At 67.0% G+C, this 47,467-nt stretch carries 45 protein-coding genes and 1 pseudogene; 27 read left to right on the top strand and 19 right to left on the bottom strand.

The window, feature by feature from the left end:
* Window positions 1–116: 116 nt before the first annotated feature.
* The 6 genes from QH196_RS07820 to QH196_RS07795 form a co-directional block, all read right to left on the bottom strand.
* Entirely contained in the window at window positions 117–1,508 is a 1,392-nt protein-coding gene (locus tag QH196_RS07820) for a cutinase family protein (RefSeq protein ID WP_280415087.1), read from the bottom strand.
* 121 nt (window positions 1,509–1,629) lie between these two features.
* On the bottom strand, window positions 1,630–2,589 hold the full coding sequence (locus QH196_RS07815; protein ID WP_280415086.1) for a C40 family peptidase: 960 nt from the start codon (window positions 2,587–2,589) through the stop codon (window positions 1,630–1,632).
* Window positions 2,590–2,644: 55 nt separating this feature from the next.
* Entirely contained in the window at window positions 2,645–3,667 is a 1,023-nt protein-coding gene (locus QH196_RS07810; RefSeq protein ID WP_280415085.1) for a replication-relaxation family protein, read from the bottom strand.
* 39 nt (window positions 3,668–3,706) lie between these two features.
* Window positions 3,707–10,195: a helicase HerA domain-containing protein gene (locus QH196_RS07805; RefSeq protein ID WP_280415084.1), complete on the bottom strand. Its 6,489-nt coding sequence runs from the start codon at window positions 10,193–10,195 to the stop codon at window positions 3,707–3,709.
* Window positions 10,195–10,503, bottom strand: coding sequence for a WXG100 family type VII secretion target (locus QH196_RS07800; RefSeq protein ID WP_280415083.1), 309 nt, complete (start codon window positions 10,501–10,503; stop codon window positions 10,195–10,197). The genes QH196_RS07805 and QH196_RS07800 overlap by 1 nt, the downstream gene beginning before the upstream one ends.
* A gap of 28 nt (window positions 10,504–10,531) precedes the next feature.
* A complete protein-coding gene (locus QH196_RS07795) occupies window positions 10,532–11,038 on the bottom strand; it encodes a YbaB/EbfC family nucleoid-associated protein (protein ID WP_280415082.1) in 507 nt (168 codons plus the stop codon).
* A 779-nt stretch (window positions 11,039–11,817) separates the two neighbouring features.
* Here QH196_RS07795 and QH196_RS07790 point away from each other — a divergent pair.
* From QH196_RS07790 to QH196_RS07740, 11 genes are all read left to right on the top strand, one after another.
* Window positions 11,818–12,276 (top strand): excisionase family DNA-binding protein, encoded by a 459-nt coding sequence (locus QH196_RS07790; protein WP_280415081.1) that lies wholly within the window; start codon window positions 11,818–11,820, stop codon window positions 12,274–12,276.
* A 1-nt stretch (window position 12,277) separates the two neighbouring features.
* Window positions 12,278–12,835 (top strand): PIN domain-containing protein, encoded by a 558-nt coding sequence (locus QH196_RS07785; RefSeq protein ID WP_280415080.1) that lies wholly within the window; start codon window positions 12,278–12,280, stop codon window positions 12,833–12,835.
* Window positions 12,832–13,449, top strand: a complete 618-nt coding sequence (locus tag QH196_RS07780; RefSeq protein ID WP_348538054.1) for a contact-dependent growth inhibition system immunity protein — start codon at window positions 12,832–12,834, stop codon at window positions 13,447–13,449. Before QH196_RS07785 ends, QH196_RS07780 begins: the two co-directional genes overlap by 4 nt.
* 35 nt (window positions 13,450–13,484) lie before the next feature.
* On the top strand, window positions 13,485–14,012 hold the full coding sequence (locus QH196_RS07775; RefSeq protein WP_280415078.1) for a hypothetical protein: 528 nt from the start codon (window positions 13,485–13,487) through the stop codon (window positions 14,010–14,012).
* 100 nt (window positions 14,013–14,112) lie between these two features.
* A complete protein-coding gene (locus QH196_RS07770; RefSeq protein WP_280415077.1) occupies window positions 14,113–14,445 on the top strand; it encodes a WXG100 family type VII secretion target in 333 nt (110 codons plus the stop codon).
* Window positions 14,442–14,741, top strand: a complete 300-nt coding sequence (locus QH196_RS07765; RefSeq protein WP_280415076.1) for a WXG100 family type VII secretion target — start codon at window positions 14,442–14,444, stop codon at window positions 14,739–14,741. The genes QH196_RS07770 and QH196_RS07765 overlap by 4 nt, the downstream gene beginning before the upstream one ends.
* A 7-nt stretch (window positions 14,742–14,748) precedes the next feature.
* A complete protein-coding gene (locus tag QH196_RS07760) occupies window positions 14,749–15,192 on the top strand; it encodes a hypothetical protein (RefSeq protein ID WP_280415075.1) in 444 nt (147 codons plus the stop codon).
* Window positions 15,113–15,445 (top strand): hypothetical protein, encoded by a 333-nt coding sequence (locus QH196_RS07755; RefSeq protein ID WP_280415074.1) that lies wholly within the window; start codon window positions 15,113–15,115, stop codon window positions 15,443–15,445. The genes QH196_RS07760 and QH196_RS07755 overlap by 80 nt, the downstream gene beginning before the upstream one ends.
* 109 nt (window positions 15,446–15,554) lie before the next feature.
* Window positions 15,555–16,067 (top strand): hypothetical protein, encoded by a 513-nt coding sequence (locus QH196_RS07750; protein ID WP_280415073.1) that lies wholly within the window; start codon window positions 15,555–15,557, stop codon window positions 16,065–16,067.
* On the top strand, window positions 16,067–16,516 hold the full coding sequence (locus QH196_RS07745; protein ID WP_280415072.1) for a hypothetical protein: 450 nt from the start codon (window positions 16,067–16,069) through the stop codon (window positions 16,514–16,516). Before QH196_RS07750 ends, QH196_RS07745 begins: the two co-directional genes overlap by 1 nt.
* Before the next feature lie 312 nt (window positions 16,517–16,828).
* On the top strand, window positions 16,829–17,311 hold the full coding sequence (locus tag QH196_RS07740) for a hypothetical protein (RefSeq protein ID WP_280415071.1): 483 nt from the start codon (window positions 16,829–16,831) through the stop codon (window positions 17,309–17,311).
* Window positions 17,312–17,354: 43 nt separating this feature from the next.
* Here the strand turns inward: QH196_RS07740 and QH196_RS07735 are convergent, their stop codons facing one another.
* The 5 genes from QH196_RS07735 to QH196_RS32500 form a co-directional block, all read right to left on the bottom strand.
* Entirely contained in the window at window positions 17,355–18,401 is a 1,047-nt protein-coding gene (locus QH196_RS07735) for a hypothetical protein (protein WP_280415070.1), read from the bottom strand.
* Window positions 18,402–18,448: 47 nt separating this feature from the next.
* Window positions 18,449–20,560, bottom strand: coding sequence for a hypothetical protein (locus QH196_RS07730; RefSeq protein WP_280415069.1), 2,112 nt, complete (start codon window positions 20,558–20,560; stop codon window positions 18,449–18,451).
* Window positions 20,561–20,688: 128 nt separating this feature from the next.
* Window positions 20,689–21,429, bottom strand: a complete 741-nt coding sequence (locus tag QH196_RS07725) for a hypothetical protein (RefSeq protein WP_280415068.1) — start codon at window positions 21,427–21,429, stop codon at window positions 20,689–20,691.
* Between the two features lie 49 nt (window positions 21,430–21,478).
* Window positions 21,479–22,138 carry a Crp/Fnr family transcriptional regulator gene (locus tag QH196_RS07720; RefSeq protein ID WP_432279449.1) on the bottom strand — a complete coding sequence of 220 codons (660 nt, stop codon included), beginning with the start codon at window positions 22,136–22,138 and terminating at the stop codon, window positions 21,479–21,481.
* Window positions 22,139–22,176: 38 nt separating this feature from the next.
* Window positions 22,177–22,683, bottom strand: coding sequence for a DUF3048 domain-containing protein (locus QH196_RS32500; protein ID WP_432279448.1), 507 nt, complete (start codon window positions 22,681–22,683; stop codon window positions 22,177–22,179).
* A gap of 421 nt (window positions 22,684–23,104) precedes the next feature.
* Here QH196_RS32500 and QH196_RS07715 point away from each other — a divergent pair, with 421 nt between their 5' ends.
* Window positions 23,105–23,959 carry a DUF4352 domain-containing protein gene (locus QH196_RS07715; protein ID WP_280415066.1) on the top strand — a complete coding sequence of 285 codons (855 nt, stop codon included), beginning with the start codon at window positions 23,105–23,107 and terminating at the stop codon, window positions 23,957–23,959.
* A gap of 194 nt (window positions 23,960–24,153) precedes the next feature.
* Here QH196_RS07715 and QH196_RS07710 read toward each other — a convergent pair whose 3' ends face one another.
* On the bottom strand, window positions 24,154–24,333 hold the full coding sequence (locus QH196_RS07710) for a hypothetical protein (RefSeq protein WP_280415065.1): 180 nt from the start codon (window positions 24,331–24,333) through the stop codon (window positions 24,154–24,156).
* A 116-nt stretch (window positions 24,334–24,449) separates the two neighbouring features.
* Here QH196_RS07710 and QH196_RS07705 point away from each other — a divergent pair.
* The 5 genes and pseudogenes from QH196_RS07705 to QH196_RS07685 all read left to right on the top strand — a co-directional run.
* Window positions 24,450–25,490 (top strand): annotated as a pseudogene (locus QH196_RS07705) (DEAD/DEAH box helicase); the annotation flags it as partial.
* 59 nt (window positions 25,491–25,549) lie between these two features.
* On the top strand, window positions 25,550–25,747 hold the full coding sequence (locus QH196_RS07700; protein WP_348538055.1) for a DUF4352 domain-containing protein: 198 nt from the start codon (window positions 25,550–25,552) through the stop codon (window positions 25,745–25,747).
* A 332-nt stretch (window positions 25,748–26,079) separates the two neighbouring features.
* On the top strand, window positions 26,080–26,571 hold the full coding sequence (locus QH196_RS07695; RefSeq protein WP_280415064.1) for a hypothetical protein: 492 nt from the start codon (window positions 26,080–26,082) through the stop codon (window positions 26,569–26,571).
* A 171-nt stretch (window positions 26,572–26,742) separates the two neighbouring features.
* A complete protein-coding gene (locus QH196_RS07690; protein WP_280415063.1) occupies window positions 26,743–27,213 on the top strand; it encodes a DIP1984 family protein in 471 nt (156 codons plus the stop codon).
* 337 nt (window positions 27,214–27,550) lie between these two features.
* Window positions 27,551–27,928 carry a VOC family protein gene (locus tag QH196_RS07685; protein ID WP_280415062.1) on the top strand — a complete coding sequence of 126 codons (378 nt, stop codon included), beginning with the start codon at window positions 27,551–27,553 and terminating at the stop codon, window positions 27,926–27,928.
* A 57-nt stretch (window positions 27,929–27,985) separates the two neighbouring features.
* On the opposite strand, the gene QH196_RS07680 is transcribed toward QH196_RS07685, so the two are convergent.
* Together QH196_RS07680 and QH196_RS07675 are read right to left on the bottom strand one after the other, a co-directional pair.
* Entirely contained in the window at window positions 27,986–28,930 is a 945-nt protein-coding gene (locus tag QH196_RS07680; protein ID WP_280415061.1) for a DUF3048 domain-containing protein, read from the bottom strand.
* A gap of 126 nt (window positions 28,931–29,056) precedes the next feature.
* On the bottom strand, window positions 29,057–29,911 hold the full coding sequence (locus QH196_RS07675; protein ID WP_280415060.1) for an SDR family NAD(P)-dependent oxidoreductase: 855 nt from the start codon (window positions 29,909–29,911) through the stop codon (window positions 29,057–29,059).
* A 174-nt stretch (window positions 29,912–30,085) separates the two neighbouring features.
* On the opposite strand from QH196_RS07675, the gene QH196_RS07670 reads away from it, so the two are divergent.
* Window positions 30,086–30,949: a helix-turn-helix domain-containing protein gene (locus tag QH196_RS07670; RefSeq protein WP_280415059.1), complete on the top strand. Its 864-nt coding sequence runs from the start codon at window positions 30,086–30,088 to the stop codon at window positions 30,947–30,949.
* A gap of 25 nt (window positions 30,950–30,974) precedes the next feature.
* Here the strand turns inward: QH196_RS07670 and QH196_RS07665 are convergent, their stop codons facing one another.
* Entirely contained in the window at window positions 30,975–33,728 is a 2,754-nt protein-coding gene (locus QH196_RS07665) for an AAA family ATPase (RefSeq protein ID WP_280415058.1), read from the bottom strand.
* 554 nt (window positions 33,729–34,282) lie between these two features.
* Between QH196_RS07665 and QH196_RS07660 the strand changes: the two genes are divergently transcribed.
* Window positions 34,283–34,636 (top strand): hypothetical protein, encoded by a 354-nt coding sequence (locus QH196_RS07660; protein ID WP_280415057.1) that lies wholly within the window; start codon window positions 34,283–34,285, stop codon window positions 34,634–34,636.
* A gap of 333 nt (window positions 34,637–34,969) precedes the next feature.
* Here the strand turns inward: QH196_RS07660 and QH196_RS07655 are convergent, their stop codons facing one another.
* Window positions 34,970–35,365, bottom strand: a complete 396-nt coding sequence (locus QH196_RS07655; protein WP_280415056.1) for a VOC family protein — start codon at window positions 35,363–35,365, stop codon at window positions 34,970–34,972.
* Between the two features lie 121 nt (window positions 35,366–35,486).
* A complete protein-coding gene (locus QH196_RS07650; protein ID WP_280415055.1) occupies window positions 35,487–36,419 on the bottom strand; it encodes an AraC family transcriptional regulator in 933 nt (310 codons plus the stop codon).
* A 121-nt stretch (window positions 36,420–36,540) separates the two neighbouring features.
* Between QH196_RS07650 and QH196_RS07645 the strand changes: the two genes are divergently transcribed.
* Window positions 36,541–37,233 carry an NAD(P)H oxidoreductase gene (locus QH196_RS07645; protein WP_280415054.1) on the top strand — a complete coding sequence of 231 codons (693 nt, stop codon included), beginning with the start codon at window positions 36,541–36,543 and terminating at the stop codon, window positions 37,231–37,233.
* Window positions 37,234–37,278: 45 nt separating this feature from the next.
* Here the strand turns inward: QH196_RS07645 and QH196_RS07640 are convergent, their stop codons facing one another.
* Window positions 37,279–37,965, bottom strand: coding sequence for a TetR/AcrR family transcriptional regulator (locus QH196_RS07640; RefSeq protein WP_280415053.1), 687 nt, complete (start codon window positions 37,963–37,965; stop codon window positions 37,279–37,281).
* 142 nt (window positions 37,966–38,107) lie between these two features.
* Here QH196_RS07640 and QH196_RS07635 point away from each other — a divergent pair, with 142 nt between their 5' ends.
* The 4 genes from QH196_RS07635 to QH196_RS07620 all read left to right on the top strand — a co-directional run bounded on the left by QH196_RS07635 (window position 38,108) and on the right by QH196_RS07620 (window position 42,644).
* Complete coding sequence (locus QH196_RS07635) at window positions 38,108–39,199, top strand: homogentisate 1,2-dioxygenase (RefSeq protein ID WP_280415052.1); 1,092 nt, start codon at window positions 38,108–38,110, stop codon at window positions 39,197–39,199.
* A 100-nt stretch (window positions 39,200–39,299) separates the two neighbouring features.
* Entirely contained in the window at window positions 39,300–40,475 is a 1,176-nt protein-coding gene (locus tag QH196_RS07630; RefSeq protein ID WP_280415051.1) for a serine aminopeptidase domain-containing protein, read from the top strand.
* A gap of 12 nt (window positions 40,476–40,487) precedes the next feature.
* A complete protein-coding gene (locus QH196_RS07625; RefSeq protein WP_280415050.1) occupies window positions 40,488–41,699 on the top strand; it encodes a CaiB/BaiF CoA transferase family protein in 1,212 nt (403 codons plus the stop codon).
* Between the two features lie 81 nt (window positions 41,700–41,780).
* Window positions 41,781–42,644 (top strand): P1 family peptidase, encoded by an 864-nt coding sequence (locus tag QH196_RS07620; protein WP_280415049.1) that lies wholly within the window; start codon window positions 41,781–41,783, stop codon window positions 42,642–42,644.
* Window positions 42,645–42,696: 52 nt separating this feature from the next.
* Here the strand turns inward: QH196_RS07620 and QH196_RS07615 are convergent, their stop codons facing one another.
* Entirely contained in the window at window positions 42,697–43,869 is a 1,173-nt protein-coding gene (locus QH196_RS07615; protein WP_280415048.1) for an acyl-CoA dehydrogenase, read from the bottom strand.
* Window positions 43,870–43,998: 129 nt separating this feature from the next.
* Between QH196_RS07615 and QH196_RS07610 the strand changes: the two genes are divergently transcribed.
* From QH196_RS07610 to QH196_RS07600, 3 genes are read left to right on the top strand one after another with little or no spacing between them, the layout of a single operon-like run.
* The gene (locus QH196_RS07610) at window positions 43,999–44,781 is read left to right on the top strand and encodes a hypothetical protein (RefSeq protein WP_280415047.1); all 783 of its coding nucleotides are present in this window, start codon (window positions 43,999–44,001) and stop codon (window positions 44,779–44,781) included.
* Between the two features lies 1 nt (window position 44,782).
* Window positions 44,783–45,880 (top strand): hypothetical protein, encoded by a 1,098-nt coding sequence (locus QH196_RS07605; RefSeq protein WP_280415046.1) that lies wholly within the window; start codon window positions 44,783–44,785, stop codon window positions 45,878–45,880.
* A 25-nt stretch (window positions 45,881–45,905) separates the two neighbouring features.
* Window positions 45,906–47,396 (top strand): hypothetical protein, encoded by a 1,491-nt coding sequence (locus tag QH196_RS07600; RefSeq protein WP_280415045.1) that lies wholly within the window; start codon window positions 45,906–45,908, stop codon window positions 47,394–47,396.
* Window positions 47,397–47,467: the final 71 nt, after the last annotated feature.

Raw genomic sequence — 47,467 nt, 5'->3', positions numbered from 1 at the left:
GCGCTCCCCCCGCCCCCCCCCCCCCCCCCCCCCCCCGCCTCGGGGGCGCGGGGCCCCCCCCCCCCCCCCCCCCCAGGGCCGTTTGTTGTCGTCTGGTTGGTTGGCGGTGTGCGGGTCTAGGTTGTGGCGTCGATCGTCTGTGTGAGCCAGTTCGCCAGCAGCGCGGCGGCAGCGGCGGTGTCGTGGCCGGTGGGTAAGGCTGTGTCGCTGTTTGGGCGGGCTGTTATGCCCGTGCCCGTGCTGGTGGCGGCGGTGTAGGTCTGGGCGAGGGAGGGGAACTGCGTGCCGCCGGTAAACGCCGCAGCGGTGGTGGCGAGCAGGTCTGCGGCGATCTGGGCCAATCCCGACAGCGCCAGCACGGCGCCCACGGGGTCACCGGCGATCAGTATCTCTGCCGCGTTCCATGCGATCTCCTGAGCCAGGCTGGCATTGGTGGCAATGCGGGTGATGTCGAGACCGGCGAGGACCCCGACTACTTCGGAGGCGATGGCGGCAATGCCGGTGGTGTCCAGCGGCGCGGCAAGGGCCAGAGCGCGAGACACCAGCCGCAGGTCGATCCCGTCGGCCATCGCGACCAGGGGAGCGAACTGATTGTTAAGGTCCCCGGCGACCCGGTGCAGCCCAGGAACATCACCGCTACCGAGAAGAGCGGGTAGTTCGGCGAGGCCGGCGACGATGGCCGGCACGTTCGCGGCGAAGGTGGACAGCCCGTTCACCACGGTGACCACCTGTGCGAGGACTCGAGAGACGGTCAGCCCTCCTGTCGAGGGCCACGCCGTGACCGGTGCTGTCGTGGTGGGTACCTGCCCCGGGCTCGTGCGCGGGGTCGGGGTGGCAGTGAGGGCACGTACGACCGCGTCGAAGGCGGGTGATTCCTGAGAAGTGGTCGAACAGTAGAGGTCTCGGACCGGGCAGATGGTGCGGACACGGTCGGTGAGGTCGGCGAAGCCGTGTGAGCGGGGACCTGCGGCGCCGTGGCCGCCAACGGGGGCGCCCAATTGGGGTGTGCTCGGGTCACGGTGCGGGTCGGAGACGAGACCGACCGCCACAACCCGCGAGCCGGGGATCGGGCCACGGTTGTTGCCGATCGCTGTGGCGAGGTCACCGACGGTCGCGGCTCCTTCGGCATAGCCGGCCAGGACTACTCCCGTACCCGAGCACAACGCCGACAGCGCCGTAGCGAGAGCTTGTTCGCCGGTGGCGTCGGCGGTGCGGGGGAGGGTTTGGACGTCGATGTCGCTGCCGTAGCGGGTCGTCAACGCGTCGGCGACCGTGGTGAGCACCCCCACCGGCGGTGCTGGAGCGATTGCCGGGGTTGTCTCGAACGTGCCCGGTACCAGCAGTGCGGTCCACTTCGGGCAGTCCGCCGCGGCGGGGCCGGGTGTCGGGTCTGCGGTGGCGGCACCGGGGCCGCAGACCGTGGTGGTGGCGATAGCGGCGCACAGTGCGGCGTGGGTGAGGCGGCGGTTGGTGCGGACGGGCCAGTTGTGGCCTCGGCGGGTGCGCATGGACGATCTCCTTGTCGGGTGGATGGGTTGTGTGTCGTGGATTGGTGAGGGTCAGGTCGTTTCGGCCACGACGAGTTCGAGGCGCGGGCGCGGGGTAGTAGTCGCATTCCGTCGTGCCAGGTCAGCCCGCGGCGCGGGAGTCGGCCTGGGCGGGTGAGCCGATGGCCGGTCGGGTAGCCGTATAAAAGTCGGTCCATCGGTAGGGCGAGACCTGGACAGGCTCATCGAAGGTGGGTGCGTGAACCATCTGTCCGCCGCCCAGGTAGATGCCGACGTGGTGGACGTTGGCGGCGGTGCCGTAGAACAGCAGATCCCCGGGCTGGAGCTGGTGTTCTGGGATTCGGGGGCCGGTGTGGACTTGGTCGTAGGTGGTGCGGGGGATGGCGATTCCGGCGGACCGGTAGGCGGCCTGGGTGAGTCCGGAACAGTCCCAGCCGCCGTTGATGTCGGGTCCGTTGCCGCCCCACACGTACGGCAGCCCGAGCTGGGCACAGGCGAACAAGATCACTCGCGTGGCAGCGTGGTTCGTGGCCAGCCGAGGGTCGCAGTCGCCGCCGCCGGGGGGCTCGGGGGCGCGGTAGCGGGCGGCTTGGTCGAGGACTTGGTCGACGTACCAGTCGGCGTGGTTGTAGGCGAAGATCGCCGCGTGCAGGTCGGCGGGTGCGCCGGAGTCGCACAGGTAGAACGCAGCGGCGTGGATGGCGTCAGAGTGGTTGTAGCGCGAGGGCGGGTTCGCGCCGCCGGCGGGAAGAGGATGCCGCGCGATGACCGACTCGAAGGAGGCGGCCAGGAACTGCATCGGCCCGCCGGCGCCGGACGCATTCTCGCCGGAGGTCACGCCGGGAAGGCGGGAGCGGCCGTGGTCAGTTTCGATCTTGCCGATCGCGGCGAGCACCGACCAGTCCAGCCCGGGACAGTCCTGGGCCGCAGCCTGATACAGCACCAGAATCTGCGCCGGGATGTCCTGCTCGGCTTCTGGGCTTGGGGTCGAGCCGGTGCCGGTCGAGGCCCCTGGGGCAGGGGTGGACAGCGACTGGTCGAACACGACGACCGTGGTGACCACGGCCGCGATCACGACCACGAGGAACACGACTGTCGCGCAGCCCGCGCCGAGTGCCTTGACAAGCATCGGTGCCTCACCAGAACTCGGAGAGCGGGGGTGTCGGTGGCGGTGGGTCGAGGATGACCAGCCCGCCCACCGGCGCCCAGGTCTGCTCGCTGTGGACATTGCCGCCGGGTGGGGTGCGTGTGGGCCACACGGTGGTGAGTTTGTGCAGGCGCAGGCGGTCGGTGTCGTGGTCCAGCGGTAGCCAGACCTGTTCGGCGGGGCTGGCTTCGGGGCTGGGAGAGAGGAGTTCGGCGGCGGCGGTGGCCACGGGGACAGCCTCGGGATCGGGGAGTCGTTCCCAGGTCCGGCGCAGGGCCTCACGAGCGTTCGCTTCTCGCAGTGCGGTCGGTACCCATAGCAGGATCGGGGTGATGACTCCGGTGGTGCGGGCCAGTTCGCTGTAGCCGTGCAGCTTGGCCGCGACCCGGGTCAAGGTGGTGGAGGCGAGGTCGTATTCGAGGAAGAAGTCGAGGGTCGCCTCGGGGTGGGTGTAGCGGCCGAAGGCGTCGGGTCGTGCGAGGTCTCCCCACAGGCGCTGGCAGCGGGTCTGTGACCACCACGCCTGTAGGCGGGCTTGCTGGCCGCGTTCGTCGCGGGGTGCGTGGGCGGTGAGGGCGGCGAACCAGTCGGCGACGCCGAGGGTGTGGGTCAGGTGCAGGCTGTGGGCGATGGCGAGGGTGCGCTGGTGGCTGTAGCTGAGCTCGCGCAGGCTGATACCGGCTTCGGCGGCGAGCACGCTCGCGCCGGCAGGGGCCAGGACCCAGTGCACCGGTGCGCTGCCCCGGGTTCGTAAGGGCCGGAACCGTTCCAGGACACCGTAGCGGTGCAGTCGGGTCATGCGCCGCAACGCGAGGGCGGGGCTTGGGAAGGCGAGTGTGGCGAGCTGGTTGGTGGTCAGGACGCGGTGCTCATGCAGCATCCGCAGGATCCAGCGGTCGCGCTCGGTCAGCCGTGCCACGAGCGCGGTGGTGTCGACCGGCCGGGGCCGCGCGGTGCGGGGCTCGGGTCGAGGTTTGCGTTGATCTGCTTGCTGGTCGGGTCGGGAGAGCATCGGTGCAACAGCCTTTCTCAGTGAGGCCGGGTCGCGTGACTAGCGCCGGCGCGGGTCGCGCCGTGCGGGATCCGGCCGCTGGTCACGGTCGAGGGCCGGCTCGCCGCCGGGGTCGGGCGTGTGTGCCGGTGTGGTGAGGTGGGCGCGGGCGGCGGCGGCGATCTCGCGGGCACGCCCGGGGACCGGGGGGTCCAGCGGGCGGGTGGTGAGGGTGAATGGTCGGGCGTTGCGGCCGTCGACCAGCAGACGGGCGGCGGCGTGGAAGGCGTCGAGGTGCGACAGGTCGTGTTCGGACAGCCACGGCTCGGTGTGGCGGGCCAGATCCCGGGCGTCGTCGGGACTGACCGCGAACACGATCTTGTTGCGGGCATTGGCCGAGATCCCGTCGCGCAGCTCCCGCGACAACTGACTCAAGTTCTGATGCGCCAGCAGCAGCGACAGGCGCAAGCCGCGGGCTTCGGCGAGCATGTCCTCGATCGGGGTCGACAGGTTGAGGAAGTTCTGTGCCTCGTCGAGCACCAGCGCGGCGTCGGGCCGGTCGGCTGAGGGCACCCGAGCACGGGCGGTCACGGCCTGCCATGTGCGCGCGACGAGTAGCGACCCGACGAGACGAGAGGTCTCCTCGCCGAGTGAGCCTTTCGGCAAACGAGCCAGGCAGATTCCGCCCTGGTCGAGGATGTCGGCGAACTCGACCGTGGAGGGCCCACCCGCGATGGCCGCGCGAACGAACGGCCGCAGCAGGAACGCGCGCAGCTTGTTCAACAACGGGCCGGTGAGCTGAGCGCGGCCGGTGTCGGACAGTTGTTCGTAGCTGTCCCAGAACCCGCGCAGGACGGGGTCTTTGGTGGTGCGGGTGACGCGGGCACGGAAGGCCGGTTCGATGAGCAGCCGGGGGAGATCGGCCAGGGTGGCGGTGCCGGGTTGGGCGCACAGGGTCAGCAGGCTCGCGCGCATGATGTCGTCGGTGCGTGGCCCCCACCATTGGTGGAAGATCCGGTGGAACACGGTGACGAGGTTGTCGACCGCCAGATCCATTCCCGCCCGCCCGATCCGCCCGATATCGAGGGGGTTTACGCACGGCGGTGGGGCGGTGGAGTCGGCGTCGAAGAGCACCACCCGCTCACCCATGCGCGAAGGCAACCGGGACAACACGTCGGTGACAAGGTCGCCCTTGGGGTCGACGACGATCACCCCGCGGCCGGCCTCGGCGTCATCGAGGATCGTGCGCGCGAGCAGCGTGGATTTGCCGACGCCGGTGGGGCCGAGGATGTGGAGGTGGTGGCGGGCGTCGGAGATCTTGACCGCGACCGGACGGCGCGTGCCGGTATCGGCCAGGCCCAGTGGTTTCGTGTGCTCCCCGCCGACGGGTATCTCCGGGGCGGGGGACAGGGCGCGGGCTCCGGCGCGTTGCAGGCCGGGCAGTCCGGTCTTGGTGGGCAGGTGCGCGATCGTGGCCAACTCCGGGACCGACAACACATCCCCGCGCCCGAGACGCCGCTGTCGGATCAATGTCGCGAGTCGGAGGTGTCGCCGTCGCCGGTAGTAGTTGTGGTCGGTGCAGGCCCCGAACACTGTGGCCAGGGCGTCGGCGCGCCCGCGTGCCACCGCCCGTGCCTGCGCTTTCGGGGGTGTGTCGTCGGGGTCGTCGGAGACGGGGATCGAGGCGGCGTAGCGGACAACGGTTTCCCAGTGCGCTCCCCGCGCCTTGGTTGCCGCGGCGCGGGCGGCGGCGCTGTACTCCATCACTGCCTGGCGGTCGCTGCCCTGCCGCTCACTGAGTCCCCCAGTCCGGGTAGGGCGCGCGCTGCTCCCGCCGGGGGTGAGCAGATCCAATGCCTCGTGCAGCAGCCCGGCCACGACTCCTGTTGAGGCATGGGGGCTCGCTGTGGCGCGGAGGGCGCGGGCGACGCGGCGGCCGGTGACCGGGCGGGCCAGGATCTGCACGCAGGCGGCTTGGCCGGGTGCGAGGTCGTCGGCGGCGGTGATCAGGTTACGCACGAGATCACCGGCGTGGTCGGTGCTCAACGGGAGCCCTTCCCGCCGTCCCAGCCGTAGCTCGCCTCCGGCCACGATCCGTTCCACGCCTTTCGCGGGGGCGGGTAGCGGGGGTCGGGCGGGTTCTCCGGTGTCGGTATGCGCGCCGGGCCATGCCGAGGCGACGGCCCGCTCGATGAGCCCCGGTGGGATCGCGCTGGGGACCCAGAGTCGGATCGCGGCCCCTTCCTCCGGGGTGACGGTGTATTCGAACCCGAGGTGCGGTTGTCCCAACAGGAGCCGTGCCCAGGCAGGGCGTAACTGGCCGATCAAATGGGCCCAGAAGGTGAGCGCACCCTTGGCGTCGACCTCGGGTGGAGTGAGCACAGTGATCTGGCGAGCACGCGCACCCAGCCGGCGCCGACGCCACCGACCCAGAACTCCCACTGCGGCGAGCACACCCAGCACGCTCAAGACACCGCCGGCCCCGGCCGCCGATCCGAGCCCCCGTTCGACCACCTCGGCCAGATCACGCAGTGTCGTGGGGGGGGGGGGGGGGGGCGGGCGGCCGCGGGGGGGGCTCCGCCCGTCTGGCGCCCGGCCGGGCCCGGCGGTCTGCGGTCGGTCGGCCCGGGCCGGTGAATTACCCTCCGGCGCAGGGTGGCCGGGGTGGGGCGCGATACCTTCCGGCGTGCGGTGGGGGGCCGCGACCGGGGCATTCCCACGAGGACTCGCGACCCCGGCGTGGCCTGGTTGTACAGCCGGGGTTCCCGGAGCAGGTGTGCGAAGCCCTGGACTCGCCTCCGTCGACCGGGGCGCGGGAGCATTCGGCGGGGCGTGATGATCGGGGTGAGTCCTGGTGTCGCCGCGCGGCGCCGGTGGCTGTGCTGAACCGTTCTCCGGGGCGTGTGGAACAGGGGCGGGCGGCACGCTTTCCGGTGCCCGGGCCGGGCCGGAGTTCGTAGCGTTATCTGTCCGTGCAGCGGGGAATTCCGGTATGCCCGTATTCGTGGCGGGCGCCTGGTGCAGTGCCGGAGCCGGCTGCCCTTGGGGGAATCCGTGAGCTCGAGGATCGGTGACGGTGCGGCCGGCGGAGTCCCGCTGCGCCGGCTCGGGCGTCACTCGGGATTGTGGCGGGAGCGCAGGGTCGCTCTCCGCGTAGTCCCTGCCGAGGAGGTTCGCGATATCAGCTGGGTCCCAGATGGGGTCGCCGGGGAGGGGGTCGGTGGCGAAGCGGGGTCGAGGTTGTTCGTTGTTGCTGTCGGGCGCTCGGTAAGGGTTCGAGGGTGGTTCGTTTTCCGGTGCCCGGCCCGGATCGGGGTCCGGGGTCGTAGCCGGCGGTGGTGCGGGCGCGAGGTTCGCCGGCGGTGAGGAAGAATTGTCCGGTGAGGTGAAATTCGGGTGATCGCTGTATCGGAAGTTGGGGTTGTAGATGGGTGGTAGTACCCGGGCGCTGACTATCTGGTTCCAGTTATCGGGGTCGAACACGATTTCGCGTGTCCATACGCGATAGATCACGTCGGAGGAAAGTCCGCCCGGTGCGAGAACTTCCGCTTCGCGGTGACCGCTGGGATTGCCCGTGTCGCGATGTGAGGACTCCACGTCGACACCGAAGGGATGATATGCCTCGTACATGTAGCGCGTCTGCCGATACAACCCGTTGGGCAGTTGTTCGACTCCGTGCATATCGACGCTCAGCGAGTCTTCACGCTGGAGCACATGTTCCGGACTGTTGGAGAACGAGACACATCCACCGCCGTTGGTGGCCTGGCCGGTATGCGCCCCGAGGTTGGGGTCGCCCGGCCTGCGGCAGTGGAACCCACCGAGGCCGCCGATTTCGGCCGGCCCTCTGCTCTCCATCCGGAACAGCGCGTTCTCCTGGCGCAGAAAGGCGTCACCGGCGGACCGATCCCGCCACACGACCGCGTCGTCGCCTTCTTGATTCAGAAAGAGGTTGTCGGCAACCGGATCCACAGCGTCGGCCAGTGCGTCCGCCGGCATGTCACGGGTGATATGAGCGGGTAGCTCATTGTCCGGGCAGCCCGGTTCGAACGTAGGGTCGGCCATACTGTCGTAGGGCGAGACCCGGCGGTTGTGCGAGTAGTGATGCTCGAGAACCGCGTTCAAGTAAGCTTCGTCGAAATTGTCCGGCGGCGGCAGCGCATCGACTTCCTGGATCTGGAGTCTGGGGAAAACTTTCCAGTTCGGGTCGATCAGGAGATCGCCGGCTCGCACTTCCCGTTGAACTTCATCGAAGGTGAGATTGTTCTCCTGCGCGTAGTTGAGCATCGCTCTGAGCATGTTCGTGCGATCGGCGGGGTTCGCGAGTTCGTGCGAGGTGAGGGCCCGACGATCCGGAGGGTGGGATTCCAGCGGTGCGGTCTCGTTGTGGGTCCCTGGGGTGAGCGAGTCGTCCGTCGGTCGGGGCGCGACAGGTTCAGCGGGCTCGGCGGAGCGTGCGGGTGTGCCGGCATCCGGGGGTCGGTGCGGTGGCGGGTGATCCCAGGAGCGGTGACCGGGCCTCGGACTATCGCTGTCCCCGTACGGTCTCGATCGACCGGCATCGGGCGCGGGGGTCGGTCGCGACCGGCGAAAGGGGTTCAGGCCCGCCGCTTCTCGCGGTCGTTCGAGGCGGTGTGCAGGACGGTCGGCGGGTTGGCCGGAACGTTCGAGGTCGCCGCGGGCCGGCCGCGGGGGGCCCGCACTCGGTGCTTCCGGTGCGCGGCCCGGGGGGATTCCGCGGGCCGGATCGGTGGTGGTCCGTGGCGCTCCCGCCGGTCCGGCCTCGGCTGTGGGCGCAGCGGTGTTCGGCCGATGACTGCCCTCGGTGGCCTGCGAAGTGGGGGTGCCGGAGAGAGGTGCGGTGGAGGGCGGTGTCGAGGTGGCGGGGGTGTCCGTTGTTGTGGTGGTAGCCGCTGTGCTGGTGGCGGGGTTGTCGGTGCTCGTCGGAGTGCCGGAGGTGTGCGGGGTGGAGGTGTCGCTCGTTGTCGGTGCAGAGGGGGCGTCCGAGGTGGCCGGCGTGGGGCTGGGTGGATCCGGTGGCAGGTTGAGGCTGCTACCCGGCACTGTTCCGTCGGGTAGGACCGTCTGCGGAGTGTCCGATGTGTTGGGTGTGGTGCCGGGAGGATCAGGGGAGAGGTCGGGGCTGCTGGCCGGTGGGGGGCTGTCGGAGGCCGGGGTGTCGGGTCTATCGGGGGCAGTGCCGGGCACGTCGGGGGCAGCGCTGGGCGTGTCGGGTGCCGAGTTGGGGCTACTGCCCGGCGAGGTGCTGTCCGTGGTCGAGGCCGGGCTGTCGGGCGAGGACGGGGTGGAGGTATCCCCCGGGGCGGCCTGGCTATCCGGAGTTGGTGGCGGCCCGGCACTTTCGGGTGCCGATCCGGAATCGGTCGGAGTGGGGGTGCTTTCGGGAGTCGATGCCGGACTGGCCGAGGTGGTGGATGCGGAGTCGTTCTGCGGCGCGGAGTTCGGGGATTCGCTGCTCGGGGTGGAGCCGGTGTCCGGATCGGCCCCGGTGGCGGCGGGCTGTGTCGCGGTCTGCTCGCCTGGTGCGCCGTTGTCCGGCTGCGCGGGAGTGCCGGACTCCGAGGGGGTTGATGCGGGGCTGCTCGGATCGGTATCGGCCGGGTTCCCGGTCTCGGGGACGGAGGGGGCGCCTTGCCCGAAATGTGTGCCCGCAGCCTCCCCCGCCGCGGTGGCCCCGCGCTCGGCTGCGCCACCGGCGGCTCCGGAAGTGAAGGTCTCCAAAGTCAATTCGCCACCGACGGCCACGGTCCCCGCGACATTCCCGGCGACCCCGGCCGCACTCTCGACACCGAGTTCGGTGACGGTCTTCCCGACGGTGGAGCCCACCTGGTTGGTCAACGGTGCGGCAAGCCCGCCGGATCCCAGACCACCGCCCACGGCGCCACCCACCGCACCGGCGATCAAGCTGCCCCTGAGCCCCGCCCAGTCCTCGCCGTCCAGTCCCGTCCGTTCTCCCGAGGCGAACTGGATCAGGTGCGGGATCAGTTCACCCGCGCCGCCTTCGAGGAATCCGAAAATCGCGCCCTTTCCGACCACGGTGGCCAGCCTCTTGATCAACATCTGGATCGCTATGCGAATCCCGGCCTGAGTGGCGACCCGTGCCGCGGCCCCGGCCACCGCACCCACACCGGTCCATGCGGTCACCCCCGCCACCACCAGTTCGGCGGCGAGCAGGACCATGGCAGTGATGATCGCCAGCTTGGTGTGCTCGATATCGAGCGCCCCGTCATCGGCCTGGTCGGCCAGCCATCGGCAATGCTCGATCAGCTTCGGTAGCGCGGCGTCGTCCTTGCCGCCGACCAAGTCCCAGTGCGCGCTGAGCGCGGTATGCGATTCGCCCGAGTGGAGTGCGGTCAGCGCGGCCTGCATGGTGAGGTTCGCGTCACCGGAGCTCTCCTCGAGCGCCGTCGCCATACCGTTCCACGCATCGGCGATCCGCCGTATGGCCGTCTCGTCGGCTTCCGGCCAATCCCCGGCGCCCACAACCCATTTGGCAACCCATTGCAGTTCGTCCGGGATCTCGATACCCATCAGGACGCAGCCGAGCCCAGATTTCCGGAGATGATCTGTTCCTGGGCCTCCACATTGTCGGCCAGGGTCACCACATCTTCTCCATATCTGGTGAACGCGTCCCGCACGTCCTGTATGGCCTTCAGTCCCGGGTCTGGTGTGTAGCGCTTGGCGAACGCCTGACCTACCTGGTCGGCGCCCCAGCACTGCCCCTCGGTGTCGAGCACGCGACGCAATTGTTCTGCCGCGGTGGTGATATCGTCGGCCACCGCGCCGAATCGCGGTCCGGTATTACGGAGGCCGTCCGGATCGACGCCCAGGACACTCACGACATGTCCTCCCCAGTGCGCTCGTTGGTCACCGGCCGGGATCCAGGTAGGAACGGTTGCGGAAGTACTCGTCTTCCTCCGCGTCGGTCAGTTCCGGCGTGGCCTGCGGGGGTGTGACCGGCGGAGGTTCGGAGAAGCTCGACACCATGTCCCGGATGCTGGGTGCGCCGGGGATGAGCTCGGAGAGATCGGGCATCGCGCCGACCTCCGCCTCGAGCGGCGCCATGGCCTGTTGCGTGGCGTCGCCGGCTTGCCGGGCCGCGGCATGCACCGCCTCGAGTACGGAACGGGCGAGCTTGTCCGGTGTGGTCCGTTTGAACGCCCCCGCATCGATGTGCACATCGACCGGGATCCCGGCCACATTGCTATCGATCCGGACCATATTGTCGGCCGACCACACACTCACCGTCGTGGCCGCCAGCCGGGCCTGGAGTTCTCCCAGCTGTGCGCGCTGCTGTTCGAACGACTCCAGCAGGGCATCCATCTCGGCCCGCATCCGATCGTTCCGTGCCCGCTTCTCCTCGCGCTCGCTCATTTGGCCCCCCTTACCGGTCGTCGCCTCAGTACTTGTTCCGGCGCACCGATCCGCGAACGGTCCCACCCTGTCCCTCCGGATTCCATCATCACATCGGAGTCGAGGCAAATCGGGACGACGTGCCAAGCCTCGTCCGTGAGCAGGTACTGGCCGCGTAGTGCTCCAGTTCGAGGAGTGGCTGGGATTGTCCGAGCTCGACACCCTGGAGTACTACGCGGCACTGCGCCGCACCCACACCCACCGAAAGCGCCGAACTCACTTTCACGGCGGAGTTCACCGAGGCACTCACCCGCTTGCACCGCGGCGACAGCCTCTTCCTTACCGGGAAGCCGGCACCGGCAAATCCACGCTGATCCGGGAATTTCTCGCCACGAGTACCGACTCGTGCCCGTCGTAACCGTAACCAAGACGAAATGTGAGGCGTTGATCGCCGCCGAGATCGGCACGCAGTCCGGGAAGGCCAAACAGGCGGTCAAATTCGCGAAGCCTATCTTCGCTGCCCAGCAGTTCCTCACGTGGGTACAGAGTCGATAGCCGCATGTGGCCCACCGCGTCATGTGGCATGCGGCAGTGAACCGTCCTGGCCACGCTGATCGCCGTCCAGTACACCCCGGAGCCATGCCGCGGACGCGGTCGTGATCCCACCTCGGGCGTCCTGCAAACCTCAGTCAGTCCTATCCGCCCTGGTCAGTGCGGTATGAAACTGACCTGTCGGCCGATGCAGAGTGGCGTCATTTCGTTTATTTCGTTTGTCGGTATACTCGGGTCGGAGGTGAACCATGACTGGTGTCCATACGGCCAAACGGATCGAGCCCGGCGCGGTCGATGCCGAGGTCGCAGCGCGAGCGATGCGCCGCATCCGGGACTATCTCGCCCAGCACCCCGACGAGGAAGTGATCTCCGTCGGCCGGGAAGTCGGCAGCGACGACGCCCTGATCGTGCCTCGAGCCGTTGTCGATCTACTGGCGTTCGTACTGGCGGAAGCAGCAAGCGGCCGCGGGGTGACCATAGTGCCCTCCGACGCGGAACTGACCACGCAGCAGGCTGCGGACATGCTCAACGTGTCGCGGCCGTATCTGGTGGCCCTGCTGGAAGCTGGGGAGATTCCGTTCCGCTTGGTCGGGACCCACCGGCGCGTCAGGTTCGACGACCTCCGCGCCTACCAGCGCCGCCTGGAGGAATCCGGTCGCGCCGCCGCCGACGAGCTCTCCGAACTGGGACAGGAACTGGGTATCTGAGATGGCCTGCGTGGTCGTATACGACGCGAACGTGCTGTACGGCAACACCTTGCGGGACATGTTGATTCGAGTAGCGCGTTCCCGATTGGTGCAGGCGAAGTGGTCCGATCGAATCCTGGAAGAAGCACTGGAGAACCTGGCTGCGCGCCGCCCTGATATTGAACGCGCGAAGCTCGACCGCCTACGGACATTGATGAATGCCGCGGTGCCGGACAGCCTCGTCACGGGCTACGAGCCGCTGGTCGAAGGGCTGAAACTACCGGATCCGGACGATCGGCACGTTCTGGCTGCCGCAATCAAATGCCACGCCGACATGATCGTCACATGGAATCTGGCCGACTTTCCGGCGGATAGCCTCGTACCTTGGCAGCTCGAAGCCAAGAGCCCCGATGAATTCCTCCTCGAACAGATCAGCATCGACGACCGGCGAGTATGGGCGTGTGTCCAGCAGATCGCGGATTCTCGTCGCAATCCTCCTGAAACAGCAGAGGATGTCCTCGACGCACTCGAACGAGCGGGGCTCGTGGAATCCGTAGCGGCCCTTCGCTCAGGGCGGTGAACCGGAATCGCTGTTTCGGTCTCGCTGAACCGCATCGGCGACCTCGATCTCGACCTGACCTGCCTACCCAAGGGAACGCGAGTTCCTGGAGCCGGCCGCTGGAACGATGCTGTCCGGTCCAACCCGAGCACGGACCCGGCCGCAGTCATGGTCTGCGCCGCAGCGATGATTCCGGCCGATACTCCAGAAAGGGAAACCGAGTGAAGAATCGCGATCCGCGGTCGCTTACGCAGATCGAATGCGAAGCTTGGCCCGCCCCGAGTCCGGATGCTACTCGGCTGGTGAAGACCGTGCACAAGCTGAGAGACGTACCGTTGCCGGACCTCACCGTCGAAGACCTCCGGATCCTCATCTCACAAAGAGTGGGCGCCGACATATTGACCCCGTTGGTCTTGGAGGTTCTCGACGCCGATCCGCTCGCCGAAGGCGACTTCTACCCGGGCGACCTGTTGACGGCCCTACTGCGTTGTCATCCAAGGACTACCGGCTCCGCAGAATTCATCACTCGGATCGAGAAGCTGCTCGGACGGATATCGGAGGACAGCGACCTCGAAAAGTCCGGCGCACCCCACAGTGTGGTCTGGTCGGCGATCGACGAGTGGCGCCGGGCATAACCGCTTCTCACCGCGGATTATCGGAGGCTGAGCCCGTGCAGACAGCACATGACCTGGAATACGAGGGCACTTCCTTCATCAATTTCCGGGACTTCGACTTCGCCGAGGGCGGCAATCCGTCGCGGCAGTGGATCGATGTCAAACGGTTCACGATCGCCGAGCCCCCGGCGGCCGACCGCGATCTGTTATCCGCGCTGATCGACAATCAACACTTCCGCGACGACTACATCGGCGGCGGAGTGAACCCGGCGGGCACCCGGCACGGCCCGTATCGGATCGACCGAATTACCCCGGACTCCTACACCCACGTATCGGCCGACTCCGTCGTCGCACTGGTCACGCGCTCGGTCGATCAATGCGGTGTCGTTCCGGATGTGCTGCGCCAGGTGATCGGTCGGGAAGTGTTCGGGCCCGCACGCACCGCCACGGCCATAGTCACACTGTCCCGGCTCGACGCCTCGGCGGTCGACGACTACGGGCTCATACACACCGAGTTCCATGAGATCGTCACGATCGACACCACAGGCCGGACGCTCCGGCTCATAGTTGCCGCCGACGATTAACCTTCGGCGTGTCTGTTTCCGCTCGTCAACGACTCGAGTGGCCCAGCAGATCAGCCGTGAGCTGTTGGGCGCGGTGGACGACGCTGGTAATCTTCCGCGCATGGTCGATTCCGGGGGAAATCCGAACCAGCCCGCCGACATCACGGTGGTACCCGACGAGGTCCGGGCGGTGGGACAGTTCGTAGCCGATATCGCTCGTAACCTGCGGTCCGGTCTGGAGTCGGCCAGCGGCGAAGTCGATGCCCTGCTCAACGACGGTTGGCGCGGCGACGCGTCCGACGAATTCAGCGGCGGCTGGACCGAGCTCCGCGATGGTGGCGTCAAGATCCTGCAGGCCCTCGAAGGCATGGCCGCCGAACTCGGCGTCCAGGCCGGCACCTACGAAACCACCGACGACAACAACTCCCAGCAGTTCCCGAGCCTGAACCTGTGAACAATTCCGAATTCACCGTCGACCTCGAACGCCTCGACCAGCTGATCATCCGTCTGTCGAACCTGGCCGGTTACCTCACCGAACAGCTCGACCTCATCGACGACAAGGTCGCCACCCTCGACGGAGCCTGGGAAACACTTGCCGCAAATGCCTATCGCGACGCTCACCAACTCTGGGCCGTGGGCGCCCGCGAATTCGGCACCGGACTTGCCGACATCAGCGACGCGGCTCGCGCCGCACACAACCGCTACACCCGTGCAATCGAATTGAACCGCACAATGTTCGGCAACAGGTGACATTGCTGTGTACGTGAACTGGCAGACCTACTACGACGCCGCCAAGAAATGCCACGACCTCGCCGCTGAACTCCGTACCGCCGACAAACCGGTCCACGATGCGATCAAAGGGCAATGCGCCGGTATGGCAGGCGATGCCCCCGGATGCAAACAGTGGGGCGAAACATACGACGAACGCGCACGCACGGTCCTGCAAACCTGCACCAACCTCGCAGACGCCCTCACCAACTTCGGTTATCTGCTCTACGCCACCGGTTACAACCACGGCATCGCCAACAAGAGCAATCCCGACCGGCCCCAGGTCGCCGAGGTCACCGTGCACGCTGTACAGATCCCCAGTTCGGTCGCCGACAACGGTAACGGACTGGGACATGAAAGGCGGAGCAGCGGAGTTCTTCGACAGCCTCCTCGACAAGGTCACCGCCGAGTTCGGGAAACTCCCCAACGGTGACCTGGGCAAACTTGCCGCCGCGGAAACCGTGTGGAAAACCTTCGGCAGCCATGAAGCCGTTACCGGAGCCGCCGCCCGCATCTCCGCAATTGCCGACCTGCTCACCGGAATAGACGAACCGCAGACCAGACAAGGTATTGCCAACGATTTCGCCACTATGCAGACGGCCGCCGAGGGGCTCGCGGGCGCGGCGCAGGTGATGGCCGGACCCGTCGGCGAATACCGAACGAACACCGCAGATACCAGCCGGTAGATCAGCAGCGAGACCACAGCGTTTCTCGTCGAGTCGGGCATCATCATCGCCGCCGCGGTCGCTGTCTCCTGGCTCACCGTCGGCGGCAGTCTCGCAGCAGGCGCCGGCGGTGTCGTCGCACTCGCCGGTGACACCGCTTTGGCGATCAGTCGTATATCGGGCCAGCAGGCTCTGGAGCCTGCTGGGCCTCGCGGCAGCGGCCGCCGCCATTACAGCTTTCGACGCGCTTCCCGATCTCGATCAGGTAGCCACGAGTCTGGCAGCCATCATCGCGACGCACGTTGCCATCGACGACGATTCCGTGGCGGGCGATACCGACGAGCCTGTGAAGGCCGCTTCGCCCACGAAGGAATCCGAGGTCCGTGAGGTTATCAATTCCAGGACGCAACCGGGAAACAACAAGCCACACAGGCAGATGGCATCCGACGACGAAATTCGGCAGCTATACGAAGACCTGGCCGCGAATGGAAAGCCGGTAGATGTGGGTAACTATCCAGGACGGGCCAGCGAACTAGCCGACGGAACGGTGGTCAGAATCCGCGACACCAGCACGAGCGGCGGCGTTACAATCGACGTAACATACCCCAATGGCCGAGTAGTAAAGGTGCACCTGCCGAAGTGATGAATATCGTTCTCGAGAACTTCCTGTTGTACGGAATTTCCGACGACTGGGCACCTCTGTCGGAGTTCGAAAAAAATGTCAGAGCTCTGGCCCCGTCCGAGTACTCCAGGCAAGCGGTCCTCGAAATGATTCGTGAGCTTCTCGACAAGGGGTACATCCGCGCCGGAGCCTTCCCGGGCGGAGGCCGATCCTGGGAACCATGGGAAGTACCCTCAGAAGAGGCGGTGCAGAGGGTTGCCCGCGGGTTCAACGGTGTTCCGGGATATCTCGATATCACAGAGCACGAAATCGGATCGAGCGAAGTTTTCCGGGCCGAGATCACCGAGCGCGGCCGCGCCCGACTGCAAGCCCTCGGCGACCCATACGAGAACTACGGTGATCCGTGGTACGACGATCCCGCACTCAACGCGCGGGAATGGGGATACCCACCCTTCCACGCCCCACACTGACCCTCAGCCCACCGATATCCGCGCGGCATTCTGGTTGGACGACCGGGACCTATTCGACAACGAAGTCAGCAGACTCCCCACTCAGACGCTAATGCGTTCCTCTCAGCGACTGCGATACTCGCACGAATTCTGCTCAGCGAGTTGCGAGGTCCTCGGCTCGGTCGTCGTCGACACCACCGCCATCGCCCGAAATCGCCACGTCGGCCAGCACCAGCACGGAATGTGTACTGGTACGTGGAACCGATTGTGCTGCACTGCTTTTCTGGATCCATGACATTTGGGATAGCTAAGTCGGCTCAAAGAAGACTCCGTATGCTGCGCCCCAGCCCGGCCCAGGATCTGTCCGCGGCGCTTCGTACGGTGTCGGAGGTCAACCGGATAATCGCCGCCACCGATACAAAGGTCGGATTGCTGCTGACCGCGAACGGGTTTGCGCTCACGGGCCTGGTCGCCGGCGGACGCACGCACACCACCCTCATCGCCTCCGTGCTCGGTATCGCCCTTGGGATATCTCTGCTGGTGTGCATGGTGTATATGGCAGCCACTCTGAAACCGGATCTGCGCAGCGCCGGCCCCGGGAACTGGTTCAGCTTCCCGAGCTTTCCCACCGAAACGCAGCGGCGGCCGAGTACCGCAGTGCTCGCCGATCATGCATGGCGGGAGGCCGCGATACTCGCCGATGTGGCGCGTAGAAAGTACCGGCGATTCGCGGTGGCTCTGCGATGGAGTTCGGTGAGTCTGATCATGTTCGTGGTCTGGTTCGTCGCCTCCTCACTGACCAGTATCGGTGCATGAGCCGTCGGAGGCGAACGGCTCACGTCAACACCGAGGTACGGTGTCAGTCGTCGCCGTCCTCCTCGTCGTCCTCCAGATCGTCGGCTTCTGCATCCGCGGTATCGAGCGTTGCGATATCGGTAATGATCGCCGACGCGGTCAGCTCGATGTCCGGTAGCGGGGCGACACCACCCACCGTCTTCGTCGTTGTCGCGCTCTCGATCAACGAATTGACCTTTGCCAGCAGCTGGTCGCCGTCCCGCTTGTTCAACATGCCTTTGTCGAGCAACGCGGTGATGATCTCCTGCGCTGTCTGTCTATTGAGATTGTGCTGGACGATCAGCTGCTGGATCACCTGTCCGACATCGTCGCGGCGGGAGGCCAGCTGGAGCGCGAACATGCCGAGATCACCCTCCTGCAGCACCCGCAGATAGTGGTCCATCCGGTGCTGCTCGCGCACAATGTAGTTCTGGCCCTTCGCCTCTGCGACCTCGTGCTCGAACTGTGCCGACTGGAGCTTCAGGTTCTGTCCGGCATCGTTTTCCGAGTGTTTGAGTTCGATATCGCGCAGCAGGTGCTGATGCTCCGCCCTGCGACGTTCCGCGGTCCGCTCATCAAATGTCCGGCTGCGGAGGTGGCCGAGAGTTTCCGCGTCGGGTCGTACTTGCACCCGGCAGCTCAACAGTGTCAGCCCGTGGCCCAGTTCGATGGTCCCCACGGCAAAAAAAGCGTTGATCTGGACTTCGGCGTCGAGGAAGCGATCGATTCCGAATTGACAGGACAACGCTCGGAGATTCTGTTCGACGATCGGCCGGTACACGAATTCCGCTGCACGCACATTGTCTCGGATGGCCGCAATCGGATCAGTGATCCGCCAAGACAGATGCGTTTGGACGAGAAAGCTGAGTGCGTTCTCGGCGCTGGGAACCTCAACCTCGAACGACGCGTGGTGGACCGCGACATTCACCCAGAAGATCCCAGCAGGACGCGCCCCGAAGATAGCGAGGGGTTTTCGGTCGATCGGCGCCAGCCCACCATTACGGTCGAGAGAGACGGTGAGCCAGTACCCGTCGGACTGCGGACGGAACCGCCGCCAGTCTTCGCCGGACATCGGCAAGTATCGGACCAATGCATCCGGAGGGCTCGCATTCATTCTGATTATCCCTTCAAATCGAGCTGTTTCGAGTCGGATCGTTCCGATGTACCGAGGATCGTGAGAATCTCCTGGGCTGCCCGCCGAGGGCCGCGGGGCTCGGCCGCCCACTCCCGCAGGTAATACGGCAGGATCTCGCTGTCCTGCACGGCGTTGCCGAGATCCGATAGGAAGCGTGCGAGCGGTTCTCGCATCGCCGGGTCTTCCTCGGCGTCGGCCACCCACGCTCGGATTTCGGCATACGTATCGGGCGGGTGGCCGGGAGTGCGGAGGAGTCGGCCGAAGAGCGTGACAATTGCGGCCCGGTTGGCGCCGGTCAGGCACAGCGTCACCGGCCAGTCGTACACGCTGCTTTCGGTTGGTACCGAGCGGTACCGGCACAAATCCAGCACACACCGCAACCCGGTGTCGCGCAATTGAGGTTTGGCAGAGCTCTCGGTCCAGCGCAGCAGTTCCACCAGGATACGATCGGTGAGTCCATCCGACCAGAACAGCTGCGCCATCGAGAACGACACCGCAACACGGAGAGACACTCGGTTGCTCTTCGCCGCACGCCGTAGCCGTCGCACAGCGGTATCCGGCATGGCCTGCCCGATCTCGCTGCCCAGGGCCCGGGCAGCGGTAACGCGCAGCGCCAAGGGCTGGTCGCGCTTCAACCAGGTGGCAAGCATGCGGGAAACCAACGGCGCCAGATCAGAATACAAGAACGGAAAATGCAACGCGGCCATTGCCGCAGCCCGGCCGTATCGGGAACCGCTGCGTGCCCAGGGCTCGATCAGCTTGGTACGCGCATGGTCGAATTCGAATATCGACAGCAAGCCCGCCGCGACCCCGGCACGGGTACCTACCCGGAGATCGGGGCTACAGCCCAGTGCGTGCAGCCACTCGCGCACCAGCTCGTGGGCGCTGTGATATTCCCGCCACACCAGGGCGAGTATTTCGGGGGCAAGGTTCGGGTCGGTGAATTCGACGATATCGACGGGGATTTCACCGTAAATGGTGTTCTCGGTCGACCGGCGCGTTCTCGCTCGCGCGACAGCGACGAGCTCACTGTTCCGTGAGCCGAATACCGGCCACGCAGGTGTACGGTCGGGCTCCTCTGCGCCGGCGATCACGCGGGCCAGCAGGCGAGCGGCATCGGACACCATGTAGACGGGCATCCCGTTGAAGACGGCCAGTGCGATGGTGAACGCCCGAGCCTCCGCGCTGAGCTGCCCATCGAACCACTGCCGCAACTCCGTGCCGATCGCCGTGTCATGACGACGGATGACCTCGCTGATATCGCCAGCTTCTGCCTCGGTGTCGGCCAGCTCTTTGCCCAGCTGTGCGAGAGTGCGCGCAGCCGGTCGTTCTTTCGTGTATCGCTCGATGAGCCGGCGTACCTCCGGATGGTCCAATAGGTCCGCCGGATCGCGGTTCAGGTGGTACCGCACATGGCTGTGGACCACTTCGGCTACGCCTGCCGGAGCACCCCCGTCGAGAAGGAATTCCCCCAAATCGGGTGAAAGCTCGGTGGCCGCATCGAGGAGAACGATCATCCGGCAACCCTGACCGCGCAGTGCGCCACTCAGCTGGTCGAGATGGAACCGGTACAACCGACCGGCCTGATCAGGACCGAACCATTCCATCAGATACCCGGTGTCGGGGGCGAAGTCGATATTCGGTGAGCGGAGTTCCACATCCGGCTCGAGAGTGTAGACACGTGCCGAGCAGCACTCGTCCAATGCGCGCAACGCGGAAGTCGTACGGCCCCACCCCTGGGGCGCACGCAGTAGCAGTAATGACTGACTGATGAGGATACGGCGAATATCCTCGAACCGCGCTGGCTCCACGAAGACCCGCTCGATATGCGCGAGACGCTCGGTGGCAACCTCTCCACGTGCCACGGGTCGTCCGCCTGTAGCGTTTCCGATGTTGTCCCGGCCCACTTGGGTGCCGATGGTGGCATCACCGCCGATGAAGTTGGTGGCGTGGATCGTCACATGCCTCGCACCGGCCGGAAAGCCGCGCAGTGCGGCGACCGCATCGGACATGCTCGTGGCGGCTACCCGGGTTTCCTCGAGCCGCTCGTCTTCCGTGGTATCGGACGGCTCTGACGGTTCGGCCGGGATCCCCACGCCGGCCTGCCCAGAATTCCGACCGGTATCGCCGGCTTGGCCGGGCGAGTCCGTTGAGTCGCCGTGAGCATCCGCGGCGGCAGCACCGTCCTTCCGATCAGACCGGTATGGCTCGGGATCGGCGCCGTTCATGATCCGCGATGGATGTTGTCGCGCCCCACCTGCGTATCGACAACAGCATTGCCACCTATGAAGTTCTCGGCGCGTATGGTGTTCGCCTCCCAGCGCGGCCGTGCTGTGTCCGACGCGTCGGCGCGGCGATCGGAGGGCGTCGGCTCCGACGGCTCACTGGGCGGCAACGGGGGTTCGGGGTATCCCGGTACACGAACCCAGATCCGGCGGTCACCACTCTTGGAAGACATCGTGACGCTCCCGTATTCATCCGGTGTCACGCTATCCCGGTACCCGTGCCGGACCAGCCCGCTGAAAACCGAATCCGACACCACCACCACGGCATCCGCACGCGGGGCACGCTCCAGCGCGTACTTGACAGGCTGCGCAGAGTTCATTCGAAATGTCGCAGTCACCGCATCGCTCGACCATCCGTTGGCATCCCGGCCGACGTAACCTTCGTGCACCGCAATACGCACTCGCAGCCAGTTCAGCGGGCCTGCCGCACCGTTGTGTTCGCGGACGCCGGTAAGCATGGCGCCGACAACACGGTCCAGGACATCCAGCACAGGAACTTGGAGTACGAGCATCGCTCCGTCTCCGCGATCCTCCTGAGCTACCATACTTTCGGCACCTTGTATCGCGCGGTCGATGATGCGGTAGAGCGCCGAGCGCGCCGCCTCGACCTGCACGTTGGTCAACGACTCCGAATTCTCGATATCTACGACGAGAATGGAACGATGCGTGGGTTCGGACATGACTTCTCCTGATTTGTATGACACCCCGCGGATCCGGCAGTTCCCAGGTCTACCGGTTCGGAACACCCGTGTCTGCGTCCGAATACACATTCGGACGCAGACCCTCTGCCACTTCGGCGAGCAGGTCGGGCCGCAGCAGTTCTACACAGCGACGAGCTGTCCTGATAGCACCGAGCATGCGCAGTTTTCTGAATGCCTTGGCGACCGCTTCCCGGGAAGCATTCGCTGCGTCGGCCAATTCGGTCTGGGTCAGTGGTAGAACGATCACCACCCGATCCGTATCGGTACGCCCGTACCGCCGGCCGTATTCGAGCAGTAGCCGGGCAAGCCGTTCGGTGACCGAGTACGCACCGTAGTCGAGGCGGTGTACGTCGGCCTCCCGCAGCCGGCCCACCACCGTACGCAACAGTTCGAATGCCAGGGCGCCGTCGTCGACCAGCAACGCACGGAAAGCTGTACCCTGTACGGTGGTGACGACCACCGGCGAGATCGCGGTGATCGTCGCCGACCGCGGGCCCCCGTCGACGGCACTGAGCTCGCCGAGCAGATCCCCGGGACCACGAATACCCAGGACAACCTGTTTTCCGCTCGGTGCAGAAGAGCTCACTTTGACCCAACCCTGTTCGACCACCAAGACGTTGTCGGATAGGTCGCCCTCGTGGAGCAGTACCGCTCCCCTCGGCCAATGCTGCCGCGTACCCGCTTTCAGTAGCCGCTCACTGTCGAAATGAGGTAGAGCGTCGGAATTCAGTGTTGTTCCCCCTTGTGAGCCACCGTGCTCAACGGTGATGACCTCGCGACAGCGTAATCGATCGACGTCGATGGAGCATGGCGAATGCTGTGGCCGAGTCGAATTCGATGTCTTGTGCTCGAAATATCCGCTGCTGTAGCAGAACTCGTGCGGCCCCATGTGTCGGTGCCCGGCATCACGGAAACACACCGCAGGCACCCGCTCGGCCGATGCGTTCTGTATATGAGATCGGTCGAAGGCTGCGACCAACTCGGGTGCGCGCCAGAAGATGCCGGCACCGGGTTGCCGAACTGTGTCAACAGCGTCAAATCCGTTTCCCGCGCACTTCGGACGGGGCCGATTACCGGGGGTTTGTCGGCTGAGAACACGGTGGCCAATCGGCTCACACCACCCTCGACCGGCTCCACATCGACCACATCAGCGGCTGCGAGCCCGACCGGTGGCCAGCCTCCGAACTGTTGTCCACATTCGCGACCAGCGCGGGCACCCCAACCCGGGAGCATGAGCCCGGTACGGAAGGAGCGCGCTCGGGCCGGGTGCCGCTACTGCAGACGAAAACAGCGCATCCCCACAGTCGTCAGGAACGCCGCAATCCATACCCACCATTGCTGCTGCATAGGGCAACCTCTGACGCGCACCCCAGCCTACGCCGCATACGACTCGCCCAGGAGTGGTCGAGCCGGCCGGCGGACGACGAGGCCTGTATGCCGCATCGGCCGATGCCGTCGTCACGCCGGCCACGCAGTGGGTTGATCACTGTGGTGTCGGTCCGGAGCGATGTCCCGGCCCATTACCCAATAGTTACATTTTCAAACCTGCCGGTTTGTAACGTGCGCCGCACGTGCCGCTATTACCACTGCACAGCGCGAATCGTGCTGACCGAACCCACCGCATAGCTGCGGACACAACCCGAGGTGCGCAACCATGACCAGCCCTCCCCTTCAACCCCCACCGATGCCTCCGGCATCGCCTACCGGCCCCTATTCGGGCCCACCGGCAGCACCGAACAAACAGAGAAACACGATCGGGCTCATCGCGGTCATTGTGGCCGTCCTCGGCTTCGTCTTCGCCTGCATCCCCGGGGCTCTGCTCGTCGGCTGGATCCTGCTGCCGATCGCATTCATTCTCGGCATCGTGGGCGTGTGCCAGGCCGGTAAGACCAAGGGCACCAGCGTTGCCGCCATCATCATTTCGGTCGTCGGTACGGTCGTCGGCTTCATCGTCTTTTTCGCCGTGGTCTCCGATGCGTTCGAGGAGTCCTTCGGCAGCGGTGACGTATCCGTTGCCACCCCGGGCGCACCCGCCCAGGAAGCCGACCTCGACGCCGGGGACCAGGACACCTCAGCGGATCAGGGCACCCGAACGAACCCGTACCCACTGGGATCGGTGATCACCGAAGGCGACTGGCAGGTGACCGTCAACAGCGTCACACCCGACGCAAACGACGCTGTCGCCGAGGAGAACACGTTCAACGATCCACCCCCTGCCGGCTCCCAGTATCTCCTGGCCGACGTCACCATCACCTACACCGGCTCCGACCCACAGGGCGAAACGCCCTTCACGACGATCACGTACGTGACTGCCGACGGCAACACCGTGAACTCCTACGACAACAGCGTCGTCGCTCCCGATTCACTCGATACACTCAGCCCCCTGTTCCAGGGAGCATCGACCACCGGCAACGTGGTCTTCACAGTGCCTGCCGCATCGGCGACCCAAGGCACTCTTGCCGTTGAACCCACAATGTTCTCCGACAAGGTATTCGTCGCCGTGAACTGAGCGCTTCCGGACGACCGGACCACCCGCAGGGCCTCCGCCGACCGGTTCGCCGGAGGCCCAACGTGGTCACGGCCATGGCTTGCAGCTAAGGGGATCCAGCGCAACGGTGATTACGACGTCGAGTACTACGGTCTCACGCTGCAGGATCGGTCTCGCCGGCTCGCCCGACGTCGACGATCAAGGGGAAGCTCTCGCTACGGTTCGCCGGTCATCATCTGAACCAGCAGCGGAAGCGCAGAGGACGGATCGGGGCCGACCCGCCCTGCCGACATATCCGGGTCCACGCTGGTCGCTATCTCCATGGCCGAGCGAAACTTCTGAATGGGGAATCGCAACGGTATGTGCTTGTTTTGAAGAAGGTTGTGCTTGTCCATCAGCCGATCCAGTTCGGCCGAGCTTCTGGGTGATCGCACATCAACGGCATGCCAGAGCGAGCTGGGCTAACATCCGAAAAGATGCCCGACGGCGAAATAACTGGTCAGCGGGCTGCATGATCCGCCCGTCTCGCCGCGTCGACCGACAACTCAGGAGCATCTGTGGGGCTCTCCTACCTACCTTGCAGGCCAACCGGCTGCGTGAAGGTTTGACCGATTACCTCGCGACCACCTTCGCGCTCACCGATCCGGATACCCAGGCCGCGCTCACCGATTTCGTCGGTGACGCCCGGGACGGCATGTTCAAGGGCCCCTACGTCCGGTTACGTCTGCCCTTCGCACCGGCGCGCGGCAACTGGGGTATGCACCTGGATTGGTTGCCGGACAAGTTCGTACCGTACGGCCATCAGGCCAAGGCGTTCGAGCGGTTGTCGACCAAATTTCAGGCGCGGCCCCAGCCGACGCTGGTGACCACCGGCACCGGCTCCGGTAAGACGGAGTCGTTCCTCATCCCGATTCTCGATCATGTCGTACGCGCCAAGAAGCAGGGCGTTGCCGGGATGAAGGCCCTGATCATCTACCCGATGAATGCGCTGGCCAAGGACCAGGAGCAGCGGCTGGCGCGGTTGATCAGCGCGCATCCGGAGCTGTCGGGTGTCACCGCCGGCCTGTACACCGGCGAGCAGAGCTCGGGCGGGCGGACGCTGGTGTCGGCGGAGGGGCTGATCACCGATCGGCGGCTCATGCACGATTCGCCGCCGGATATCCTGCTCACCAACTACAAGATGCTCGATCACCTGCTGCTGCGCCCCGACCGGGCCGCGATGTGGCGGCAGTCGGCGGATTCGTTGCAGTATGTGGTGCTCGACGAGTTCCATACCTACGACGGCGCCCAGGGCACCGATGTCGCAATGCTGCTGAGGCGGCTCGGGTTGGCTGTGAAGTCGTATTGGACCGACGGGGACCGGGCGCGGCCGCTGGGCCGGATCACTCCGGTGGCCACCTCGGCGACGCTCGGCGGTGGGGGTGAACCGACGGCCATGCTCGAGTTCGCCCATACGGTGTTCGGTGAGGTGTTCGGGAAAGAATCGCTCATCGAGGAAACCCGGGTCGAGTTGCCGGACTGGCTGGCGGATCGTGACACCGGCCTGGATCGCCGCACGTCACCAACACCAGCGACCAGCCGCAGTCCTACTTCGGCAGCAACCAGAAACTCATCGACGCCCAGGGCCGCGAATTCACCAACGACACCGAGGCCGAGATCTACCTCAACGACGACGTGCACTCCGAAATCAACCCCGGCAACAAGTTCTCCGTGATCCTCGCCTTCGACGTCCCGGTCGGCACCCGGGCGGCCGCCCTGGAGTTCCACGATTCGATGTTCTCCGGCGGCGTCCAGGTCGCGGTGCAGTGACACGCCGAGTTGACCGCCCCGCGACACATTCCTCTTCTGGCTGCCTGATATACCACACCCGTCACCTCGGAAAGAAGGTCGACGGCCAGCAGCGTTCAACAACGCTCACACCGAACAACGATGTCGTCCAGCGTTTTATCTTGAAACACGGTGCGTGGTATCACCGATATGTCCCCGACTTCGCTCTCACGGGAGTGGTTGATCCCGCCCCTCGGCCGGTCGATCCGCGTTTGTCCGTCGAGGCTCTGACAGCACTACGGGCGACAGCCGACGACGGTGGACCTGCACGGCGTGCCGCGCGAGAGCATTGATCCCAGCCGGGGAGGAAGATCATGGACAGTACCCGCCGGAGGAAAACGGCCGGTGCTCTGGCCGCTCTCGTAGCCGTGGTAGTCGGAACTACCGGGTGCGGCAGCGAAAGCCGGGACATCGGCCGACGGACCGAAACGAGCCGGGTTGCCGATACCACCGATATCGTCAGGGAAGCTTACGAATTCGCCGGAATAGTCATACCGGCGAATGCCACCGTGCTGGACGCCGGAACCGAGAACGGGATCGACACGCTCTACCGGCTGGCGGTGTCGACGGATCCGCAGGGTCTCGAGCAGCTGCTGGCCGGGTCGAAATTCTCTACGCCGCTGACCAAGGCGTCCAACGTCACCGACACCACGATCGCGGGTCCCCCGCTGGAGACCTCGCCGATGGTTCTGAGGGCGGCGGATACCTTCCGGAACACTGCGGGCAAATCGGTCAACCGGCACATCATTGTGGACGAACGGGACTTGTCGACCCGGTTCGTGCATCTCCAGTTGTTCGATACATGATCCGTCGTGGTCGCCCGCACTCGCGGATACCGCAGTGCGGCTTCACTTGTCTTCGCACTCAGCACCTCTATGGGTACGAACGGCAGCAGCGCGCGCTTGTACCGAATAGGATTCCCCGAAGGCCTCAGGCCATAATCGACAGCTCGTGGCCGAGATCGAAAGCAGGGGGAAATGAAGCTGGCAGAGGCTCTGTCGTTGCGTGCGGACGCAGCGCGCCGTGTCGAACAATTGCGTGCCCGGATCGTGGGCAACGCCCGGTACCAGGAGGGCGAGGAACCCGCCGAGGATGCCGCAGCGTTGCTCGAAGAAGCCGGCGCGGTACTCGCGGAGTACGAGGTACTGGTTCGTCGGATCAACCGCACCAACGCCGCCACGACTATCGGTGCGGACGGTACGCTGACCGATGCACTCGCCCGCCGGGACGCACTCCGGCTACAGCATTCGGTGATCACCGACGCCGCGGACGCTGCTGCGGGCAAGAACCGCGGCGGTTACACACGGCAGTTGCGGTCGGAGTTGAAGATCCTGTCCGCGCTACCGGTCGCAGAACTGCGAACCCGGGCCGATGGGCTCGCCGCGCAACTGCGTGAACTGGATGTCCGGATCCAGCGGGCCAATTGGGAGGTCGACCTCCTGGACTGAGCAGAGTAGTGGAGCAGGTAGCCGGCACGGAGGCGCGCACCGACCCGCTGGACCGACGGGTATTCGGTCACCTCCTGGCGCACGGAGGGCAGTGCGAGGGGTTCGACTCCCCTACCCACATCGCAGCCCAGCAATGCGCACAGGTGAAAGTGCACAGCGCACATCACACAACCGGGTGCGGATCCGCGACGGCGAGGGCGGGAACGGGGTACTCCACTCGAATATCGACGCCGCGGCGAAAGCGGCCTGGACTGCCGCTTCGGCAGTCCGGCAGTGGCGACACAACGCATAACTCCGGGTCGGGCCGGAGGCGTGTGTACGCGAGTACGCTCGGCCCATGCTCACCGGGCTGCACACCTTGATCTACTGCGAAGATCCCGAGGCCGCTCGCGCCTTCTGCCGTGATGTGCTCGGGCTGCCGGGGGTCGATACCGGGGGCGGATGGTTGATTTTCGAGACCGGCCCCAGCGAGCTCGGCGCACACTCCAGCTCGTGGGAGTACGAGGGCGAGGTGGGCGTCACCGACCAACGATTCGATGTGTCGTTCATGTGCGACGACCTCGCCGCGACCATGAGTGAACTGTCCGCGAAAGGCGCCGAGTTCACCGGTCCGCCGGCGGAGCAGAGCTGGGGTTTCACGGTGGGCGTCAAGGTTCCGGGAGCCGGGGAGATCACCGTCTACCAGCCCAAATACGATCCTCCGGCCATGCACTGAGCCGCGGGGGGATCCTGCCGTCGGTGTAGAGGACTGGTGGAGGCAGCGCCGTCGCGGTTACCAGAGCTGTGCTGGAACCAGGACTGTCCAGACCTGCCCCGGCGCAAACGGGATAGGTGTGCCGGTGGGGGATGTATAGGTCGTGCCTGCAGATGGGGAGGGCCGGGACCATTCGGCCGGGAACGCTTGACCGTCCCGTAGTACGAGTGCCTGACCGCTGCCGGTCGTCTCGGCCAGCGGTGAGACGCTGCCTGCGACGTCGCTGATAGCCGAGTTGGACACCGGCACGCTCTGCAGCACGACCGTACCCGCCATGACCCGTCCGGTATCGGCACCGGTGTAGGCGGCACCGTCCATGGATATCAGCCACTGGTGGTCGCCGGGTGACCAGTCGAAACCGATCACCGTGGCCGGATACCGGGCTTCCTGATGTTGCGTGGGCTCGCCACCGGGCGGCGTCGGACCGAAATGCAGTTGCGCAGCCTGCGGCCAGTCGCCGCCTTCGGGCAATTGTTCCGAGCGGACGAACAGGTTGTGCGGTGCGGCGCGACTGTAGTCGCGGAAGTACGCGGTAGGTAGCCGCTCGGCCGAGGCGTTCTGGAGCGAGGACCGATCGACGGAGGCAAGCAGCTCAGGTGCGGCACCGGAGGAGGCGAGCGTCGGATTGCCGAACTGCGCCAACAGCGTCAGATCCGTTTCCCGCGCGCTGCGGACAGGTCCGATCACCGGGGGTTGATGGGTCGAGAACACGGCGGCCAACCGGCTCAAACCACCCTCGACAGGTTCGACGTAGACCACATCGGCGGCTTCGAGCCCTACCGGTGGCCGTGCCTGCGGACTGTTGTCTATCTTCGCGACCAGCACGGGCTCCCCTACCGGGGAGGTTGTGCCCGGGACGGGAGGAGCGCGGTCGGTTCGGGTGCCACCACCGCACGCGACCACCGCGCACATCCCCAGTGTCGTCAGGAACGCGGCTGTCCACACCCACCATCGCTGTTGCATAGGGGCAACCTCTACCGCCCGCAATCCTACGCCGCACTCGATGGCGGACGAGCCGGCCGCTGGATGAGGTTTCTGCCCCCGGTGGACGCTTGGTCCAAGTCGACGATGCCGTGGGCTGCGCGCTGCTCACAGATACTGCGGGAAATCAGTGCTCATGGCCAGATCCTTACCCGTTTCGAGGTCCGCACGCAGTGACTCCACCTTCGCCGATGCGAACGCGTGCGCGTCGGAGCCGAGAGCCTGGCGTAGTGGCCCGTCACCACGGTCGACCAGTTCCAGGATCGCGTGGACGCCACGCACCGGGTCACCGAGTTGCGTGCCCTGCAGCGCCAGATGATCGCGGGTCATCTCCCGGATCGGCTCGTAACCGTCCGTAGTGACCGAAGGCAGCGCCAGCGAATCGGTGGTGAGGAAATCGGTCCGGAAGTAGCCGGGCTCCACCAGAGCGACCCGGACCCCGGCATCGGCGACCTCGGCCGCCAGCGCTTCGCTCATTGCCTCGAGCGCGAACTTCCCCGCGCTGTACAGGCCCCAGCCCGGCATCGTGGTCAGGCCGAGGATCGACGAGATATTGACGATATGGCCCCGGCGGCGAGCGCGCAGATGCGGCAGTACCGCGCGCAGGACGTTCCATGCCCCGAAGACCTGGATGTCGAACATCTGCCGGGCCGCGCTGTCGGATACCTCCTCGATGGCCGCCAGATAGCCGTAGCCCGCGTTGTTCACCACCACGTCCACTGCGCCGAAGCGGTCGAGCGTATGCCGCACGGCATCGCGCACCTGTGTCTCGTCGGCGAGATCGACGGTGAGTACGAGCAGCCGGCTGGTGTCGGCTCCGGCCAGCCCGGCATACAGTCGTTCGGCGCTGCGGGTGGTGGCGGTGACATTGTCGCCACGGTCGAGCAGTTGCTTCACCAGTTCCAGTCCGAGCCCCCGGGAGGTGCCGGTCACGAACCAGGTGGCGGGTGCGGATGCGGTCATTCTTCGTTCACTCCTTCGCTCTGCGAGCCTCCTGCCGAGGCCCGCACTGACCCCATTTTGGTGGACATTCCCGCTGCTCAGAGCCTTATATCCAGCCCAGCCGGACCTGGGATCGACGAACGTAGGACGGCGCGACCCAGGCACAGCCGTACCTGGTCCGGGATAATCCGAACCATGAGCGAGCCGAATCGGGAACTGGCCGATTTCCTGCGGCGCGCCCGCGCCCAGATCGATCCCGCCCGCGCCGGCCTACCGACCGATAGCCGGATCCGGCGGGTGCCCGGTCTGCGCCGCGAGGAGGTCGCTCTGCTGGCCGGGGTATCGACCGACTACTACACCCGGCTCGAGCAGGGACGCCGGATCACTCCCACGGCCGGTGTCGTCGACGCCATCGCGCGCGCCCTCGATCTCGACGCCGCCGGCCGGGCACACCTCGGCCATCTGATCGGACGGCCTGCCACCGGCCAGGCTCGGCGCAGCGTCCCCGTGCAGCGGGTCCGCACCGGGGTCCACCAATTGCTCGATTCCCTCGACGGGCTCCCCGCCCTCGTTCTCGGCAACCGATCCGACGTACTGGCGAGCAACTGGATGGCCAACGCCCTGTTCACCGACTTCGCCGCCATGCCCGCCACACAGCGCAACTACGCCCGCTGGATGTTCCTCGGCGATGAGCCGCGAGCCCTGTTCGCCGACTGGGAACTGCAGGCCCGCGCCGCAGTCGAGAGCCTGCGGCTCGAGGTGGGCAACAATCCCGACGATCGGGCCGGGCGCGCCCTCGTCGAGGAGCTGAGCAGCGAGAGCGCCGAATTCCGGCAGTGGTGGCGCGAACATCGGGTGTTACAACGCACCCACGGAGCCAAACGGTTACGTCACCCGGTGGCCGGCGAACTCACTGTCGAGTACGAGACACTCACTCTGCCGGGTGATCCGGACCAGACCCTGTACGTGTACACGACCGAACCGGGTAGCGCGTCCCGGGAGGCGATCCGCATGCTTGCCAGCTGGTCGGTGCCGGGGCATGCCACCCGGACCCGCTGAAGTGAACACCGTCGACCGGCCGCATTCACCGCGGCCGCCGGGCCTCGAGCTCGCGCCGGGAACGGAGGCCGAGTTTGGGGTAGACGTTGCGTAGATGCCATTCGACCGCACGGGGACTGATGAACAGGCGAGTCCCGATTTCCCGGTCGGTGAGCCCTTCCCGGACCAGTTCGACGACCTGCGCCTCCTCGGTGGTGAGGTCGTTGCCGACCTCTGCGGGGTGTTCGCGGAGGTTCTCGCCGGTCGAGACGAGGGCGCGGGCGGCCCTGCGAGCGAAAGCCGCCATGCCCATGGCGGTGAACATTTCATGAGCCGTACGCAGTTGCTCACGGGCGGCGGGGCGGCGTTGCTCACGGCACAGCCATTCGCCGAAGAGGAGGTGGGCGCGGGCCAGTTCGCCGCGCAGCGGGGTGCCGGCCAGATGCGAAAGTGCCGCGCGGTAACGGTTTTCGGCCGCCGGTCCGTGGCTGATCAGGGCATGCGATCGGGCCTCGACACCCACGGCCCAGTCGGACCCGCTGGGGCGGGTGACCTCGGTGAGCCGGACCAGGGCGTCGAATGCCCGGTCGGTAGCGCCGATGCGGGTGGCGGCCTCGATGTATTCGACCAGTGACCAGACCGGGATGCCCACCTCCAGTTGCACATACTCTTCGTTCGAGGCCCGCGCGGCCCCGGCGGCCTCGGCGAACCGTTCCAGGCCGTTGTAGAGGACGGCGCGCGCATAGCCGCCGACCACCGGACCGATACCTTCGCCCCGGCGCTGCTCCCCTTCGTCCGCGCGTCTGCTGAGCTCGAGGCATTCGGCTTCGCGGCCGCGCCAGCCGGCGACGAGGAGTGCGGGATAGACGGGGGCCGCCGCGGAAACCGCTTCGGAGACCGTCCGGATCTCCGCCGCCAGCGATTCGGCCTCGGCGAGTTCGCCGTGGAGAATGTGAACGACGCTGCGCAGGGTCAGGGCGATGGGGAGAGCCGAAGCTCGCCCGGTGGCTCGGACCAGTTCCCGATTGCGGATGCTCAGCTCGGACAGGGTCTCGTCGTCCCAGAGGCCCACAGCGGTCACACACGTGAGCCACAGCCAGCGCAATGCCTCGTTCGGGGACAGCGGCGATCGGCGAAACGCGTGCAACGCATCCCGGAGAGCGGGTACGGCCGCGGTGTGCCCGTCGAGGATCCGGGTGGCCAATGCGTCGAGCAGGATATCGGCCGGACGCGCAACGGGCGGTGCCTCGGTGGCGCGAGCCGCGACGGCGGCCTCGTACTGTCCACGGCGGTACGCCTTGGGACCGGCGAAGATCGCGGCGTCGATCACCTCGAGATAGGTCTGCCGGGCACTGTCCGCGTCGTGCACGGCGAGCCGGCGCGCAGCATCGAGCAGCAGGGCGGGCGCCGCGATACCGCGGTCGGTGGCGAAGGCGATCCGGGCGCGCACCAGCTCGGCTTCCGCGCGTAACCGGTCGTCGGGCAGGCCGGTGTCGGCCAGTGTCAGCAAAGTGAGGGCAGTGTCCGGGTTTCCCGCCTCGTGGTTCGCGCGGGCGGCGACCAGTGCTCTGTCGCGGCGGCGCCGGGGGTCGGGTGTCAACGCGACAGCCCGCGCGGTGAACGCGGCGGCTGCGGCGAGACCGCCGCGTACGCGGGCGCGCACGGCGCAACGCTCGAGTTCCGCCGCGACGGCTTCGTCGGGGCCGGCGGCACCGTGGGCGGTATGCCAGGCGCGGCGGTCGGGATCGGTATGCGGATCCGTTGCCGCGGCCAGGGCGCGGTGGGCGTCGCGCCGGGCTTCGGGCTCGGCCGCCCAGTAGACGACGGACCGAACGAGCGGGTGGGCGAACCCGACGCGATACCCGATCTCCACCAGACCGGTCGCGACGGCCGGCTCACCAGCGCCGAGGTGGATTCCGAGATGGTCGGCGGCGCGCCAGAGCAGCGCGGGCTCGCCGGTCGGATCGGCCGCCGCGATCAGCAGAAACCGTTGGGTTTCCGATGGCAGAGCGGCTACCCGCCGCAGGTACGCGGCCCGGATCCGGGTGTTCACACCCCGCGCGGCCGGTAGGCCGAACCCACCGGCCAATTCCACCGGACTCGCCGTCTTCGGAAGTTCCAGCAGGGCCAGCGGATTGCCGCGGGTTTCGGCGACGACCCGGCTGAGCACCTTCTCGTCCCACGGGCCGGGCATCGTCGCACGCAACAGTGCGCGGGCATCGTCGTCGCTCAACCCCGTGAGCAGCAGCTGCGGTACACCGGCGGGCTCCACCGGATCGGACTCGACACCGCCGGGAGGCGACCGGACCGCGAAAACCACAGCGACCGATTCGGCGACCAAGCGGCGGGCGGTGAACGCCAGCGCCTGCATCGACGTCTGATCCAGCCACTGGGCATCGTCGACGATACACAGCAGTGGCCGCTCCCGGGCCACCTCCGACAACAGGCCGAGGACACCGAGCGCCACCAGGAAACCATCAGGAGCAGGCTCACCGCCCTGCCCCAGCGCCGCGGCGACCGCCGCACGTTGCTGCGGGGGCAGCGCGTCCACTGTGGTCGTCATGGGTGAGCACAGCTGATGCAGGCCGGCGAACACCAGCTCCATTTCCGATTGGATCCCGGTCACCCGAGCGATCCGGAACCCGCATGCGCGACCGGCCAGGTACTCGAGCATCCGCGTTTTACCGATACCGGGTTCGCCCCGGATCACCAGGGCGCGACTGTGCCCGGCACGCACGGCGCGGAGCAACTCGTCGAGCTGTTCGCATTCACGGTCGCGTCCCGGAACCCTCGCAGACATCGTCCCTCCCGTCGGCACGTCGAACGGGTGCGGGATACTCCCACAGCAGAAGCTCCACCCCGCACCCCGCAAGCAGCTGGCCCCGAACGGTGCCGGACGCGAAGGACCAGCACAGTTGTCGTCAAGGGGTTCAGCCTAACCAGACTCCCGCCGGCCGGCGCAGGTTTCTTCGCCACCTCGAGACCCTGCCGGCCCTGCTGGGGCGCCGATCCGGAGGCCGCCACCGAAGATAACTCGTCGGGTGAGGCCGATCGCGAGCCGTGGCATCAGAGGCGGGAGCGAACAGGTTTACGGACAGTGTTGGCACTCTGAAGCTGCCCGCCTCGATAGATATAGCAGTTACGCATGGTCAATAGCCCTGATTTACGGGTCTTGCATTGAATTCCGACTTGTGAGTTCTACCCAGAGACAACGCTTTTAACGATCGGCGCGCCATCGGGAGCGAAGGCCGGCCGAAGAATATGCGAGAAGTTGCTGTAACACTTCGCACTCTCTCAGGCATTAAGAGAGCGTAAGTACAACTGCCCCAATCGGGGCACTCTGAAAGGAACAGCGTGAGACACAGAAGTTTGCGCACCTTCGCCGCCGCCGTATCCATCGCCGCCGCCGGTCTCGGCGCGGCCGGCACCGCAACTGCGGCACCGGTGCAGCTGACCGAAGCGGCACCGATCCAGGACGAGGGAGGCGCCGACCCCGGTACCGGATCCGCAGCTCTCCTGCCCGTCCTGCTGCCACTGCTTCCGGAATTGTTGTCCGGGTCGGCAGGCGGCGAGACTCCGGCGGACCCCACAGCAGCCGCCATTCAGGGATCCGAGACCCCGGCCACCGGATCCGCGGAATCGCTGGGCCCGCTGCTGGAGCTGCTGGCTGCCGGTTCCTCCGGCACGCAGACCCCTGCGCAGCCGTAAGTAAGTATGTAAGTAACACCCCCGTACGAACCTCCATGGACGATTTCGGCCCCGGGTCGCCGGCGCGGCCACTTCAGTGAGGGACGTACTGCACCACCCCAAATCTGCGTAGGCTCAGGACCATTGCTTTCCGAGCCGCCGAACCCCGGAACACCATTCGGCTTTCCGGGGTTCGGTCTTTCCGATACATCTCGCACTCCGCCCGACACCGCCCGCCGAAACACGCAATGCCCCGGCACCAGTCACCGCCGGACGTCCATGCCGGGAGCGACCAACACCTCCGGGTGGACGCTCCGCGAGCACGGTCGCCACCGCTGTACCGCGACGCCAGGGCTACCCGGCTTCCGACGAAACCGGCCGGCCGACGATCCATTCGTGACCGAACGGGTCCCGCACCCGCCCCTGCCGCATCCCGTACGACTGGTCCGCGACCTCGAAAACGATTTCTCCGCCACCGGCGGCCATCCGCTCGGCGAGCCGGTCGGGATCGTCGGTCACCACGGTGAGCAGCAGGCCGCGGCCGCCGAGCCGCAGTGGGTCGGTATCGAACTCGTCGGCGTCCTTCAGTTGGAAACTCGCCCCGCCGGGAAGTCCGAGTTCGGCGAAGACGACCCGCCCGCCGGCCTCGTCCCGCCGCCGCAGTACCGCGTCGAAGACCTCGCTGTAATAGCGGATCGCCTTATCGGCGCCCTCGACGACCAGTTTCGGAGTGATCTGCTCGATGCTCATAGACAGGAGTATCGGCGGCGGCGGTGCGTACGGGCTTGGACATTTGTCGCCGGCGGCGCCGCCCGGGCGAACCGGTCGTTCGCAGAGTCCATCGCCGGCGTGCTCCGGTGCACCGCCGGTTTCAGAAACTCGCGACCTTACTGCGGAAATCGGTGGGTCGAAGTCCGCGGTGCCGTTTGAAGGCGGCGCTGAAACCGAAGGCGTCCGCGTAGCCGACGGCCTTCGCGACCTGCGCGACTGTGAGATCACGATCGGCCAGGAGTTCTTCGGCTTCGTCCATCCGGCATTCGGTGAGGTAGGCCAGCGGCGACTGGCCCATGACATCGGTGAAGCGTTTGGCGAACAGCGCCCGGGACACACCGGCTTTCGATGCCAGGGTCGCCACCGTCCAGCCCGCGGCGGGGTGACTGTGCATGGCTTCCAGGGCGGGGCCGACCACCGGGTCGGCGGGTCCGCGATACCAGCCCGGTGCGTCGGTGTCCTGGCCGTCGAACCAGTCGCGCAGCGTGCACACCAGTGCCCAGTCGAGCAGGCGGTCCATCATGGCCTGGGCGCCGGCGGGGCGGGCGGTGGCGTCGGCGGCGATGGAGGCCATCCAGGCGCAGGTCTCGGCATCGTCGGTGACCACCAGGACGGGCGGTAGCGCGCGTAAAAGGCGTTCGTGCCGGCGACCTGAGGCGCGGTAGGCGCCGACGATCAGGGCGGTTTCCCCTGCGGGATCGTTACCCCACTGCCCGTCGCCCAGGGCGGCTTCACATACGGGGTCCCCAGTGAAGCAGGCGACCTCGTATTCGGCGTGCGGGAGCGCGACCGAATCCGCGCGGTCGGCGAGCAGGAAGGGTTCGCAACCGCGCACTATCGCGGTGTCCCCGGCGGTGATCCGGCGTTCGGTGCCGTCGGGCAGGAGCAGGGTGCCGCCGCCGCGCAGTACGGTCATCATCGTCAGGGGTGCGCGGTCGGCGAAGCGGATGGTCCACGGCGCCTCCAGGACCGCGTGGGTGAGTACGGCGCCTTCGGCCCGGATACCGCCCAGCAGTTTGCTCAAGGGGTCCACACCGTCGAGCGTAGACGAATTCCTATCGAATATGGATCTTCAGCCATAGATCGTCCAGCCATTTCCGGGTGGAATGGAACCGACCGAACAGCCGAGAAATCGGATCACCCTGGAGGATTCCGTGCCACACACCCCGCTCGAGGACACCGCGACCGCTCGCACCGCACTGATCGTCGTCGCCCACCCCCGACCCGATTCGCTGACCGCCCATATCGCCCGCCGCACCGCCCGCCGGCTCACCGACGCGGGTTACCGGATCGACCTGCTCGACCTGAACGCCGAGAACTTCGACCCCCGCATGACCGATGCCGACCTGCCGGATTGGAACAACCGCGAAAAGACCTACTCTCCCGAGGTCGAGAGCCATATGCGACGCATCCTCGCCGCCGATGTCATCGTCGCGGTGTTCCCGGTGTACTGGATGCAGGTTCCGGCAATCCTCAAAGGCTGGATCGACCGCGTGTGGAACTACGGGTTCGCCTACGGCCGCAGCAAGCCTCGCCTGGCGGGTAAGCGGATGCTGTGGCTCGGACTCGCCGGGGCGGCGGACGACGACGAGGTGGTCGCCCTCATGCAGCAGGCACTGAGCGCACAACTCGACGACGGTATCGCCTACTACTGCGGTCTGGCGCACTCCTCGGTGGGGCTGTTGCCCGGCGCGGAGGAGAAACCGCAGCGGTTGGATGCCGACGGCAACTTGCTGCTGGATGAGGCCCTCACCGGCACCGCCCGCGACGCTCATTACGCCGCGCTGGAGGCCAGGGCGGCCGGTTTCGTCGACGATTTCCTCGCCGGCGACCGGGTCGCAGCCTGACCCGGGACCGCGCGCCCGGCCTCGTCCCCGGAGGTGCCGCCGAAATCACGGCGCCTCATCCGCTCGCGCGATCCGGGCTTCGATACCCGCGACAATGGTGTCGGCGACCAGCCTCGCGTGCCGGCGCACCGCGGTTTTACCGAGCGGATCCGATGGGGACATCCGGGTCGCGAGCGGCAGGGCGGCGTAGGGGGCGGTGGCACCGTGGGCGATGAGGAAGTGCAGCGAGCGCAGATCGTCGCGGTGCAGGATCTTGCGTTGCAGTAGCGGTTTCAGGGGTTCGGCGAGCAGGACCGATATCGGCTGGATGTGCCGGTCGTAGAGGTAGGTGAGGCGGGGGCTTTCGATTGCCGCTTCGGTGCTGATCAGGCGCACCACGTCGGGGTGGTCGGCCTGTAGTTCGAGGAAGCGCACGATGCCGGCGTGGAATTCTTCCAGTGGGGACAGGTCGGCGCGTTCGGGGCGGATCTTCAGCAGGGTGACCGCGTTGGCGAAGATCCAGTCCGCGACCGCGTACCAGAGCGCCTCCTTGGACCCGAACCGCTGGTGGATCAGGTTGTGGCTTACGCCGAGTTCCCGGTTGATCGCCGCGACGGAGGCACCGGCGAAACCGTCGCGGGCGAAAACCCGCAGCGCGGCCGCCAGGATCTCGTCCACCGAGGCGGGTGTTTCCCCGGCCGGGGGCCTGCCCCGCCCCTTGCGTGGCGCCCGCGGTTCGGGTGCGATATCCATGGCCGCAATTATATTGACTGCAATCAATTTATCTGCGACTGTGAGCCCAGCCACTTCGCGCTACGGGGACAAGGGATCGCGGCGGCTCCGCCCGGCCCGCGCCCGCCTCCGCCGCAGCGCCCGACGAGGACTGGATGCTGCTATGGAATCCTTTGTGCACCTGCGGAAAGGCACTACTCCCGACCGGCTGCACGCCGATCTCGGCGGGCTCAAGGACGATGAGCTGGGGCGCGGCGGTTTCACCGGGCGCACCGCGCAGCTGTATCGGCGCAACGATCCGGTGAGCTACCGCGCGGTGGGGCCGCTAGCTCCGGTGGATGTGCTCGCCGACGCGCTGAAACCCACCGATTCCACGGATCCGGCGGGTGCGCCGCTGCTGCTGTTCTCCAACGCCGACTGCCGGATCTCGCTGAGCCGGCGGGCTCAGGAGATGCCGTTCTTCGCCCGGTACATCGACGGCGATCTGCTGTCGTTCGTGCACAAGGGTTCCGGGCTACTGGAAACAGAATTCGGCCCGCTGCGCTATCGCGAGGGCGACTGGGTGTACGTACCGAAGGCGTGCACGTTCCGGCAGGTCCCCGACAGCGAAACCACGTTGCTCATGATCGAGGCGACCGAGGAGTTCCGGGTACCGCCCGCGGGGCCGCTGGGCCGGCATTTCCCGTTCGACCCGAACCGGATGACCGTTCCGGAGCCCGCGGCCATGGACGACGACGGGCGCGACGAGTACGAGGTGCGCCTGGTGCACGAGGGCGGCCCGACGTCGCTGTTCTATCCGCATCATCCGCTGGACGTGGTGGGCTGGCAGGGCGACAATTTCCCGTTCACGTTCAATATCGCAGACTACAACGTGGTCCTCTCCGATACTGTGCACCTGCCCGCCACGGTGCATCTGTTCATGCAGGCCACCGGCGTGTACGTGATGAACTTCCTGCCGAAACGGGCCGAATCGGCGCCGGGTACCGAAACGATTCCCTGGTATCACCGCAATGCCGACTACGACGAGATCGCGTTCTTCCACGGCGGCGATATGTACGGTGTGCCGATGCCGCCGGGGCTGATCTCGCACGCACCGCAGGGCGTGCACCACGGGGCGCCGGAGAAGATGCGGGAGCGGGCGCGGCGTAAGCGGGAGGAGATCAGCCATATCGGCTGGACCACGATCGCCGTCGACACTCGCCGGCGTCTCATCCCCTCCCCGGAGGTACTGGCGAACAACCTCGGCGCGCACTGATACCGCACCGAGCCTCTCTCCTCCCGGCCGCAGCCGACCGCGCCCGTAACCCGGGCGCCGGCGGGGAACTCTCGTATCGAAAGACGAAGGCAGGCACCCAATGTCGCACCATGTCGAACGCACCCCGTATGTGATCGCCTACGCGAACACCTCCGGCACCCGGGACGCCTACGGCGGCCTCACCGAAATGGTCACGCTCGATTCGATTCTGGTGAAACCGGCCGGCCTGGACTCGGAGACCGTGCTGGTGCTCATGCACCCGGTCTCCAGCGGCACCTACCTGCCGATCGTCACATCGCTGGCCAGGGCCGGCCACCACATCATCGTCTGCAACAGCCGCTACCGGGGCGCCGATTCGGCACTGCTCATGGAGAAGGTGGTGCAGGATCTCGGCGAATGTATTCGTGACGCGAAGCAGCGGCTCGGCTACCGCAAGGTGGTGCTGGCGGGCTGGAGTGGCGGCGGATCGCTGTCGGTGTACTACCAGCAGCAGGCCCACCATCCCACGGTCACCGCCAGCCCCTCCGGCGACGGCCCGGACCTCACCGAACTGGATCTACCGCCCGCCGACGGGATCCTGCTCATGGCCGCCCATATCAGCCGCCACCACACCCTCACCGAATGCATCGACCCGTCGATCCTCGACGAAGCCGACCCCACCCGGCGCGATCCGGAACTGGACCTCTACAACCCCGGCAATCCCAACCAGCCGCCGTACAGCCCCGAATTCGTGGCCCGGTTCCGCCGGGCGCAGCACGACCGCAACCGCCGGATCACAGCCTGGGTGAAAGAGAAACTGGCCACCATTCAGGCCTCCGACCGCCCGCAGGACGAATACTGTTTCGTCGTCCACGGCACCATGGCCGACCCCACAGTCCTCGACCCGGCACTGGACCCCAACGACCGCACTCCGGGCGAGTCGTATCTCGGTGAACCGCAAGAGGTGAATATGGGCGCGTTCGGTCTCGCCCGGTTCAGCACCCTGCGCAGCTGGCTGTCGCAGTGGAGTATCGACGATGCCCGCGGGGACGCCGTGGCCTGCGGCCCGGATATCGCCGTGCCGACACTGGTGCTCTACAACGCGGCCGACAACGTCTGCACCCCCTCGCACGCCCATCGCATCTACGAGGCGCTCGGCTGCACGGACAAGGAGCTGCACGAGATCCCCGGCGCCAACCACTACTACTTGGGCCCGGACCAGCGCGAACCGCTGGCGAAAGCGATCGGCCTGGTCGACGGCTGGCTGCGGGCCCGCGCTCTCGGTCCAGCGGAATGAGATAATTCCGTGATGGACTCCGCGACAACCGGCGCATTGGACGGTATCCGCGTACTCGAGATCGGCACCCTGATCTCCGGGCCCTTCGCCGGGCGGCTACTCGGCGATATGGGCGCCGAGGTGATCAAACTGGAACCGCCGGACGCCCCCGACCCACTGCGCACCTGGGGCCAGGCCGAACTCGACGGTCACCATTTCTTCTGGACCGTGCATGCCCGGAACAAGAAGGCCGTCACCCTGAACCTGCGCGAGGACGCCGGCCGCGATCTGTTCCTGGAGCTGGCGGAGAAATCCGACATCATCGTGGAGAACCTGCGGCCGGGGACGCTGGAACGGTGGGGTCTCGGTTACGACGTGCTGCGGGAACGTAATCGCGGCATCATCCTGGTGCGGGTGTCCGGTTACGGGCAGACCGGCCCGGACGCGCAGAAAGCCGGATACGCTTCCGTCGCCGAAGCCACCAGCGGGCTGCGCCATATGAACGGTTTCCCCGGCGGCCCGCCCCCACGCCTGGCGCTGTCCCTCGGCGACAGCCTGGCCGGGATGTTCGCCGCGCAGGGCGCCCTGGCGGCGCTGTACCGCCGCACGGTCACCGGTGAGGGCCAGATCGTCGACGCCGCCCTCACCGAGGCCTGCCTGGCCGTCCAGGAATCCACCATCCCCGACTACGACGTCGGCGGCGTGGTCCGCGGGCCTTCCGGCACCCGGCTGGAAGGGATCGCCCCGTCGAATATCTACCGCACCGCCGACGGCAGCTGGGTGGTGATCGCCGCCAACCAGGACACGGTGTTCCGCCGTCTCTGCGCGGCCATGGGGCGTCCGGAACTCGCCACCGACGAACGTTTCGTCGACCACACGGCACGGGGTCGTCACCAGGACGAACTCGACAAGATCATCGGTGAGTGGGCGGTGCAGCGGCAGCCTCGGCAGATCATCGACCTGCTGAACGAAGCGGGTGTGATCAGCGGCCCGATCAACACCGTCGCCGAGGTGGTCACCGACCCGCAACTCAACGCCCGCGGCATGATCGCCGACCACTACGACGAGCGAATCTCCCGGAATGTGAAGGGACCGGGCGTGATTCCCGTCCTGTCGGCGACACCGGGGACTATTCGCAATGCGGGATCGGTGCGCCCCGGTCAGCACAACGAGGAAGTCTACGGCGACCTGCTCGGGAGAACCGCCGCCGACCTTTCGGCGCTACGGTCGCAGGGCATCGTCTGAGCGTCCAGCCGAACCCGTTGCGTTGGACCATAATGGCGGGCGGTCGATGGATATCGATCCCGTACCACTCGAGGAGCTGATATGTCGATCGGAGTTGCCGGCGTACGTCTCGGGCATTGGTCCGATACCGAAGGCGAAACCGGCTGCACCGTCCTCACCGTTCCGGAAGGGACGGTCGCCTCGGCCGAGGTACGCGGTGGCGCGCCCGCCAGCCGGGAGCTGGCCGCCCTCGCCCCGGACAAGACGTTGTCGTCGGTCGATGCCGTCCTGCTCACCGGGGGTTCGGCTTTCGGCCTCGCGGCGGCCGACGGGGTGATGCGGTATCTCGAGGAGAACGGACGCGGTGTGATGACCCCGGGCGGGCGCGTACCCATCGTCCCCGCACTGGCGCTGTTCGATCTGGGGGCCGGTGACGGCACCGCCCGGCCGACGGCCGAACACGGGTACGCGGCAGCGCGGGCGAGCACGGGCGAACAGCTGACCCAGGGCCGGATCGGCGCGGGAACAGGTGCCTACACCGCGCATTGGCGAGGACCGGGCCTGCGCCGTCCCGGCGGAATCGCCTATGCGCAACGACAACTGGGCGATCTCGTGGTCGGCGCGTTGTGCGTCGTCAACGCATTCGGCGATATCGACGACGGCACCTCCGATATCTCGCTGGACGCAGTGGCCGCGCTCGCGCAACCGTTCGAGTTCGCCGAATCGCGTACGCACACAACAATAGGCGTGGTCGTGACCAATGCCCGGCTCGACAAAATGGGCTGCCATATCGCCGCACAGGGTGCGCACGACGGATTGGCGCGCGCGCTGACTCCTCCGCACACCCGATTCGACGGGGACGGGTTCATCACGGTGGCGACCGGCGAGGTCGGTGCCGAGGTCGATACCGTCCGCCTGATGGCGCTTGCCTCGGTGGCCGAATCCATCCGATCTCTGGCCCCGTGACCTGAGGGCAGCTGCACGGGCAGACGCCTCGGCGAAACCGCCGCAGGCCCTGTCAGAGGAGGGCGGTGCGGGGAGCTTTCAGGCCGAGGGCGGTCGCGCCCGCGAGTTCGCGGCTGGTGTCGTAGTCGAAGACCACGTGGCCGCTCAGCACGTCCACATCGCGTTTCAGCCGTTGCATCGGGTGGTCGGTGAAGTGGACGCTCGCGCCGGAGGCGTGCAGGAGGTCGGCGATGATCGCGCGGGATTCGCGGACGATATAGGCGGCGGCGAGCCGGGCCTGGGCGCGGACCGGGACCTGAACGGGGGTGCCGGCGTCGAGGAGGGATTCGATTTCGGCGACCGTATCGTCGAGCAGGCCGCAGAGGGCGCGTAACCGCACCCGCGCGTGGGCCAGGTGCGCTTGGGCCACGGGTTTGTCCTGCTGGCGGGCACCGCCTTCGTAGAGGAGGATGCGGCCTTCGAGGCGGTCGGCATAGATATCGGTGGCGCGTTCGGCGGCGCCGAGGGCGGGCATCGAGGCGGCGAGGGCCAGCGCGGGGACAAGGGGCCAGCGGTAGGTCGTGGCGTCGTGCAGGGCGGCGCCGGGGGCCGATCCGCTGTTGATATCGAACGAGCGGACCAGCCGGTGGCCGCCGACGTACGCGCCCTGGATCACGACATCGTTGGAGCCGGTGGCGCGCATACCTTCGGTATGCCAGACGTCGTCGATCGTGATATCGGTCGCGGGCAGCAGGGCCAGGGCCGGGTAGAGGCCGTCGTCGGGACCGCACAGTGCGCCGACCATGATCCAGTTCCCGCCCATCACACCGGTGGCCCAGGACCAGCGGCCGGACAGGGTGATACCGCCGTCGGCCGGCAGACCGCGACCGGTCGGCGCGAGCGGAGCGGGGCACAGGAACGGGCCGCTGCCGTACGCCTCGGCTTGAGCCTGTTCGGGGAACAGGGCCAGCAGCCAGTTGTGCAGGGTGTAGAAGCCCAGCGTCCAGGCGCTGGAGACGCAGCCGTGCGCCATCCGGCGGATCGGGTCGAGGATGGCGGGGAATTTCTCCTCACGGCCGCCGAATCGTTTCGGTACCAGATATTCGAAGAATCCGGAGGCGACCGCATCGGCGAGGGTCTGGTCCGGTAGGCGGCGCAATTGTTCTGCGGCCCGGGCCCTTTCGGCCAGCGCGTCGACGAAGCTCTGGGTGATTCCGGGTGTGCTGTCCGGCTCGGCCGCAACCATGGTCGCGACCGTAACATACCCAAAAGTATGGAGTGGGCAGCTTCCGGAATCCGGTAATGCGATCGACATACCGCGGCAAATACTGGCATTTACCGGACTTCCCTGGAATCGCACCCTAGATTCTCCCCCATGCCCACCGCCGAGGCGCTGGAACAGCGCATAGCCGAGCTGCGCACCCAGGTGCGCCGCGCCGCCGGTTCCGGTGACCGGACGGCGGCGCGTCGGTTGCGCGCCGAATTACGTACCGCCGAAGCAGAATGGGACGCAGCAGTTCTCGGAACACCTGCCCCCGCCGAACCACCCCGGCAGCAATCCGGCGCGGTGCCGGTGCGCGAACATGTGCACCGCGCGCTCACCCTGCTGTCGGTGCCGGCCGCCCCGAAACTCGTGCTGGCGGTGCACGAAGCATTCTTCTCGGGCGACCTCGTCGCGGCCCGGCTCACCAGCCTGCGCCGGGACGAGGAGCGGTCGTTCCGCGCGGCCCCGTACGCGCGCCCGTACTACGTCTGCGCGGCCCTCACCACGGATCTGCTGGCCCCGGCCCGCGGGCTGCTGGCGGTGAGCACCTGGCCGGCGGCGCAACGTATGGTCGGGCCGCTGAGTCCACGGGTGGATCTGCTCACCGCCGCGACCCGGCTGGCCCGGCATCTGGCCGATCACGGCGATACCGCCGCGGGACAGCGGGTGCTGTGGCAGCTGGCGGTTTCCATCCCGGGCGCCACCGACGGCACCGCGATCGACCCGGATGTGGTGCTGGCGGCCGCGGAACGCGAGCTCGAGGTGCACAGAGAAGACGACATACAGCAGCGGGCCGACGCCGCGGAGCGGGCACAGCGGCAACTGGCGGATCCCGCGGCGCAATTGTTCGGCACACGGCTGGCCGTGGCCGGACGGCGAAGGAACGAGGCCTGAGATGACACTTGCGCAGAATTCCCTGACCGACCGCCTGGACGAGCTACGCGGTGCAGCCCCTGCCAGCCGGCACAACGCCCGCACCATCGCGGCGCTCACCGCGAATCCGGGGTGCGCGCGCCGGGCACTGCTGGACGCCGCGGCCGTGGACAAAACGGTGATCGCCCGCGAATTGGGGTTCCCGCCGCAGTTCGGCCAGTCGCCGTTCGCGATCACCCGCGGTAACTCCTTCGAGGCGATGGTGAAATCGCACGGTTGCGCCGAACTGCTCCGGTTGCTGCGTGAGGAACTGGGACTGAGCATTCCGGAAGTCGGCTACCACGATCTGGCGACCGTGGGCGATAACGCCACCAACTCCATCCGCTACCAGCGCACGAAACAGCTACTTGGGCAAGCGCTGAGCTCGGGGCAGGGCACACTGTTCGACCATCCGATGCTGCGCCTGGAGATCGCCGGCGCCACCGCCTATCTGGAACCCGATGTGGTGGCGCTGCAGATCGGCGGGAAGTTCTACGTCGTGGAGATCAAATCGTTCGCCATCGTCGACGGCCAGGCCGATCCCGCCCAGGTGGCCTCGGCGGCACGGCAGTCGGCGGTATATGTGCTGGCGATGCGGGAACTGTTGCGCGAGCTGGGATATTCGCCCGACGATGTGGCGCACGAATCGATCCTGGTGGCCGCGCGGGATTTCACGAACCGGCCGGTCGCGGCGAAACTCGATCTGCGTAAGCAACTCGCGGTGATCGGGCGGCAGTTGTCGCGGCTCACCTCCATCGATTCCCTGCTGGACCTGGTGCCCGCCGGCGCCTCGTTCACACCGGGAGAGGGGCTGTCCGATACCGTCTCGGCGATCCCGTCCCGGTACGCGCCGGAATGTATGTCCAGCTGTGAGCTCGCATTCGCCTGCCGCGCCGAGGCCCGGGCGCAGGGGTCGGTGGATACGCTGGGCCGCGGGGTCTGTGACGATCTCGGCGGGATCGACAACCTCGACACCGTGCTGGCACTCGCCGAGGGCACCCTCGAACCCGCCCCGGAGCACGCCGATATCGCGGAGATGTTGCGCCGAGCCCAAACCTTGCGACTCGAGGTCGCGGGATGAGCGGGTCGAGCCCGGAGGCGGCAGCATGAGCGTGCTGAGCGCGCTGGCCAAGGCGACCGCGGCGCGGACGGGTCGCGCCGAACCCATTGCCGCCCGGCGGCATTACCACCTCGCGGACCGCCCGCTGGTGCTCGTTCCGCTGCGGCTGGCCGGTGAAGCCGCGGCGCCGCTGGCGGTGATACTCGGTTCGGCGCCGGAGGATTCGACGGTGCTGCTCGTGCCGCAGCCGCGCGACCGAATCCTGCGCCTGCGTTTCATCGAACAGCTGGCCGACCGTGTGCTGCCCTATATTTCGGCGTTCTGCGAGGACGCCGAGGAGCTGACGGTCAAATCGACCGGCGAAACCTATCTGCGCTACCTGGATGCCCCGCAGCTGCTGGTGCCCAATCTCGGTGGTGTGCAGTTCCTGCGGCTGCTGGGGCGGTCGGTGCGGTTCCATCGCACCGAGGGCGAGAACGCCGTCCCGGAATCGCTGCCGCTGCTGGGGCGCTGGCTCACCTGGTTCGGCGATCGCTCGGATTTTCCCGGATCCAGTGTGTGCCTGGCGATGACCTCGGTGCTCACCGTGCATTGGGCGTCGGGCCAGTCGGCGCTGGAAGATGCGAACCTGGCTGCCCTGCTCGGCTGGATCGACCCACCCGCCGGGCTCACCGGCGCACAGGCCGCCGCCCTCGCCGAAGATCCGCTCGCCTCGCCGCCCGCCGGGCCCGCCACCGATCCCGGATTCGACAACGAAGAGCTGGCACCGCTGATCGCCGCCTACGACAGTGCGGAACACGAGTGGGCGAAAGTCATTGCCACCGAACGGCTCGAACAGGCGCTGCGTGGCCAGCTGGAGCCCACCTGGCGGCTGATGTGGCGGGCGGTGGAGCTGCTGCGTGAACTACCCGAGGGCGCGAGCGTGGACCGGCGCTGGACCGATGATCGGTCGGCGTTCTCCTGGTTCGTCTCCGATATCCCGGAGGGTTATCCGCAGGCCCGCCGCGACTCCGCCGTCTCGGCGACCCGGCGACTGCTCAAACAAGAGCAGGCCCTCGATACTTTCCAGGCGCAGCGGGCGTTCGACGATCCGCGCGTGCTGATCGAATACCGGCTCGTCGGCGAGGCGTTCCAGGGCACGGTCACCGACTGCGAGCCGCAGCGGCGGGCGAAACCGAAATCGCGGGAGGTACCGCGGCCCTACGTCTGGGTGCACACCACCGATCCGTTCCGCGGACGGGTCGGTGAAACCCTGTTCCGGATCGACCGGCCCGCGCAGAAGGCCGAGGTCGTCGCGGTCGAGGACGATGTGGTCCAGCTGGAGCTGGTGAGCGGTATGGGTCAAGGCAAGAACCCGGCCGTGGGCAGTGTGCCCGAAGAGGGCGACCCGATCGGTTTCGCTCGCTTCTCCCCCGGCGGATTCGGCGGGCCACCTGCCAAACTCCCGCCGCGCGAGGAGACGCCGTGGACGCACGGCGGGCCGCCGCCGGGTCCGGCGGCCGCACACCAGGAGGTGTGGTGGGGGGTTGAGGGTTAGAGGTGATGGGGGCGCTGCACACCCCACTAGACCACACCCCGCCCCCCCCGCGGGGGGGGGGTTAACCCCCC

Source organism: Nocardia carnea, assembly GCF_029868325.1.
Classification (GTDB): Bacteria; Actinomycetota; Actinomycetes; order Mycobacteriales; family Mycobacteriaceae; genus Nocardia; species Nocardia carnea_C.
Note: the sequence above shows the minus strand (reverse complement) of the source record. Positions and strands in the feature narration are given on the sequence as shown.

Coding starts and splice junctions, on each gene's coding strand:
- QH196_RS07820 (WP_280415087.1), bottom strand. CDS start 1,508: ATGCGCACCCGCCGAGGCCACAACTGGCCCGTCCGCACCAACCGCCGC.
- QH196_RS07810 (WP_280415085.1), bottom strand. CDS start 3,667: ATGCTCTCCCGACCCGACCAGCAAGCAGATCAACGCAAACCTCGACCC.
- QH196_RS07805 (WP_280415084.1), bottom strand. CDS start 10,195: ATGGGTATCGAGATCCCGGACGAACTGCAATGGGTTGCCAAATGGGTT.
- QH196_RS07795 (WP_280415082.1), bottom strand. CDS start 11,038: ATGAGCGAGCGCGAGGAGAAGCGGGCACGGAACGATCGGATGCGGGCC.
- QH196_RS07790 (WP_280415081.1), top strand. CDS start 11,818: ATGACTGGTGTCCATACGGCCAAACGGATCGAGCCCGGCGCGGTCGAT.
- QH196_RS07785 (WP_280415080.1), top strand. CDS start 12,278: ATGGCCTGCGTGGTCGTATACGACGCGAACGTGCTGTACGGCAACACC.
- QH196_RS07770 (WP_280415077.1), top strand. CDS start 14,113: ATGGTCGATTCCGGGGGAAATCCGAACCAGCCCGCCGACATCACGGTG.
- QH196_RS07755 (WP_280415074.1), top strand. CDS start 15,113: ATGAAAGGCGGAGCAGCGGAGTTCTTCGACAGCCTCCTCGACAAGGTC.
- QH196_RS07745 (WP_280415072.1), top strand. CDS start 16,067: ATGAATATCGTTCTCGAGAACTTCCTGTTGTACGGAATTTCCGACGAC.
- QH196_RS07740 (WP_280415071.1), top strand. CDS start 16,829: ATGCTGCGCCCCAGCCCGGCCCAGGATCTGTCCGCGGCGCTTCGTACG.
- QH196_RS07735 (WP_280415070.1), bottom strand. CDS start 18,401: ATGTCCGGCGAAGACTGGCGGCGGTTCCGTCCGCAGTCCGACGGGTAC.
- QH196_RS07725 (WP_280415068.1), bottom strand. CDS start 21,429: ATGTCCGAACCCACGCATCGTTCCATTCTCGTCGTAGATATCGAGAAT.
- QH196_RS32500 (WP_432279448.1), bottom strand. CDS start 22,683: ATGCTCCCGGGTTGGGGTGCCCGCGCTGGTCGCGAATGTGGACAACAG.
- QH196_RS07715 (WP_280415066.1), top strand. CDS start 23,105: ATGACCAGCCCTCCCCTTCAACCCCCACCGATGCCTCCGGCATCGCCT.
- QH196_RS07710 (WP_280415065.1), bottom strand. CDS start 24,333: ATGGACAAGCACAACCTTCTTCAAAACAAGCACATACCGTTGCGATTC.
- QH196_RS07695 (WP_280415064.1), top strand. CDS start 26,080: ATGGACAGTACCCGCCGGAGGAAAACGGCCGGTGCTCTGGCCGCTCTC.
- QH196_RS07690 (WP_280415063.1), top strand. CDS start 26,743: ATGAAGCTGGCAGAGGCTCTGTCGTTGCGTGCGGACGCAGCGCGCCGT.
- QH196_RS07685 (WP_280415062.1), top strand. CDS start 27,551: ATGCTCACCGGGCTGCACACCTTGATCTACTGCGAAGATCCCGAGGCC.
- QH196_RS07680 (WP_280415061.1), bottom strand. CDS start 28,930: ATGCAACAGCGATGGTGGGTGTGGACAGCCGCGTTCCTGACGACACTG.
- QH196_RS07675 (WP_280415060.1), bottom strand. CDS start 29,911: ATGACCGCATCCGCACCCGCCACCTGGTTCGTGACCGGCACCTCCCGG.
- QH196_RS07670 (WP_280415059.1), top strand. CDS start 30,086: ATGAGCGAGCCGAATCGGGAACTGGCCGATTTCCTGCGGCGCGCCCGC.
- QH196_RS07665 (WP_280415058.1), bottom strand. CDS start 33,728: ATGTCTGCGAGGGTTCCGGGACGCGACCGTGAATGCGAACAGCTCGAC.
- QH196_RS07655 (WP_280415056.1), bottom strand. CDS start 35,365: ATGAGCATCGAGCAGATCACTCCGAAACTGGTCGTCGAGGGCGCCGAT.
- QH196_RS07640 (WP_280415053.1), bottom strand. CDS start 37,965: ATGGATATCGCACCCGAACCGCGGGCGCCACGCAAGGGGCGGGGCAGG.
- QH196_RS07635 (WP_280415052.1), top strand. CDS start 38,108: ATGGAATCCTTTGTGCACCTGCGGAAAGGCACTACTCCCGACCGGCTG.
- QH196_RS07630 (WP_280415051.1), top strand. CDS start 39,300: ATGTCGCACCATGTCGAACGCACCCCGTATGTGATCGCCTACGCGAAC.
- QH196_RS07625 (WP_280415050.1), top strand. CDS start 40,488: ATGGACTCCGCGACAACCGGCGCATTGGACGGTATCCGCGTACTCGAG.
- QH196_RS07620 (WP_280415049.1), top strand. CDS start 41,781: ATGTCGATCGGAGTTGCCGGCGTACGTCTCGGGCATTGGTCCGATACC.
- QH196_RS07615 (WP_280415048.1), bottom strand. CDS start 43,869: ATGGTTGCGGCCGAGCCGGACAGCACACCCGGAATCACCCAGAGCTTC.
- QH196_RS07610 (WP_280415047.1), top strand. CDS start 43,999: ATGCCCACCGCCGAGGCGCTGGAACAGCGCATAGCCGAGCTGCGCACC.
- QH196_RS07605 (WP_280415046.1), top strand. CDS start 44,783: ATGACACTTGCGCAGAATTCCCTGACCGACCGCCTGGACGAGCTACGC.
- QH196_RS07600 (WP_280415045.1), top strand. CDS start 45,906: ATGAGCGTGCTGAGCGCGCTGGCCAAGGCGACCGCGGCGCGGACGGGT.